The organism is Streptomyces sp. NPDC005878 (assembly GCF_040629815.1).
Taxonomy (GTDB): Bacteria; Actinomycetota; Actinomycetes; order Streptomycetales; family Streptomycetaceae; genus Streptomyces.
On the sequence record NZ_JBEXWK010000003.1, the window covers coordinates 113,702 to 171,372 of the forward strand.

Genomic DNA, 57,671 nt, shown 5'->3' on the forward strand with positions numbered 1-57,671 from the left:
CGCACATGGGGCGGTTCTACACCGACGCCCTGGCCTCGCTGGCCCGCTACACCTCCGGGTGGGCGGGCTATGTGTGGTGCTACGGCGGCGGCTACTGCGCGGCCGACGCGGACGGCCGCCTGCGCGGCAACAAGAAGCTCATGGCCACGCCCTACGCGCGCGCGGTCGCGGGACGGGTGCGCGCGCAGACGTACGACCCGGCGACGCGGACGTACCGGCTCGGATACGTCGCCGACGGCGGCACCACCCGGCTGTCGCTGCCGACGGAGGCGCGGCGGTGGCGGATCACCGTCGCCGGGGCGCGGGTGCGGGGCCTCGACGTGCGGGCGCGTGCGGGCGCGACCGTGACCGTGACCGTCGCGCCCCGTGCCTGACGGCCGCTACCCCCGGTGGACGAGGACGAAGTCCCCGTACGGGTGCGCGCCCGGACGGCCCGCGGTCTCGGCGAGCGCCCGGCGCAGGGTGTGCAGATGCGCGGCGGTGAGCTGGAGCGGCGGCTCGTCGGGCTGGTGGGTGGTGCCGCGCGGATAGTCCTCGTCCGGGGTGGTGGTCATCTCGATGTGGCAGCCCAGGACATGGCTGACCGGCCGGGTCGCGCAGAAGTCGATCAGCCGGTCGGCGGTCTCGGCGTACGCGGCGGCGTCGTCGACGTAGAGCCGTCCCGGGTACAGCGAGTCACCGGTCAGCAGGAGGCCGGTGTGCCGGTCGTAGAAGACGACCGCTGCCGGGTGGTGGCCGGGTCCCGGCACCAGGTCGAGCACCCTGCCGCCGAGGTCGAGTTCGGCGGGGCGGTGCGGCCAGTCGGTGAAGCCGAAGTGGCGGGTCACGTCCGCGAGTCCGGGCGGGACGACGGTGGTGGCGGGCCGGTCCGCGAACTGCGCGTCGGCGGCGATGTGGTCGCCGTGGCCGTGGGTGTGGGCGACCAGCAGCTCGTACCCGGTACGGGGGTGTCGGCCCAGCCACTCCTCGATCAGGGCGTCCACGGTGGCGCGCAGCGGGAAGTGGGCCGGGTCCGGGCTCGCCCCGGTGTCGAGGAGCAGGGCGCGCTCGTTGCCGAAGAGGAGGAAGAGGAACGGCGCCTCGAAGTGCACGGACATGTTCTGCCGCAGGAGCACGGTGTGCTCGGTGTACGCGTGGACCTGGATCTCGGGGGCGGGGTCGTGCTTGGGGGAGGGCCAGCCGGCGTGCCAGTGGGAGGGGAGGGTGCCGGGGGTGGGGTCGGGGGTGGTGCCGAGGAAGTCGATCACGGGGTCAGTGTGCAGGGGTGTGGGTCTGCCTGGAAGTGGGGGGTGCCCCCCGGCCCCCGTCGTTTGTCCGCGGGTCCGGTGGGGGTTGGTCGCGCAGTTCCCCGCGCCCCTGGGGGTTCGTTTGTCTGCGGGTCGGTGGGGGTTGGTCGCGCAGTTCCCCGCGCCCCTGGAGGGGGTCGGTGGTCGTCTGCGGGTTGTGCGTGGCTGGTCGCGCAGTTCCCCGCGCCCCTTGAGGGGCCGGGTGTCGTCCGCGGCTCCGGTGGGGGTTGGTCGCGCAGTTCCCCGCGCCCCTTGGGGCGGGGGCGCTTTCCCGTGGTGGCGTGTTCTGCTCGGGTCCGGGGTTTCAGGGGCGCGGGGCACCGGGGCCGCTATTCCGTTCCGCCTCGCAGGATCGCTCCGATGTGGGCCGCCGCTGTCGACAGGTGGCGGCGGCTCTCGCGGAGTTGGGTCTCCGTGACGCCGTGGTCGCGGGCCGCGTCGCGGATGTCGTCGCGGAAGCGGTCCAGGAGGCGGTCGAGGTCGCGGGCCGGGTCGCCGGTCGCCGGGTCGTCGGCCCAGGCCGGGGGCGCGGGCTCCTTCACGTCGGCGGCCCACCCGGGGGCGGCGGGCTCCTTCGGCTGGGGGCGGGTGAAGCGGCCGAGCTCCTTGGTGATCTCGGCGAGCCCCTCCCGTACGCCCGTCGGCCAGTCGCCGCGCGCGAAGTGGTCCTGCACCTGCTCCGCCACCCGCTGCATCTGCTCCCGCGCCCTCTCCTGGGCCTCCCTGGCCTGGCGGCGCGCCTGCTGGGCGTCCTCGCGGGCCCGGCGCGACTCGTCCTTCGCGCGGCGCGCCTGCTCCTTCCACTCCTGCTTGGCCCGCTTGAACTCCTCCTTGGTCTGGTGCCAGGACTCGCTCTCCACCGGGCCGGACGCCCGCGCCTCGCGCGCCTGGCGGCGTACGTCGTCGCGCAGGTCGCCCGCGGCGCCCCGGACGTCCGCGCGGATCTCGGCGGCGAGCTCGGAGACCGAGTCGCGGATCTCCAGCTCCAGGTCGGCCAGTTCACCGCTGCGGCCCGCGAGCTCGGCGCGGCCGGCGTCGGTGATCGAGTACACCTTGCGGCCGCCCTCGCTGGTGTGGGTGACCAGCCCTTCCGCCTCCAGCTTGGCCAGCCGCGGGTAGACCGTGCCGGCGCTCGGGGCGTACAGGCCCTGGAAGCGCTCCTCCAGCAGGCGGATCACCTCGTACCCGTGGCGCGGGGCCTCGTCGAGCAGCTTGAGGAGGTAGAGGCGCAGCCGGCCGTGGGCGAAGACGGGGGGCATGTCAGAGCACCTTCTCGTCGGCCGGGGCGGCCGGGCCCGCCGTGTCGTGCGGCTCGGGGCGGCGCAGCAGCGCGATCGAGCCCGAGACGGTGGTGGCCCGCAGGGTGCCGGTGCCCGCCCCGAGCGTTCCGGTGATCTTCTTCGCGCCCCACTGCCCGGTGACCCGGAGGTCGTCGAAGGCGTTGGAGACCGCGCCGCTGGTGGTGTTCGCCTCGACCCTGGCGTCCGCGGCCGGGTGTTCGAGGCGGATGGCGATCTCGCCGGACACCGTGGTCAGCCGGACGTCGGCCGGCTTGCCCGACGGGTCGAGGTCCAGCACCATGTCGCCGCTGACGGACTCGGCCTTCACGGAGGTGGCCGCGCCCTCGATCACCGTCAGATCGCCGGAGACCGACTGGAAGCGGAGGTCGCCGGTGACGGCCTGCGCCTCCACGTTCCCGGAGACGGTCTCCGCGCGGACCTGCCCGGACAGGCCGACGAGCGTGGTGTCGCCGGTGACGCCGCGTACGTCGGTGCGGCCCCGGATCCCGGAGACCACCGCGCCCGCGCCGACCACGCCCACCTCGACCCCGCAGCCGGACGGCACCGCGAGCGAGACGACGGCACTGCGCCGCCAGCCCTTGCGGTCGAACCACTTCAGGAAGCCCTTCCAGGGCAGGTCCTCGTAGGCGACGGTGAGGGTCGGGCCGTCCTGCGTGACGATCAGCGGCGGGCCGTCGATGGCCGAGACCTCCAGGCGGGCGGAACCTTCCTCGGTTCCCACGACGTTCACGGTTCCGTTGACGACCCGCACGCTGAGCGCGGTCACCGGAGCGTCGAAGGTGAGTGTGCGCGGCTCGGAAACGGTCCACGTCGACTCGGCCATGGCTCTGCCCTCCCTGGGCGCGGTCATACGCTTCATACGCAACATATCGCGTCTGTTGATAGACACGATATATCGCGGGTGGGGGAAGTCAAGGGAAGGCCTCGCGGGGCGGGCCGGGTGTGGACGCGTGTGGGGCGGGCCCCGGGCTGGCTGGGCTCCGCCCACTCGCTACGCAGTTCCCCGCGCCCCTACGGGCTGCGCCTCGCACCCGGTTCCGGCTTCGCCGGTGGTTTTGCGGCTGCGGGTGGTGGGTGGCTGGTCGCGCAGTTCCCCGCGCCCCTCAAAGCCTGTGGCCGAGCTGGACAGTCCAGTTGCTGCGGCCCCGCCAGGGGCGCGGGGAACTGCGCGGGCAACCCGAGACGGTCCGCAGACGGGCGATCCCCCGGGGGTGCGAGGAACCGCACAAGCTACCCGCGACGGTCCGCAGGTGGGGAAGGACGGGCGATCCCTCGGGGGTGCGAGGAACTGCGCGGGCAACCCGCGACGGTCCGCAGACGAACAAGCCCCCAGGGGCGCGAGGAACTGCGCGAGCAACCCACCCCCCACCCGCAGACGACATCCCCACCCATTCAGGGCCCCCGGGGCGCGGCCCCGTGCGGTGGCGGACCCGTGCGGCGGAGCCGGGGCCGGCGGGGTCGGGGCCGAGGGGTGAGGGGGTTACTCGTCCTCGTCCTCGTCGTCGAGGCGGGCCAGCCACGTGGCGAGGCGTTCGACCGGGACCTCGAAGTCGGGGTTCAGGTCGACGAACGTGCGCAGCTGGTCGGCGAGCCACTCGAAGGTGACCTCCTCCTCGCCGCGCCGCTTCGCCAGCTCCTCGATGCCGCGGTCGGTGAAGTACACAACGTGCTCCTGAACGTGCGGGGATGTTCCCCTCCAGGGTATCCGGCGCTCTGAAGGGGTCCCCTGCAACCGCCGGGCCGATTACCCTCGTCATCTCAAGTCAGGGGAGCTTGCGACTGGTTCAGGGGGCGGCCATGGCGCATGTACGGGAGATCGAGCTGCCGGGCGGGGCCGTGGTGCTCGCCCGGGTGTCCGCCGCCGGGGGGTACGCGGCGGACGACGACGACGTCGGCGTGATCGAGAACGCCGTCGCCAGGGTGGAGCGGCTGAGCGAGCTGATCGCCGGGGTCGGGCGGTCCGTGCTGGACGCCGCCGCAGCCGCGCGGCCCGACGAGGCGACCGTCAGCTTCGGCGTCGAGCTGTCGGTCAAGGCCGGGGCGGCCGTCGCCGTCCTCGCCGACGGGGAGGCGAAGACGTCCCTCCAGGTCACGCTGGTGTGGCGGCGGGAGGACCAGCCCCTGCCCCCGGTTCCCCCGCCACCGCCGGACCCGCCGCACGTGCCCCCGGCCCCCGGCGGCCCGGCCGATGCCTGAGCACGCGCCCGACCCCTTCATCGACGACCTGGCGCGCTCGGCCACCGTCCACCTGTTCTCCGCCGGTAGCGGCACCATGTGGGGCAGCGGCTTCTTCGTCGCCCCGGGCTGGGTGCTGACCTGCGCGCACGTCCTGCGCCCGCATCTCGCCGGGGACCGCGAGCGGATCTTCCGCGTCGGCAGCGACCGGCTCGGCGAGGAGCCACTGCCCGCCCGGCTCGCGGCCTGGCTGGTCGACGACGACCTGCCCGGCGAGGCCGTGCCCGTCGAGCAGGACCTGGCGCTGGTCCGCCTGATCGACGACGACGTGGAGCACGAGTGCGTCTGGCTCAGCGACTGCGCCGAGCCGCCCGGCGCGAGCAACGCCATGGTCTACGCCTTCCGGCCGGAGGAGGGCCCGCAGCGCTGGCAGACCGCCATCGACATCCGTACGTACGACGGCAGTTACGGGTTCCGGTTCCACACCACCGAGTTCCCCAAAGGGGTCTCCGGCGGACCCGTGGTCGACCCGCACACCGGCGCCGTGGTCGCCGTGATGAAGTCGCGCCAGGCCGAGCGCGGCGGCGGCCGGGCCATCGCACTCCCGGCGCTGCGCCGCTTCGGCGACCTGTACGGCACGGTGCTCGCCGAGCACGACCGGTGGCACGGCGGCGAACCCCGGCTCAGCGGCTACAACACCTGGGTCGACCGGCAGCAGCAGTTACCCGCCGCCGGGCTGCACCGCACGCCCGAGCAGTGGAGTCCGTACGACCGGCGCGCTGCCCTCGGGCTGCTGGCCTCCGTGCCCGCGCCCGGCGGGGTGCCGGTCGTCGCCAAGCTGGTGCGCAAGGCCCGCGGCGGGATCGCGCCGCCCGCCGGCCTGCCCGACCCGCGCACCTGGCGCGACGGCCACGGCCTGCTCTACGAGGCGCACCGCCCGATGCCCGCCATCGCCTTCCTGCACTACCTCAAGCTGGTCGTGGAGTACGAGCGCGGGCGCGGAGGCGACCCGGCGCAGCTCGCCGCCTGGGTGAACGAGCGGCTGCGCGGCATCCCGCCGGTGGTGCACACCGTGGTCACCGAGGCACGGCTGCCCGAGGGGCTGCTGCCGGTGCTCGGGCCCGGGGCGCCCGAGGAGATCCTGACCGTCCTGCCGTATCCCACGCCCGAGCGCGGCGGCGCCGTCGTCACCGTCGAACTGGAGCCCCTCTCCGACGCGCCCGACCGGTTCTACTGGCGCATCCGGGTCCACGACGGCGACCGGGAGGGCTCCCGGCCGGTGGCCGAGGAGTGCCGGGGCGACGGCGTGGCCCCCGCCGAGCTCATCCGGCGGCTGCGCCGGCCGCTCGTCACCGCCTTCGAGAGCGTCGACACCGACGACTGCCCGGCCCCCCTCGAAGTCGCTCTGCCCGCCGACCACTTCGACACCGCCGTGCACCGCTGGCAGCTCACCGAGATCGGGCGCCTGTACCGGTCGCCCTACCTCGGCGTGCAGCGGCGGGTGGTGCTGCGCGACCTCGACCGGCGCGGCGTGGCCGACCCCGAGTGGCAGGAGCGCTGGGACGCCTTGATGGCCGCCGAGGAGCTGGTCGCGGTGCCGGCCCCGCAGCCGGGACGGGCGCCCCGGTTGCGCCACTACACCGAGATGGAGCCCGGCGCGGTGCCGGTGCTGTGCCGGCCCGCCGGGCGCGGGGTCGGCGGCGCGGCCATGCGGATGGCGCTGGAGGCCGGCCACGGGGTGGCGCTCTGGCACACCGACGCCCACCCCGAACAGGGCTGCCACGACCTGTGCGTGGCCGTGCGCGCCGGGGCGGCCGACCTGCTCGGCCAGGCGAAGGACCCCACTGAGCTCCCGGACCGGCTGCGCCGTATCAGGGAGGAGATCAGCGATTCCAAGGATGCCCAGCACTGGGCGGAGGGTGTGGCGATGCTCTACGACGACCCGGACCGGCCGCTGCCGGACCTCCAGCGGCTGGACGCGCCGTGACCCGCCGTGGCGGCGTGCCCGTGGCGGGTCCGCCGCGCGCCGCCGTGCGCCCGGAGGAGCGCCGCTGTGACCGCCTGTGCGTCCGCCCGCCCGGACCGGGTGGGGCAAACGCCTTTCGGCGGCCCGGGAGTGGGTACGTTCCGACTGGACCTCGACTCGCAACGAGACTTCGACCCGCAACGACACGTGGCCAAGAAGTGGTGCCCCGCCGACCGTCGACGAGGAGCGAGCGATGGACGACTGGCTGATCTACCGAGGTTTCGGGGCACCGGATCCCGAGCGGATCCGCGCCCTGCCCCCGCCGCCCCGCTGGCGCACCTTCGGCGGCGAGCCGCGCCCGTACGCGGTGCCGGACATCGACATCGCCTCCCGGCGCAGGCTCGGCGACCGTGTCTCGGAGCTGTCCGCGCACGACACCGAGACCCTCCAGCTGATCAACGCGGCGCTCTATCTGCGCCGCCCGCTGCTGATCACCGGCGAACCGGGTTCGGGCAAGTCGACGCTGGCGCACTCGATCGCGTACGAACTGGGCCTGGGCCGCGTCCTGCAGTGGCCCATCACCAGCCGGGCCGAGCTCAAGGACGGGCTCTACACCTACGACGCCATCGGGCGGCTGCACGACGCGCAGCTCGCCGACGGCCAGGCCGACGACATCGGCCGCTACATCCGCCTCGGCCCGCTCGGCACCGCGCTGCTGGCCGCCGCGCGCCCGCGCGTCCTGCTCATCGACGAGCTCGACAAGAGCGACATCGACCTCCCCAACGACCTGCTGAACGTGCTGGAGGAGGGCGAGTTCCCGATCCCCGAGCTGGAGCGGATCGCCGACCAGCCGGGCCGCGACGTGGTGGAGGTCCTCACCGACGACGGCCTGCGGGTCGCCGTGCCGGGCGGCCGCGTCCGCTGCCAGGCCTTCCCTGTCGCCGTCCTGACCAGCAACGGCGAGCGCGACTTCCCGGCGCCGCTGCTGCGCCGCTGCATCCATCTGCATCTGGCCCCGCCCCGCGAGGAGCGCCTCGCGGCCTTCATCCAGGCCCACTTCGGGGCCGGCGCCGACGAGCGCAACATCGATCTGGTCGGCCGCTTCACCCGCGACGACGGCGACGGCGAGCTGCGCCCCACCGACCAGCTCCTGAACGCCATCTTCCTCACCCAGCAGGTGAGCGAGGAGGGTCCGGAGCGGCGCGAGGAGATAGCCGAGCTGCTGCTGCGCCCGCTGGACACCAGGCAGCGGTGACCCGATGACCGCCGCCCGGGGCCCGCGCCGCGCCGCCAGCGCCGTGACCTCCACGCTGACGGCCCTGGTGGCGCGCCTTCGGGAGGCGGAGATCCAGCCGACCGCCCAGGAACTGGCGGACGCGCTGTGGCTGGCGCAGTTCGCCGGGCCGCTCGCCCGGCCCCGGCCCCAGGTGTCCGAGGCGGTGCCGCCGGTCGCCGGCGGCCCCGGCGTCAAACCGCCGGACCCCGCCGAGGGAGCGGGCACCGCCCCGGCCGAACCCCTCCTCGACCAGGGCGCTCCCGGCGGCCCCACGGCCTCCCCCGGATACGGGGACAAGACCGATCTGTTCACTCCGGGGCCCGGCACCGGTCCCGGCCGGGACGCCGAGGACGCGCACCCGCGGGCCGGGTCGGACGGGGTGCGGGTGGCCGCCCCCGCCGCCGCCACCCTGCCCGAACCGCTGGCCCTGCAACGGGCGTTGCGCCCCCTCCAGCACTACCGCCCGCCCGCCCGCACCACCGGCCGCCACCTCGACGAGCAGGCCACCGCCGACCGGGTGGCGGAGACCGGGCTGATCCTGCCGGTGCTGCGGCCCGACCGCCGCCGCCAGGCGCGGCTCGCCCTGGTCATGGACGTCTCCTCCTCGACCGTGGTGTGGGAGCAGACCCTCGACGAACTGCGCCAGGTCTGCGAGCGGGCCGGGGCCTTCCGCGAGGTGCGCACGCACTTTCTGCACGAGGGCGAGGACGGGGAGCCGCGGGTGGGCGGCGGCGTCGCCGACCAGGACCACCTCGTCGACCCCTCCCAGCTCTGGGACCCGGGCGGCCGCCGGCTCACCCTGCTGCTCAGCGACTGCGCGGGCCCCATGTGGCGCAGCGGCCGGCTCCAGCGGCTGCTGTACGGCTGGGCGCACACGGCCCCGCTGGCGGTGGTCCAGCCGCTGCCGCAGCGGATGTGGCGCTCCACCCATCTGCCCACCCGGCAGGGGGTGCTGCGGCGCCGCGAGGGCCCGGCCGGGCGGCTGGAGTTCCAGCCGCGCAGGCCCGAGCGGGGCCGCGACGCCCGGGGGCTGCCGGTCCCGGTGCTCGCCCTGCGCCAGTCGTCGTTCGGCGCCTGGGCGCGGCTGGTCAGCGGCTCCGCCGAGCAGACCATGGAGGCGGCCGTCGGCCGGGTCCGCGCCGACCACGCCCCGGCCGCCGGGAGCGCCCGCGCCGAGCAGGACCTCACGCCCGCCGAGCGGGTCGCCGCGTTCTGCGCCACCGCCTCGCCCGACGCCGCCCAGCTCGCCGCGTGCCTGTCGGCGGCGCCGCTGGTGCTGCCGGTGATGCAGCTGGTCCAGCGGGCGATGCTGGTCGACAGCGGCCCCGAGGTGCTGGCCGAGGTGCTGCTCAGCGGGCTGCTGCGGACCGACGAGGAGGAGAGCGGTCCGGGCCTGCCCGGCTACGCCTTCCTGGACGGGGTCCGCGAGGAGCTGCTGGAACTGCTCGGCGCCGGAAGCGCGATCCTCGTCCTGAAGCACTGCTCGGAGTACGTGGAGCGGCGCTACGGGCGGACCGTGCGCAACTTCCCGGCGCTCGCCGTGGCCGTCCTCGCCGGCTCGGTCGACCCCGGCGGCAGCGCGCCCGCCGGCCCCGCCGACGACTCCCGGCTGCGGGTCTTCGCCCGGGTCTCGGCGCAGGTGCTGCGGCGCTTCGGCCGGCCCGACCAGTTCGTCCAGCCGGGCGGCGGCGGCGCCGGGCCGCGCGAGCTGTCCGACCGGGCCCGCGACTGCCTCGACCGCTTCCGCTCGTACGGCACGGTCCGCGACCTCGACATGGGCGTCCAGCTGCTGGGCGCCGCCGTGCGCGCCGAGAAGCGCGTCGCCGAACGGGCCTTCCTGTACGGGGAGTTGGCTCAGGCCCTGCTGCTGCGCTGGGAGCTGCGGCGTCTCGGCGAGGACCTGGGCGAGGCGCTGTCCGCCGTGGAGAACGCCCTGCCGCACGAGCGCCGCGCCCATCTCACCCTCGCCCGCGTCCTGGAGGCGATGGCGGACGAGGCGGAGTCGGGCCGGGCGGGGGCGGACGAGGCGTGGTGGCTGCGGGCGCTGACCGAGCCGCAGAGGCCGCCGGGACGGCCGGGCGAGACCTGGCGGCCGCCCGCGGCCCCGGACGCGTCCGCGGCCGTCCCGGAGACCGGGACCGAACCGCGCCGCCAGGAGGCGCGTTCGCCGCACGAGGTCGCCCTGTACCTGCTCAACCGCGCCCACAGCAGCCTCGCCCTGATCAGTGCCATTCCCCCGGCCTCCGCCGCCCAGCGCGCCGACTGGCGGGCCGCCTCGCTGGCCCGGGTGCGGGTGCTGCGGCGGCTCGCCGAGCTGGAACCGGCGTGGGCGGGCGGCTGCCTCGACAACGCCGTCCAGGTGACCGACGCGCTCCTCGAGGAGGGCCGCACCGGAGACGTACTGCTGCTGCGCGGCGCGCTGCTGCTCGCCCTCGCCCGCCGCGCCGCCGCGGGCGAGGGCGAACAGCCCGCGCTCACCGCCCGCGCGTACGCCGAGCGCGCCGCCACCGACCTCTACGCCGGGTTCGAGACCCTGGCGCCGGGCTCGGTGGGCGACGCCGAGGTCAGCCGCGCCTGGCTGGACGTCGCCGACGCCGTGGAGCTCTCCCGCGCCGAATCCGACGACTCCGCCCGGCTCACCGTCCTCCAGGCCCTCGACCAGGCCCGCCGCTACGCGGGCCCCGACCGCGAGGCCCGGACCGTGTGCCTGCTGCGGATGGCGAAGGTGCTGCGCGAGCGGTACGAGTCGACCCGCAGCCGCACCCACCTCGACTCGGCCGTGGTCGCCTGGTCGGAGGCGCTGGAGCTGATGGGCCCGGACGACCCGCGCCGCCCCGCCGCCTTCACCGAGCTCGGCGACGCGCTCACCGCCCGCGCCCGCGCCAAGGACTCCGTCGAGGACGCCCGGGGCGCGGTGCGCGCGCTGCGCCGGGCGCTGGACGAGACCTCCGAGTCCGACCCCGAACTGGCCCGGCGCCGCTATCTGCTGGGCGCCGCGCACGTCCGGCGCTTCCACACCGAGGAGGTCCTCTCCGATCTGCACGAGGCCCACTGGATCCTGGGCGCGGCCGCCCGGGCCACCGACCGCAGCACGGTCCTCGCGCGGATCTGGCTGCTGCGCGCCGAGGTGCTGCGGCTGCTGTCCGAGCGGACCGGCTCGCCCGCCCGGCTCGGCGAGGCGGCCGACCACGCGCTGCGGGCCGCCCAGGAGAGCCGCACGGCCGGGGAGCCGCTGACCGAGGCGGCGGCACGCCGGGCGCGGGCGCTGCTCCTGGAGCGGACGGCGGGCCCGGCCCGGGCGCGGGAGGAGCACCGCGAGGCGCTGCGCGTCCTGTCCGCCGCGCCCGCGAGCGCGGCGCGCGACGAGGCGGAGGCCCTGAGCCGGGCGGAGACCGACCGGCTCGACGGCGAGCCGGGAGCGTCGTGACGGCGACCGCGACCGACGGGGGAAGGGCGCTGCCGGACCCCGCGGCGCTGCCGGTGCTGCGCCCCCTGGCGGCCCGCGCCCCGCACGAGTGCGCCCACCCCGTCCTGGCCGCCGTCCTCGCCGACCTGCGCGGGCGGCCCGGGACCGGCTGGGCCTGCTTCAGCGACGCCCCGGCGGCCGGGGCGCCCCCGCAGGCCGCCGGGGCGTACTTCGCGGACACGCCCTCGGCCCGCCCCGGCGACGACGGCCCCGGGCAGGCGCCGTGACCACCGCCGAGGAGCCCCGCTGGCCGCACCGCGAACTCGACCCGGACGCCGTGCGGCCCGTGCCGCTGCGCCAGTTCGTCCTGAAGGTGCACAGCCGGTGCAACCTCGCCTGCGACTACTGCTACATCTACCGCGGCCAGGACGCGAGCTGGCGCGAGCGCCCGGCCCGGGTCCCGGAGGCGACCGTGCGCCGCACCGCCCGGCGCATCGCCGAGCACGCCGCCGCCCACCGCCTCACCTCGCTCCGTATCGACCTGCACGGCGGCGAACCCCTGCTGGGCGGCGCCGGACCCGTCCTGGCGTACGCGGCGGAGGTGCGCCGGGCCGTGCGCGAGGCCGTCCGGGGCGTGGTGCCCGGCGGCTGCGAGGTCACCGCGACCGTGCAGACCAACGGCACCCTGCTCACCCCCCGCACCCTCGACCGCCTCGCCGCGGCCCGCGTCCGGGTCGGGCTCAGCCTGGACGGGGGCGCTGCCCGGCTCAACACCCGCCGCACCGACCGCCGGGGCCGCTCCTCCTGGCCCGCCGTCGCCGAGGCCGCCCGGCTGCTCGCCCGCCGCCCGGCCGCGTACGCGGGCATCCTGTGCACGGTCGACCTCGCCGCCGACCCGGGGGACGTCTACCGCTCGCTCCTCGCGCTGGGCCCGCCCGGCATCGACCTGCTCCTGCCGCACGGCAACTGGGCCGCCCCGCCCCCGGGGATCGCCCCGGCCCCGGCGCCCGGGCGGCGCCCGCGCCCCACCCCGTACGGGGACTGGCTGGTGCGGGTCTTCGACCTGTGGTGGCAGGAGGACCGGATGCGGACCGGGGTGCGGCTCTTCCAGGAGATCGTGGCGCTGCTCCTCGGGGTGCCGAGCACGGTCGAGTCGGTGGGACTCTCCCCGATGGTGGCGGTGGTGGTGGACACCGACGGCGCGATCGAGCAGACGGGCGCGCTGCGCTCGGCGTACGAGGGCGCCTCCGCGACCGGCCTGGACGTCTTCCGCCACTCCTTCGACCGCGCCCTGCGCCACCCCGGCCTCGCCGCCCGCCAGTTGGGGGCCGCCGGACTCGCCCGCGACTGCGCGGTGTGCCCGGTACGGGAGGTGTGCGGAGGCGGCAACTACGCGCATCGCTACGCCCCCTACAGCGGGTTCCTCCATCCCAGCGTCTACTGCGCCGACCTGGAGCGCCTCATCCGTCACGTCGCGGCCCGGCTCGCGGACGCCGACGGGGCCCAGGGGGGAGGCCCGTGACCGTCGACTCCTGCTCAACCTCCGTTCCGTGACGCACAATTGAGGGTGCGCGCACATCCAGCAGCTTCCGGCCCGAGCCGAGGGAGTCCGCCGCATGTCCGACCACGAGGGTGCCGTGGAGCCCACGCCGCCCGAGCCGGCCGAGGAGTCACCCCGTGTCACGGTGCTCTTCGCCGGGCAGAGCCAGGCCTGGGCCGACTGGATCGGGCAGCAGCTGGAGCGGGCGGGGCACCCCGCCGTGCTCATCAGGTGGGATCCGCTGCACCTCAAGCCCGCCGACTCCGCCCTCGCCGACCTGCTGGAGCCACCCGGCCGCATCCTGGTCGTCCTGGACGACTGGTATCTGCGGTTCGACTCGGAGAAGTACCAGGGCTGGGCCCGGCTGCTGCGCGACACCCTGCCCCAGCACCGCGACCGCGTCGCCGCCGTCAGCGTCACCGCCAGACCGCTGCCGCCCGCCGCCGCCACCCTGCGCCCGATCGCGCTGCGCGGGGTCGGCCCGGACGAGGCGCGCCGCCGGGTCCTGGAGTGCGCGGGCCCGGCCGGCCGTCCCGACGGGGTGGTCCTGGAGCGGCCGATCCGCTTCCCCGACGACCGCCCGGCGATCTGGAACGCGCCGCGCCGCAACCGCCAGTTCACCGGCCGCGAGGACGCCTTCGAGCGCATCCACGACATCCTGGCCGCCGCCGGCGAGGACGGCGGCCGGGTGGTGGTGCACGGGCTGAGCGGGGTCGGCAAGACGCAGGCCGCGATGGAGTACGTGCACCGGTTCGCCGGGGAGTACGACATCGTCTGGTGGGTCGGCGCCGCCGCCAAGGCCAGTGCCCGCGAGGGGTTCGCGGCGCTCGCCCCGGCGCTCGGCCTGCCCCAGGGCAGCCGCCTCGGCGAGGTCATCACGGCCGTGCGCGCAGCGCTGGAGACGTCCTGCCGCCGCTGGCTGGTGGTCTTCGACGGCGCCGAGAGCCCGGAGGCGGTCGGGGAGCTGGTCCCGGACGGTCCCGGGCACGTCCTGGTCACCGCCAACTCGCCCGAGTGGCCGGGCCTCGGCGCCCAGCTGGTGCAGCTGCCGCCCTTCGACCGGGAGGAGAGCGTCGCCTTCGCCCGGCGCCGCGCCGAGCGCCTGGGCGAGCAGGAGGCGGACCGGCTCGCCGAGGCCGTCCAGGACCTGCCGCTGCTCCTCGACCAGACCGCCACCTGGATCGCCAACAACCCGGCGGCCTCCATCGCCGACTATGTGCGCGGGATCAGCCAGGACGACCCGCACACCGTCTCCACCATGCCCTCGCGCGAGTACCCGGCGAGCTTCCAGGCCGCCTGGTCCAGGACGCTCAACAGCCTCAACGAGACCTCCGCCGAGGCGTGGGAGCTGCTCAAGCTCCTCGCCCACTTCTCGCCGGACTCCGTGCCGCTGCGCCTGCTCCAGAACGCCCGGGTCAGCGATCTGCCCCAGCACCTCGCCATCCTGGTCACCGACCCCAGCAGCTGGAACTCGGCGCTGCGCACGCTCTCCCGGGTCACCTCCACCCCGCTGGAGTACGACGACCCCGGCCGGCTCGGCACCCGTACCGTCGGCTCCCTGCGCATCCACCGGCTGCTGCACCGCTTCGTGCGGGCCAGCCTGCCCGAGCAGGAGCACGAGCGGGCCACCGCCACCGCCTGCCGGGTGCTGGTCGCCGCCGATCCGCGCGACCCGGCCGGCTCCCACAACTGGCCGCGGTACGCCGAGCTCATCCCGCACCTGGAGCCCTCCGGCGCGCTCACCTCCACCGACCCGGACGTGCGCCGCCTGGTCCTGAACTGCGTCGAGTACCTGCGGGTGCGCGGCGAGTTCCGCGAGGGGCGCCGGCTCAGCGGCCTCGCGGTGGAGTCCTGGCGTCCCGTGTCGGGCCCCACCGACGGCCTGGTCCTGGTCGCCACCCACCAGCTCGCGCACAACTTCCGCCAGCTCGGCGAGTACGGACGCGCCGAGGAGCTGGGCCGCGACACGCTCCGGCGGCTGATGGCCGAGGGCCGCGGCGGCATCGAGGTGGTCCGCGCCAAGAACGGTCTGGGCGGCACGCTGATGGTGCTCGGCAAGTACGCCGAGGCGCGCGCCCTGTTCGAGGAGGCGGCGGGGGAGACCGCGGCCCTGCTGGGCGACTGGAAGGTGCCCCGCCTCCTCGCGATCCGCCACAACCTGGCGGTCACCCTGGCCCTCCAGGGCCACTACGCCAAGTCGCTCTCGCGCCACGAGGAGGTCCTGGAGGAGTGCATCTCCGTCCTGGGCGGCAAGGACCACCTCACCCTCCAGTGCGGCTCCTTCACCGCCCAGATGCTCCGGCTGATGGGACGGTACGGGGAGGCGCTGACCATCCAGGAGTACAACCACCGGCTGCACCGCCAGGTGCTGGGCGCCGACCATCCGCAGACCCTGATGGCCCAGCACAACCTGGCCCTGTGCCTGCGCCGCGACGGCGAGCCCGAGCGGGCCAGGGGGCTGCTGCACGAGGCCCGCGAGGCGATGCTCCGGCGCGCCGAGGCGACCGCCTACACCTGCGACTACGCCATGCTCCTGCGCGACCTCGGCCGCCACGACGAGGCGCACCGGCTGGCCTCGGAGGCGGCCGCCGGATACGAGCGGCTGCTGGGCCCGGACCACCCGTACACGATCGGCGCGTACGACAACGTGGCCCTGGTGCTGCGCGAGCAGGGCGAGCACGGACCCGCGCGCGAGCTGGCCGAGCGCAATCTGCGGGCCTTCACCCGGGTGCTGGGCCATGTCCACCCCTGGACGCTGGGGTGCGCACTGAACACCGCGTCCGCGCGGGCGGTCGACGGCGATCTGCCGGGCGCGGCCGAGCTGGGTCGCTCCGCGCTGGTGCGGGCGGTCACCTCGGTCGGCCAGACGCACGTCCTCGCGGTCAACCTCCAGGCGGGCCTCGCCCAGGACCTGCGGGCGCTGGGCCGCCGGGCCCAGGCCGCCGAGCTGCTCCGGGACGCCGTGACGACCCTGACGGCGACCCTGGGGGAGAACCACCGCCAGAGCGCGTACATGAGGAGCGGGGCGCGGCCGTACTGGGACTTCGAGCCGATGCCGGTGTGAGGGGTGGACGCCGGGGTGACGGGAGCGGGCTCGGGCGGCGGGGGCCGGACGACCCGTGCCCGGGGCGGGTGTGAGCAAGGCCACGCTTGGCCGGGATATGACGCTTTTCTGACACACCTCTGACGTGGAGCTGCCGATTCCTGTACGTGGACGGGCTGTTCCTGTGGTTCGTGGCCGAACTCCGCGCTGTCCCGCCCGGCCCCGCCTTGAAGCGGAGCCCCATCATCAAGATCCTTGATGGGGCCCGGGACGCCGCTCAAGGGCCGCTCCCTCGCGGTGGGCGACGATCGGACGTGCCGGGCCTCTCTCCTGCCGGGGAGAGGCCAACTCCCCATGCCCCCAGGAGGGTGAGCCATGACTCAAGGCGACACGATCGGCGCCGGGCCGCCGGGCGCGGCGGCCGGAGCACCGAACCGGGCCCGGACCGGACGCCTGGGCAGAGCGACCGGGTTACGCACGGTCGCCACCCGCGACGGCTGGCTGCGCCCGGAGACGACCCGGCTGCCGTCCCTGACGGGACTGCGCTTCCCCGCGGCCCTCCTGGTCTTCCTCAACCACACCGGACTGCCGTTCCCGTTCCTGCGCCTGGTCGAGGACAACGGGGCGGCGATGGACTGGTTCGACGTCACCCGCAACGCGGGCGCCCTCGGCGTCACGTTCTTCTTCGTCCTCAGCGGATTCGTGCTCACCTGGGCCGTCCGGGAAACGGACACCGTGCGCGCCTTCTGGCGGCGCCGGCTCGTGAAGATCTACCCGAACTACGCCCTCACCTGGCTGCTGGCGATGGTCCTTTTCGCCTCCGCCTATACGCCGACCCGCACCGCGGTCCTGAACCTGCTCATGGTGCACGTCTGGGTCCCGAAGTTCGACGTGTTCTCCAGCGTGAACCAGCCGAGTTGGTCGCTGGGCTGCGAATTGCTCTTCTATCTTTCCTTCCCCCTGCTGCACAAAGCATTCCGCCGCATCCGGGCCGGTCACCTCAAGTACTGGATATCCGGAGTGACGGCGGCCATCATCGCGACGCCGTTCTTCACCTACCTGCTGCTGCCGGACGACCCCAACTTCCCCGGCGGCCTCGCGCTCGGCGCCCGCGCCTCCACCCACCAGTACTGGTTCGCGTACAACTTCCCGCCGATGCGGCTGCTCGACTTCGCGCTCGGCATGCTGGTCGCGCAGGCGGTGCTGAACGGCCGCTGGTGGAACATCGGTATGACCTGGTCGGGCCTGCTGCTCGCGGGCAGCTATGTGTGGGCCTCCCACGTGCCGTTCCTCTACTCGCAGCGGTCCATGACCATCATCCCGATCATCTTCCTGATCGCGGCCGCCGCCACCGCCGACGCGAGAAACGAGTTCACCCTCTTCCGCAATCGCGCGATGATCTGGCTGGGAGAAGTGTCGTTCGCCTTCTACCTCGTCCACTTCGTCGTCCTCGCCTATGTGCGCAAGTGGCTCGGCCACGACCTGTACTCGGTGCCGCAGACCGTCGGCATCGTCCTCGTGGAATTCACGATCGCCCTGCTCGCCTCCTGGGCGCTGTACGCACTGATCGAGCGCCCCATCACCCGTAACTGGTCAAAGCCCCGGCGCCCCAAAGCCGCGGCGAGCTGACCCGCTCCGAACCACTTGTATTCAAGTGGAGTTCAAGATTCGACTGTAAGGATTCCCCCCATGAAGACCATCGCCCTCATCACAGGTGCCAACAAAGGAATCGGATTCGAGATCGCGCGCCAGCTCGGCGAGCTGGGAATCACCGCGATCGTGGGCGCACGCGACGAGGAACTCGGCAAGGCCGCGGCCGAGAAGCTCGGCCAGCCGTTCGTGCAGATCGACGTGACCGACCCGGAGAGCATCAAGAAGGCCGCCACCTATATCGACCTGGCCTACGGCAAGCTCGACATCCTGGTGAACAACGCCGGCATCACCGTCTCCCACGAGGACGGAAAGCCCAGCGTCACCTCGCTGGAGACCATGCGCTCGGTGTACGAGACGAACGTCTTCGGCGTGGTCGCGGTGACCAACGCGTTCCTGCCGCTGCTGCGCAAGTCGCCGGCGGGCCGGATCGTCAACCAGTCCAGCGAGATGGGCTCGCTCACCAATGTGCTCGACCAGGACCACCCGATCTGGCACGTCAACAACCTGCCGTACAACTCCTCCAAGACCGCGCTGAACATGATCACGGTGTCCTACGCCAAGGAGCTGTGGGACACCCCGATCAAGGTCAACGCGGTCGACCCGGGCTGGTGCCGCACCGACATCACCGGGGGCGAAGGCTACAAGTCGGCCGAGCAGGGCGCGGCGATCGCCGTGAAGCTCGCCACCCTGGACGCGGACGGCCCCACCGCCACGTTCGTCCAGGACCAGGGCGACCTGCCCTGGTAGGGCGTCCCCTCACCCCTCCCCCCACTCTCTCCTCTCCCCACCCGCACTGCTGAAGGAAGACCAACGATGTCCACCCCCCGGATGAACAACCCGGCGCAGGTGCTGCCCGAGGCCATGACGGCCATTCTGGGTCTGATCAAGTCGATCCGTAAGGCCGGAGTCGAGGACGCCACCCTCGAACTGGTCCATCTGCGCGCCAGCCAGATCAACGGCTGCGGGCCCTGCCTGGACGCCTCGGCGAAGGCCGCGCGGAAGGCGGGCGTCTCCGACGAGCGCATCTTCTCGGTGGGCGCCTGGCGCGAGACGCCGTTCTACAGCGACGCCGAGCGGGCGGCGCTGGCGCTCGCCGAGCACGTCACGCGGCTCGCCGACCGCGAGGACGCGGTGCCGGACGCCGTGTGGAACGAGGCGGCGGCGCACTACGACGAGGCACAACTGGCCGCCCTGGTCCTCCAGATCGGCGTGGTCAACCTGTTCAACCGCCTCAACGCCGCCACCCACCAGCAGGCGGGCCAGGCCTGGTAGCGGCCTCGCGTGCCGCCGGGGACCCGGTCCCCGGCGGTGTGCGAGAGTTGGCCGGCGCGAGGACCGGTGAACGAGCCCGCCGGCGGCGGACGTTGTCACATTTGCCGGGGTCGGTTCGTCAGGGGATTGACGGAACGCGAACCAGAAGGATGTGACCGATGGACGAGCGCGAGTGGCTGGCGCGGCGATTCGAGGAGAACCGGAGCCATCTGAGAGCGGTGGCCTACCGGATGCTCGGCTCGCTGAGCGAGGCCGACGACGCCGTTCAGGAGGCCTGGCTGAGGCTCAGCCGCGCCGACACGGACGACATCGAGAACCTGGTCGGCTGGCTCACCACGATCGTGGGCCGGGTCTGCCTGGACATGCTGCGCTCGCGCCGGGCCCGGCGCGAGGACCCGCTGGAGGCGCAGGTCACCGAGCCCGCCCTGGACCCGGAGGACGGCGCCGACCCCGAGCACCAGGCGCTCCTGGCCGACTCGGTGGGCCTGGCCCTGCTGGTCGTCCTGGAGACGCTCGACCCCGCCGAGCGCCTGGCGTTCGTCCTGCACGACATGTTCGCGGTGCCCTTCGAGGAGATCGCGCCCATCGTGGACCGCAGCCCCGCGGCCGCCCGGCAGCTGGCCAGCCGGGCCCGCCGCCGCGTCCAGGGCGTGAACACCCCGCCCGCCCCCGACCTCACCCGCCAGCGCGAGGTCGTCGAGGCGTTCCTCACCGCCGCCCGCGGCGGCGACTTCGACGCCCTGGTGGCCGTGCTCGACCCCGATGTCGTGGCCCGTTCGTACGCGGCGGACCGCCCCGGCGGCACGGTGCTGCGCGGTGCCGCCTCGGTGGCCCGGCAGGCGCTCACCTTCGCCCGGTTCGCCCAGTCCGCCGAGCCCGCCCTGGTGGACGGTTCGCCCGGTGTGGTGGCCGACCGCGGCAAGCCGACCTTCCGGGTGATGGGCTTCGGCTTCGGCGACTCGGTGATCACCGAGATCGAGGTCATCACCGACCCGGCGCGTCTGGACGCGCTCGACCTGGTGCTGCTGGACGCCTGAGCCCCGTGCCCGCGAGGGGGCCGTACACGGGCGCGAACGGCCCGGGACCGCTGCCGCGGACCCGGGCCCTCGTGCGTATAGGGGGGTCATCGCCGCAGGTCAGATGCCGTACTAAAACTATTTTCCGTCCAGCGGTCACATTCCTTGTGCGCGATCCGTCATATCAGTGACGGACGAGTCCGGGCCGGTGAGCCGAGGGGGGCAGCGCCGGCGGGGCGTCCGTCGCCCTCGTTGGGGGGCGCCCGTACGACAAGCCCCCGATGGAGAGCAGCCTTTGACACGTTCGTCCCGCGTCCGGAACAGAACTCTCGGGCGGCGTTCGGTACCCGACCGCGGTTGTGTCCGGCAGCCACCCGGCATCGCCGGGGGCGCTCTCACCTACTCGATCCTGCATAGTTTAGGAGTCTCGTAATGGCTGCCGCCGACTCACTCGCGCGGTCGGGACCCGGGGCTGGTTTCAAGCCCGGTGCGATCCTGGCGTTTGTGTGCCTGGGCCAGTTCATGGTCTTCATCGACGTGTCGATCGTGAACCTCGCCCTGCCGTCCATCCAGGACGGCCTCGACATGTCCGATGTCAGTCTGAACTACATCGTCACCGCCTACTCGACCGTGCTCGGCGGCTTCCTGCTGCTCGGTGGACGGCTCGCCGACACCTTCGGCCGGCGCAAGTTCCTCATGAGCGGCTTCCTGATCTTCGCTCTCGCCTCCCTCACCTCGGGTCTGGCGCAGAACGCCGCCATGCTGATCACCTCCCGCGGCTTCCAGGGCCTGGGCTCCGCGATGATCGCCCCCGCGGCGCTGTCGATCCTGACCAACACCTTCCCCGAGGGCGCCGAGCGCAACAAGGCACTGGGTGTGTGGGGCTCGCTCGCCGGTATCGCCTCCATCCTCGGTGTCATCCTCGGTGGCGTCCTCGCCGACGGCCCGGGCTGGGAGTGGATCTTCTGGATCAACGTGCCGATCGGCGTGGTGCTGGCCATCCTCGCCCCGAAGATCGTCCCCGAGTCCAAGTCCGACGCCCCGCGCCAGCGCTTCGACTTCGCGGGCGCCGCGACCCTGACCGCCGGTCTGCTGCTCCTCATCTTCACCCTCGGTGAGGCCATCAACGTCGGCTGGGGCACCACCCGCACGATCGGCAGCCTGGTCGGTGTCGCCGTCCTGCTCGCCGCCTTCCTCGTCATCGAGACCAAGGTCGAGGCGCCGATGATGCCGCTGCGCATCTTCCGCCTCAAGACGATGCGCGTCGCCAACATCTCCGCGATCCTCGTCTTCGGTACGTTCGGCGCGCTGTTCTTCTTCGCGAGCCTTTTCATGCAGCAGGCGTTCGGCTACTCCCCGATGAAGGCCGGCTTCGCCTACGTGCCGCTCGCCGTCTCGGTGGCCTTCGGCGCCGGTGCCGCCTCCGGCATCATCGCCAAGGTGGCGGCCCGCCCGGTGCTCGCCGTGGGTCTGACCCTCACCACCAGCGGTCTGCTCCTGCTGTGGCGCGCCCCCGCCGACGGCTCCTACGTCGTCGACCTGCTCCCCGCGTTCATCCTGCTCGGCCTCGGCTGCGGCATGGTCTTCGTGACCCTCCAGATCGCCGCCTTCGTCGGCATCCCGGACGAGGAGGCGGGCGTCGGCGCCGGTCTCATCAACACCAGCCAGGAGGCCGGTGGCGCCCTCGGCCTCGCCGTGATCGCGACCATCGCGTACAACGGCCTGGAGGACAAGCTCGCCAAGACCGGCGGCGACGCCGGCAAGATCCACGACATCCAGGCGACGGCCAACCACCACGCCTTCCTCTCCGCCGCGATCCTCTGCTTCGCCGCTCTGCTCGTCGCGCTGTTCTTCATGCCGAAGGGCGCCCAGTCGATGAGCTCGGCGCACGCGCACGGCCCCATCGACCCGGAGGCCGCGGGCACGCCCGAGGCCGCCGGCGTCGAGAAGTGATGACCCCTGTGAACCGCCCGCTCGCCGCATAGGGCTGGGCAGGCCGTGGCGCTCCTCCGACCTCTCGGGGGAGCGCCACCGGTCGGTACGGGGCCGGTCCGCCCGGGCCGCGCCCGGCGAGGAACGCCTGGAAGGACGTGTCCGCGATGTCGCTGCCCCAGGGGCGTACGAGTGGTGTGGAGGTCTCCGCCTCGGTGGAGGCGTTCCTCACCGAACCCCTCGTCGCCACCCTGACCACCCTGCGCCCCGACGGCTCGCCGCACGTGGCGCCCGTCCGGTTCACCTGGGACGCGGCATCGGGGCTGGCGCGGGTGATGACGGTGGCCACCTCGCGCAAGGCCCGCAACGTACTGGCCGCCCCCGGCGGCCGGGCCGTCCTGTGCCAGGTGGAGGGGTTCGCCTGGGTCACCCTGGAGGGCACGGCCACCGTCTCGGACGACCCGGAAAGGGTGGCCGAGGGAGTGAAGCGCTATGCCAGGCGCTATTGGTCGGCGCCGCCGAATCCGCCCGGCCGGGTGGTTCTGGAGATCGCCGTCGACCGGGTCATGAACCTCAATACGTAATTCCACTCCCGTAATTCACCGCACGTTCTTCGAGCGCGGCGCCGCCGGACCACGGAATCCGGCGGCGCCGCGTTTTCTGTTTCCTCTCTGTGTCACATCCCAACCTGCGTACTCCGCGGGCGACTTGAGTCGTACTCAGGTAGTGGCTGCCAGCATCGGCCATATCGGCTGATCCATGTCATCCATCTGCACGAGGAGTGCGCACATGACCCAGGGCGCAATTGTTGTCGGGGCCGGTCCGGTAGGACTCATGCTCGCCGGAGAACTCCGCCTTGCCGGTGTGGAGGTCGCCCTCTACGACAAACTTCCGGCTCCCAGCGGAGAATCGCGCGGACTGGGATTCACCGGCCGTACGGCCGAAGTCCTCGACCAGCGCGGCCTGCTGACGAAGCTCGGTGACATCCGCTGGGGCAAGCAGGGCCACTTCGGCGGCGTCCGTATCAACTTCGACCAGCTGGACGAGAGCCACTACGGCATCATGGGCCTGGCCCAGTCCCGTACCGAGGAGACCCTCGGCGCCTGGGTCGAGGAGCTGGGCGTCACCGTCCGCCGCGGATACGAGGTCACCGGCTACCGGGAGACCGAGGACGGCGTCGTCGTCGCGTACGAGGGACCCGACGGCCCCGGCGAGGAGACGGCCCAGTACCTCGTCGGCACCGACGGCGGCCGCTCCACCATCCGCCGCCTCGCCGGCATCGACTTCCCCGGCGAGCCCGCCACCCGCGGCATGTACCTGGCCGACGTGGTCGGCGCGGGCCTGCGGATGCGCCCCATCGGCGAGCGCATCGAGGGCGGCGGCATGGTCCTCTCGGTCACCCTGGAGCCGGGCGTCGACCGCATCGTCATCCATGAGCCCGGGGTGCGCCCGCACCACGGCGAGGGCGAGCTGAAGTTCTCCGAACTCGCCGACGCCTGGGAGCGCATGACCGGTGAGGACATCCACGGGGCGAGCGCCCGCTGGATGTGCGCGCTGACCAACGCCACCGGCCAGGCCACCGACTACCGCAAGGGCCGGGTCTTCCTCGCCGGGGACGCCGCCCACGACCACGCCCCGCTGGGCGCCCAGGGCGTCAGCGTCGGCATCCAGGACGCCGTCAACCTCGGCTGGAAGCTGGCCGCCGCCATCAAGGGCCAGGCCCCCGACGACCTGCTCGACACCTACCACGCGGAGCGGCACCCGGTCGGCGAGCAGCTGCTGCGCAACACGCTCGCCCAGTCGCTGATCTACCTCAGCGGCGAGGAGATGGAGCCGCTGCGCGCCGTCCTGCGCGAGCTGGTGCAGATCCCGGACGCCGCCCGCCACCTGGCCGGCCTGGTCAGCGGTCTGGACGTCCGGTACGACGTCGACACCGACGGCACCGGCCATCCGCTCCTCGGGCTGCGCCTGGCCCCGGGCCGCGAGATCGAGCGCGCCGACGGCGGCCGGGTCCGGGTCGCGGAGCTGCTGCACAGCGCCCGCGGTGTCCTGATCACCACCGGTGACACGCGGGAGGCCGCCGAGCTCGCCGAGGGCTGGGCGGACCGCGTCGACGTCGTCACCGGCAGCTGGGTGCCCTCCGCGACCGCCGCCGACCAGGACCCCGAGGCCGTCCTCGTCCGCCCCGACGGACACGTCGTCTGGGCCGCGCCCGACGGCGGCAAGCTCCGGGACGCGCTTGAGCGGTGGTTCGGCGCGGCTCAAGTGGCCGGATAGAGGCTGAAGCCGCAGTACCGGCCGCCACCCTGCCGAGGGCCTGTCCGGCGCCCACCCGCCGGACAGGCCCTGGCCGCACGCCCACCCCCACCCCCAGCACCGTCCGAAAGGGAACCCCACCATGACCGTCCTCGTCACCGGCAGCAGCGGCAAAGTCGGCTCGCACCTCGTGCGGCTGCTGGCCGCCCGGGGCGTCGCCGTACGCGCCGGCTCGCGCAGCCCCGAGAAGCTCTCGCTGCCCGAGGGCGTCGAGTCCGTGAAGCTGGCGCTCGACGAGCCCGCCGACTTTCCCGCCGCGCTCGCCGGGGTCACCTCGGTCTTCCTGTACTGCGAGGCCGCCGCGATCGGCGAGTTCGTCGAGCAGGCCGAGCAGGCCGGTGTCGAGCACGTCGTCATCATGTCCGCCGACGCGGTGCTGCGCCCCGACGCCGCCGTCAACCCGATCGCCGCGCCCCACCTCGCCGTCGAGCAGGCGCTCGCCGCCTCCTCGATCACCTCGACCCCGCTGAACTGCGGCGCCCTCGCCAGCAACGCCATGCCGTGGGCCTGGCAGCTCAAGGCGCGCGGCACGGTCGGCCTGCCGTACCCCAACAGCTACGCCGACCCGGTCAACGAGCGGGACGTCGCCGAGGCGGCGCTCGCGGTGCTCACCGACCCGTCGCTGCGCGGCCGTTCGTACCACCTCACCGGCCCCGAGGCGCTCACCTTCACCCAGCACATCGCGGCCATCGAGGCCGCCGCGGGCCGGTCCATCCCGGTCACCGAGGTCCCCCCGGCCGTGTGGCGCGCCAACAAGCCCGACTTCATGCCGGGCGACATCGCGGACGCGCTGCTCGACCTGTGGGCGGCCAGCTCCTCCCCGGTCCCGCTCACCGGTGACGTCGAGAAGCTGACCGGCCACCCCGCGCGGCCCTTCACCGAGTGGGCCGAGGAGTACGCGGGCCCGTTCCGCGGCTGACGGCCGTCAGGGCCCGCACACCTGCCACCCCCCACAGGCACCGGCACGTCCCCCCATGCAGGCACACGTAGGACAGGTAGGACGCAGCATGTCGCTGGACCGCAGAAAGATGATCAGCCTGGGCGCCGGGTCCGCCGCCCTCGCCATGGCCGGCGGTGTCGCCGCCGCCGAACCCGCCGGGGCCGCCCCGGGGCACCGCGTTCCCACGGACGCCGCCCTGGCCAGGTCCCTGCCCGGCGGTTTCCGCAGCCACCACGGGTACGGAGGCGGCGTGCGGCTGCACTACGTCGCCGGAGGCACGGGCGAACCGGTGGTCCTGCTCGCGGGCTGGCCCCAGACCTGGTGGGCCTGGCGGCACGTCATGCCGGAGCTGGCCCGCGGCGGCCACCGCGTCATCGCGGTCGACATCCGCGGCATGGGCGGCTCCGACAAGCCGCAGGGCGGCTACGACAAGAAGACGATGGCCCGCGACGTGTACGAGCTGGTGCGCTCGCTCGGCTACAGCCGGGTGAACGTCGTCGGCCACGACATGGGCGCGATGGTGGCGTACAGCTTCGCCGCCAACCACCCGGCGGCCACCCGCAGGCTCGCGCTCGTCGACACCCTGCACGTCGACGAGACCCAGTACGACATCCCCCTCCTGCCCCGGCCCGGCCAGGGCTTCAACCTCTGGTGGTGGGCGTTCAACCAGGTGCAGGGCCTGCCCGAGCAACTGGCCGCAGGCCGGATGCGGCACATCATCGACTGGCTCTTCGCCAACTCCCTGCCCGACCAGAGCCTCGTCCCCGCCTTCGACCGGGCGGTCTACGCCCAGCGCTACGACTCGCCGGACGCCGTCCGGGCCGGGGCCGCCTGGTACAAGGCGGCCCACCAGGACATCGCGGACCTGAAGACCTACGGCAAGGTCACCGCGCCGGTGCTCGGCGTCGGCTCCCAGCTCACCTACGGCCAGTTCCGGCAGGTCCTGCCGACGCTGGCGCCGGACGTCCGCGTGGTCCACGCGGACCGGTCCATCCACTACATCCCCGAGGAGCAGCCCGAGCTGCTCACCCGCGAGCTGCTCACGTTCCTCGCCTGACCGGCCCGATCCGGGGCGGACCGGTCAACGGCACCTATCCCAAGGCCTGTTCAACATGTGTACGAGGAGAGTGACATGACTCAGGGCGCAATCATCGTCGGGGCCGGACCGGTCGGGTTGATGCTCGCCGGTGAACTCAAGCTCGGCGGCGTGGACGTGGCCGTGTACGACCGGCTGCCCGGGCCGAGCGGCGAGTCCCGGGGCGTGGGCTTCACCCGCCGCGCCGCCGAGGTCTTCGACCAGCGCGGTCTGCTCGCCCGCTTCGGCGACGTCGAGTGGGCCCAGGGCCACTTCGGCGGGGTGCGCATCGACTTCTCCAAGCTGGAGGACAACCACTTCAGCGTCCGGGGCGTCCCCCAGTTCCGTACCGAGGAGATCCTGGAGGCGTGGCTGGGGGAGCTCGGGGTCACCGTCCACCGCAACCACGAGGTGACGGGGTTCCGGGAGACCGAGGACGGAGTCGTCGTGTCCTTCGAGGGCCCCGGCGGGCCGGGCGAGGAGGAGGCCCGGTACCTCGTCGGCTGCGACGGGGCGCGCTCGGTCGTCCGCAAGACCGCGGGCATCGACTTCCCCGGCTGGGAGGCCACCCGGGGCATGTACATGGCCGACCTGGTGGGTGCCGGGGTGCGCCAGCGGCCGATCGGGGAGCAGGTGCCCGGCGGCATGGTGATGGCGTTCAACCTGGAGAACGGCGTCGACCGGATCGTCATCCACGACGAGAAGCTGCGCCCCCACGAGGACAAGAGCCAGCTCACCTTCGAGGTCGTCGCCGACGCCTGGCAGCGGATGACGGGGGAGTCCCTGCACCACGCCGAGGTCCGCTGGATCAGCGCCTTCACCGACACCACCCGCCAGGCCTCCCAGTACCGCAAGGGCCGGGTCTTCCTGGCCGGCGACGCCACCCACATCCACATGCCGGCCGGCGCGCAGGGCATGAGCGTCGGCGTGCAGGACGCGGTGAACCTGGGCTGGAAGCTGGCCGCGGCCATCAACGGCTGGGCGCCCGAGGGCCTCCTCGACACCTTCCAGTCCGAGCGCCACCCGGTCGGCGAGCAGCTGATGCGCAACACCCGCGCCCAGACCCGCCTCTACCTCACCGGCGACGAGATGGAGCCGCTGCGCGCGGTGATGCGCGAGCTCGTCGAGTCCCCGGACGTCGCCCGCCATCTGGCCGGGCAGGTCAGCGGCCTGGACGTGCGGTACGACATGGGCGCCACCGGCCACCCGCTGCTGGGCCTGCGTTTCTCGCCGGACCGCGAGGTCGAGCTCGCCGGGGGCGGCCGGGTCCGGATCGCCGAACTGCTGCACAGCGCGCGCGGCGTTCTGATCACCACCGCAGACTCCCGCGAGGCCGCCGAGCTCGCCGAGGGCTGGGCGGACCGGGTGGACGTGGTCACCGGCGCCTGGGTCCCGGCCGAGAAGGCGGCGGACGGCGACCCCGAGGCCGTCCTGCTGCGCCCCGACGGGCACGTGGCCTGGACCGCGCCCGACGGCGGCAAGCTCCGCGAGGCGCTGGAGCGCTGGTTCGGCACGGAGAACTAGCCGTGCCCGCCCGGGGACCGGAGCTCCCCCGGGGGCCGGACGGACGAAGGCGCCCCCGGTCGGCGGGGGCGTCGTTCGCCGCGGTACCCGCGGCCGGTGGTGCCGTACGGGACGGCCGTCTCGCCCGTTGAGCGGGCGGCCGTGCCCGTCGCGGACGGGGCGGTCAGTCGATCCCCCGGATGATGTTCAGCTCGTCACCGTCCTCCTCCGCCCCGGCGAGCCGGAGCGGAGGAGCGACGGCGGCGAGGTCACCCGGCCGAAACTCATGATCTTCCCGGTCTTCCCTGTTCTCGTACATCTGCTCCCCCTTCGCATGGATACGAGCACGGGCTGTTCGAGCATGGCCGTGCGGGGGCGGCACGGCGAGCCGCCCGGGTTGCACACGGCCGGGATCAGGCCGCGTACAGGTCGAAGGTGGAGGTGCGGCGCGGGCCCGCGACGACGTCGAGCTGGGGGTCGACGGCGAGGATCGCCTGGTGCAGCCGCTGGAGCTGCGGCGAGGGCTCCACACCGAGGTCCTCGATGAGCCGCCCGCGCAGCTTGCGGTACACATCGAGCGCGGTGGCCTGGCGCCCGGAGCGGTAGAGGGCCACCATGGCCTGCGAGTGCAGCCCCTCGTGCTGGGGGTGACGCGCGATCAGATCGGTGAGCTCGGCGGTGAGTTCGGCGTGCCGGCCGAGGCGTAAGTCGGCGTCGATCCGGCGTTCCCTCACCACCAGCCGGCTCTCCTCCAGGCGCATGACCTCGATGTCGAGGATCGGCCCGACCCGCACGTCCACCAGCGCGGGCCCCTCCCACAGGTCGAGCGCGCGCCGGAAGCAGTCCGCCGCCCGCTCGTTGTGGCCCTCGTCGAACGCCAGCTGGCCCTCCGCCGCCAACTGCTCATACGTGTGCACGTCGACGGCCTCGGACGGGATCTGGAGCAGATAGCCGCCGTAGCGGGTGGCCAGAACATCCTTGGCCGAAAGTCGTGCATCGGGCCCCATGGCCCCGGCCAGCCGCCGCCGCAGCTGGAGGATGTACGTCTGGAGGGTGGTGAGCGCGCTCTGCGGCAGCTCGGTGCCCCAGATCTCCTCCATCAGGGTCGGTACGGGGATGACGCGCCCCGGGTACAGGGCGAGCAGCGCGAGGATCTGACGGGGCTTGCCCGCCGTGGGGACGACGGAGACTCTGTTCACTTCGGCACTCAAGGGGCCCAGGACCTGGATTTTCACGGCTTCCTCTCGGGTAAAAGGCGGGGGTGCGCCGGGACATCGTTGTCTCCCCCCGGGGCCAAGCCGCCGGGGGAGGGTGCGTACGGGGTCAGCTCGCGCGGGCGGCGAGCCGCTCGGTGACGGGGGCGCTGTCGGGCACGGGCGAGCCGGGCCGGGCCGCGAGGATGGCCATCTGGAGCCGGCCGAGTGCGGCCGAGGGCTCGATCCCCGCGCGGGCGACGAGGGTCGCGCGCAGCCGCTGGTAGGCGCCGAGCGCCTCGCTGCGCCGCCCGGAGCGGTGCAGCGCCAGCATGTACTGGCCGTGCAGCGCCTCGTGCATGGGATAGCGGCTGACCAGGACGGTCAGTTCGGAGAGCAGTTCGCGGTGGCGGCCCAGGCGCAGATCGGCCTCGATGCGCCGGTCGAGGGCGGCGAGCCGGGCCTCTTCGAGCCGCTCGGCCTCGGTGCTCAGCCGGCTGCCCTGGTGCACACCCGTCAGGGCGGGCCCGGTCCACAGGGCGAGCGCCTCGCGCAGCAGCCGGGCGGCGCCCTCGTGGTCACCGACGTCCATGGCGCGGTGGCCGGCCGTGGCGCGCCGCTCGAACTCGCGGAAGTCCACGGTGCCTTCGCCGTCCGCGGTCTCCAGGCGGTAGCCGCCGGGCAGGGTGACGAGGACGTCCTTGGGGCTGCGGCGCTCGCCGTCCCGGCGGGCCAGCGCCTCGCCGATGAGCTCGCGGAGCTGCATCACATACGTCTGTACGGTGGTACGGGCACTGCGCGGCGGGGTGTCGTCCCAGAGCTCTTCCGCCAGCGTCGCCAGCGGCACCACCTGGTCACAGTGGAGCGCGAGGAGGGCCAGCACCTGCCGCGGCTTCGGGGCAGTGGGCGCGATCGATAACCCGTTCTTCCGCACCGACAGTGCACCCAGCACTTCGATGTCCATGTTTCTCCCCAGAGTCGGGAAATACGGGGGGTAAGGGGTATGCGGGTCGGAAATGTCCGCGCGGCTGGCAGGCCCTCGGCGGCAACCCGCTTTGATCATGTGCTCGAACCCACCCGTCGCGGCAAGCCCGCCTGTGGCTGCTCTGACGTACCTGTCAAAGAACTGACGGCGGTGTCAAAATCCTGTAGCAATCGCGAATTCTGCTCGGATTGAAGCCACTCGACTCTGGGTAAAGAACCGCCGGATGTGGCGGATTTTCCGGGCTCTGCGCCCCGCCCCCGCCCTGCTCCCGCTCCCGCTTCCACCCCGTACCTCTGGTGCCCCGGGATCTGGATCTTACGCCGTCCTTAGGCAAGCGCCCAGCGCACAGACGTGCCCGACGCATCGATGTGGCGTGGGTCACACCTGACTCCCGTCACATTCACGCGCCACGTTTCGTCATAGCTGTGACGGAGGAAGCCGACCGGTGTGGATGTTCTGGCAGGGCCGGTCGGCGTCCGACGTCGCGGTTTCCCGTATGAAGTGTTCGGCGTTTACGTGAATCTTTTTGAGGAGAGCAAATCATGACCGCTCGGGCCAAGCACCCTGCTTTTGTCGTTCCCGGTGCCATTGACGCTCTGGTGGCGCTCGGAAAGGCCAGCAAGGAAGTTCCCGGCGTCGATGTGAAGCTGCTTGAGCTGCTGCATCTGCGGGCGAGCCAGATCAACGGCGACGGCGCCAACGCGGACCGTCACCCGCGTCTGGCGAAGGCCGCCGGCGAGACCTCGGACGAGCGTCTGTTCGCCGTGGCCGCCTGGCGCAACACCCCCTACTTCACGGACGCCGAGCGCGCGGCCCTGGCGCTCTCCGAGGCCGTGACCCGCCTCGCGGACCGTGAGGACGCGGTCTCGGACGAGGTGTGGAACGACGCGGCGAAGCACTTCAACGAGCAGCAGCTCGCGGCGATCGTCCTCTCGGTCGCCACCGCGAACCTGTGGAACCGTCTGCACGTGGCCATCGGCCAGGTTGCCGACCCCAACAGCTGATCACCCCCGTACAGCTGCTGGTGCCGGCCGACACCCCCGACGGCCGGCGGTCGGGCGGACGGCTCGACGGCGGACGGCCCGCTCACCGCAAGGACGTTGCGGTGAGCGGGCCGTTTTCGCGTGGGGAGGAGAGGGAGGGCGGGGCCGGGGACGTCCGGCCCCGGCCCCTCCCTCCCTCTCCCTACCGCTGCTGCTTCCTCGCGGCCTCGATGAAGGCCTCGAAGAGGGGGAGGGTGTCGCTGCCGAGTTCACCGTGGGCCTGGAGCCCGGCGAGGAACGGGGCGGAGGGGTCCTCGGCCTCGGCGCCCTCGATGACCCCGTCGTCCGACCAGGCGGTGGCGACCAGACCGGCGCCGAGCTTGTCGATGCCCTGGTGGTGGTGGCAGTAGACGGTGGCGGTCGGCCCGAGGGCGCTGCCGAGCAGGGAGTCCGGCTTCACCTGTATCTCGCGCGGCTCGTACGTCCCGGGCACGGCCGGCGAATGCTCGGGCAGGTGCTGGTCGAGCGTGCCGCCGCGGATGATGGAGATCAGCTGGAGGCCGCGGCAGACGCCGAGCACCGGAATCCCGCGCCGTTCGGCGACAGCGAGCGCCGCGAGTTCGGCGGTGTCCCGGGCCTGGTGCGGCGGGAAGGTGAACTTCTCGCGCTCGGCACCGTAAAGAGCGGGATCGATGTCGGCCCCGCCGCTCATGAGCAGGGCGTCGGCCCGCGCCATCACCTCGTCGACCGCGTCCGGAATCGGCGGCACGAGGACCGGGGCTCCGCCGGCCTCGTGGACCTTCTCCATGTACTCCCACGGGAGAAGGGCCACCCGCACCTCTCCCCAAATGTTCCAATTCACCGTTGTCAGGTCGGCGGTCACCGCCACGACGGGCCGAGTCATCGAATGTCGTCCTTCCCAATTCCAGCAAAATGGAGTTTCACTAGAGCGTCGCTTGTGTGTCTCTCGAATGCACCGGACTTTCTCCCGGCGTGGATCAAGAATTGCACAGAGCCTGGCTCTGTGGAAGAAAAGGAAAAATAGGTACGGTGGAAACACGGTCGTCTTTCGGAAGAAAGCGACGGTGACCGCGTGCGTTCAACTGCGGGGTGATCGCAGTCGAACACCCCTATGGGGCGCGCGGAGCTTTTGCGTACCCTCGCGGCAGTGTTCGGTCCATGAGCGTCAAATAACTGGGGGATACTCGACATGACCGCCGCGACAGACAACCCGGGCGCCCGTATGTATCAGGAGTTCCTCGCCGTGCACGCGATCCTGCGGCGGGGAACGGAACTGGTGGCGAACGCTTTCGAGCGCCTGGGCGAGGGCGACCAGGTCAGCGTCAAGGAACTGATCGACACGACGCAGTGGCTCATCGACTTCACCCACCACCACCACGAGTCGGAGGACGAGCTGTTCTGGCCCGTCCTGCACGGGCTGTACCCGGACTCGGTGGCGGCGTTCGACACCCTCGACGAGGAGCACGCGGAGCTGGACCGGGAGCTGGGCGGTCTGAGCCGGGCGGTGGAGCTGCTGTCGGCCGCCAACGAGGCGGGCGACGAGCAGGACTCGCCCGCGGTGAAGCGGGCCGCGGAGGCCGGCACGACGGCGGCGCGCAAGGTCCGCGACATCCTGGCCGGGCACCTGGACACCGAGGAGCCGGTCGTCCGCGACCTCTTCCCCGGCGTCCCCGCCGACGAGGTCGACCGCCTCCGTACGGCGATCACCGAGGGCAGCCCCAAGTCCGGCGGGCACCTGGTCTTCGGCCTCCTGGAGGACCCGCGGGAGGCGGAGGGCTACGACGAGATCCTCGCGAGCTTCCCCCTCGCGTTCCGCTCCCACCGGCCGCAGCTGGTGCAGATGTACGTGGAGAGCAAGAAGGCGCTGGGGCTGCTGTAGGAGGGGCAGGGGCGGAGGGCCGCGCCCGGGGCCCGGTATTGCCCGCCATGATCGGGATCTGACAGCCCCCGCGCGGCGTTATGTGGGTACGGGACCACATACCGGAGGTGACCGCTCGTGTTCGGATCGGCCATGAACGAGCTCTTCGCGCCTGGCAAGCGGCACGAGGAGGAGGAGCGGCGGCGACTGGAGATCACGCTCGACGAGGTCGGGGACGCCGACCCCGGGCGGGGCCCCATAGACCTGGCCAGCGGGGCCGTCACCATACGGGTGCCGCCCAGGCCCGGCGCGGACGAGGACGCGGTCGGGGACACGGGCGAGGACGGGGACGCGGACGAAAACAGGGCCGGACACAGCGCCGATCACAGGGCCGGACACAGCGCCGAACACGGGGACGGGCCCCGGGACGACCCCGGGGGCGGCGCCTAGCGGGCCCGCGTACGCCGGAGGACCCGGCGCCCGCGTACGCCGGAGGACCCGGCGCCCGCGTACGCCGGAGGGCCCGGCACCCCGATTCCTCGGGATGCCGGGCCCTCCGTACAGCTACCGCCCCGGGCGCACAGCCGCCCGGACTCGGCGGCCGCGTCCGGCGGCTACGCGTCGAAGACCTCCGCGCACAGCTGCTCCTGCTCCTGCTCGTGCCGCTTCTTCGAGCCCACCGCGGGCGACGAGGAGTGCGGGCGCGAGATGCGGCGCAGGCGCTCGCCGTGCGGGACGTCCGCGCCGACCGCCAGGTCCAGGTGGTCGATCAGGTTGAGCGCGATGAACGGCCAGGCGCCCTGGTTCGCCGGCTCCTCCTGGGCCCACAGGTACTTCTCGGCGTTCGGGTACTTGGCGATCTCGGCCTGGAGCTCCGCACCCGGCAGCGGGTACAGGCGCTCCAGACGGATCAGCGCCGTGTCCGTCGCGCCGCGCTTCTCGCGCTCGGCCTTCAGGTCGTAGTAGACCTTGCCGGCGCAGAAGACGACCTTGCGGACCGCGTTGGCGTCGACGAACTCGTCACCGATCACCGGACGGAAGCCGCCCGTGGTGAACTCCTCCACCTTGGAGGCCGCCGCCTTCAGACGCAGCATCGACTTCGGGGTGAAGACGATGAGCGGCTTGTGGTGCGGGTTGTGCACCTGCCAGCGCAGGAGGTGGAAGTAGTTCGACGGGAGCGTCGGCATCGCGACCGTCATGTTGTTCTGCGCGCACATCTGGAGGAAGCGCTCGGGGCGGGCGGACGAGTGGTCCGGGCCCTGGCCCTCGTAGCCGTGCGGAAGCAGCAGCGTGACGCCGGACGTCTGGTTCCACTTCTGCTCGGCCGAGGAGATGAACTCGTCGACGACCGTCTGCGCGCCGTTGACGAAGTCGCCGAACTGCGCCTCCCACATCACCAGGGACTCGGGACGGGCCAGCGAGTAGCCGTACTCGAAGCCCATCGCCGCGTACTCGGAGAGCAGCGAGTCGTAGACGTTGTACCGCGCCTGCTCCTCGGTGAGGTACATCAGCGGGGTGTAGTCCTCGCCGGTCTCCTGGTCGACCAGGACCGCGTGGCGCTGGCCGAAGGTGCCGCGGCGGGTGTCCTGGCCGGAGAGGCGCACCGGGGTCCCCTCCATCAGGAGCGAGCCGATGGCCAGGGTCTCGCCCATGCCCCAGTCGATCGTGCCGTCCTCGACCGAGGCGGCGCGGCGCTGGAGCTGCGGCATCAGCCGCGGGTGGACCTTGATCCGGTCGGGGATGTTCACCTGCGACTCGGCGATGCGCTTGACGACCTCCTGGGAGACCGCGGTGCTCACCGCCGCCGGGAACTCGGCCTGCGGCTCCGGGGACTGGATCTCGCCCGCCTGCGAGGTGGCCTCGCGGACCTCGGCGAAGACCTTCTCCAGCTGGCCCTGGAAGTCCTGGAGCGCCTGCTCCGCCTCTTCCAGGGTGATGTCGCCGCGACCGATCAGCGACTCGGTGTACAGCTTGCGCACCGAGCGCTTCTTGTCGATCAGGTTGTACATCTGCGGGTTGGTGAACTGCGGGTTGTCGCCCTCGTTGTGACCGCGGCGGCGGTAGCAGATGAGGTCGATCACGACGTCCTTGTTGAACGTCTGGCGGAACTCGAAGGCCAGCCGCGCGACGCGGACCACGGCCTCCGGGTCGTCGCCGTTCACGTGGATGATCGGCGCCTCGATCATGCGGGCCACGTCGGTGGCGTACATGGAGGAGCGCGACGACTCCGGGGCGGCGGTGAAGCCGACCTGGTTGTTGATGACGATGTGGACCGTGCCGCCGGTGCGGTAGCCGCGCAGCTGCGACATGTTCAGGGTCTCGGCCACCACGCCCTGGCCCGCGAAGGCCGCGTCGCCGTGCAGGGCGACGGGCAGGACCGTGAAGTCCGTGCCGCCCTTGTTGATGACGTCCTGCTTGGCGCGGACGACGCCCTCCAGGACCGGGTCCACCGCCTCCAGGTGCGAGGGGTTGGCGACCAGCGAGACCTTGATCTGCTCGCCGTCCAGGCCCGTGAAGGTGCCCTCGGCGCCCAGGTGGTACTTGACGTCACCGGAGCCGTGCATCGACTTCGGGTCGAGGTTGCCCTCGAACTCGCGGAAGATCTGCGCGTACGACTTGCCGACGATGTTGGCCAGGACGTTCAGCCGGCCGCGGTGGGCCATGCCGATGACGACCTCGTCCAGACGCGACTCGGCCGCGCTGTCGATGACCGCGTCGAGCAGCGGGATGACCGACTCGCCGCCTTCGAGGCTGAAGCGCTTCTGGCCGACGTACTTGGTCTGGAGGAACGTCTCGAACGCCTCCGCCGCGTTCAGACGCCGCAGGATGCGCAGCTGCTCCTCGCGCTCCGGCTTGGAGTGCGAGCGCTCCACCCGGTCCTGGATCCACTTGCGCTGCTTGGGGTCCTGGATGTGCATGAACTCGATGCCGGTGGTGCGGCAGTACGAGTCGCGCAGCACGCCGAGGACGTCGCGCAGCTTCATCAGGGACTTGCCCGCGAAACCGCCGACCGCGAACTCGCGCTCCAGGTCCCACAGGGTGAGCCCGTGCTCGGTGATGTCCAGGTCGGGGTGCTTGCGCTGGCGGTACTCCAGCGGGTCGGTGTCGGCCATGACGTGGCCGCGGACCCGGTAGGAGTGGATCAGCTCGAAGACGCGCGCGGCCTTGGTGACGTCGTCGTCGTGGCTGGCGTCGATGTCCTTGAGCCAGCGGACCGGCTCGTAGGGGATGCGCAGCGACTCGAAGATGCCGTCGTAGAAGCCGTCCTCGCCGAGGAGGAGGTTGGCGACGATCCGCAGGAACTCGCCGGAGGCGGCGCCCTGGATGACGCGGTGGTCGTACGTCGAGGTGAGGGTCATCACCTTGGAGATGCCCAGCTTGTTCAAGGTGTCCTGGGAGGTGCCCTGGAACTCGGCCGGGTAGTCCATCGAGCCGACGCCCATGATGACCGACTGCCCGGGCATCAGACGCGGCACGGAGTGGACGGTGCCGAGGCCGCCCGGGTTGGTGAGGGAGACCGTCACGCCCGAGAAGTCGTCCATCGTGAGCTTGCCCTGGCGGGCCCGCTTGACGATGTCCTCGTAGGCCTGCCAGAACTCGAAGAAGTTGAGCGTCTCGGCCTTCTTGATGCCCGCGACGACCAGCTGGCGGTCGCCGTTGGGCTTCACCAGGTCGATGGCGAGACCGAAGTTGATGTGCTCCGGCTTGACCAGGGTGGGCTTGCCGTCCTTCTCCGTGAAGGAGTAGTTCATCGACGGCATGGCCTTGATGGCCTGCACCATGGCGTACCCGATGAGGTGGGTGAAGGAGATCTTCCCGCCCCGGGCGCGCTTGAGGTGGTTGTTGATGACGATCCGGTTGTCGAACAGCAGCTTCACCGGCACCGCGCGCACCGAGGTGGCGGTCGGGACGTCGATGGAGGCGTGCATGTTCTTCGCCACGGCGGCGGCGGGGCCGCGCAGGGTGACGTACTCCGGACCGGCCGGGGCCTCGGTCGCCGGGGCGGCCTTGGCGGCAGCGGCGGCGGGCTTCGCGGCGGGCGCCGGAGCGGCCTTCGCGGGAGCCGGAGCCGGAGCCGGGGTCTGCGCCGGGGCCGGGGCCTGGGCAGGGGCGGCGGCCGCGGGCTGCGCGGGCGCGGCCGGAGCCTGGGCGGCGGGGGCCGGGGCCGGGGCGGCCGGGGCTGCGGCGGGGGCGCTTACCGCAGCCCCCGCGGCTGCGGCGGGAGCACCCTCGACAGGCTTGTCCGCCGTGCCGGAGGCACCCGGCTTGTAGTCGGCGAAGAAGTCCCACCAGGCACGGTCGACCGAATTGGGGTCCTGGAGGTACTGCTGGTAGATCTCGTCGACGAGCCACTCATTGGCACCGAAGCCGGCTGCAGGGTTCTTGCCCTGCCCGTCTTGGTCGGTCGAGACGCTCGAATTACTGGGGGACTGAGACGACACGGCGGCAACCGCCCTCTTCCGCTTCACAAGGTGATGGACAGCGGGAATCAAGGCTACGCCTCCCTGGCCTGGAGGTGCAGACCGGGCGTGCCACAGTCGCGTAAGTCACACCGGAAAGCGAGTTTCAGGGCAGGATTTGGCGGGAAACAGATCAGGTTCTGCTTCCTCTGGGTACGCCTCGCAGCGGCCACGGCCCCGAGGACCGTGTGCCCCACGGTCCGAAGACCATGTGCTCGTACCTACCCACACGCAGAACGTGTGCTTCCGGTTCGAACCCTACGTCAATTCGTCGCCCGGGGTGCTCCCGGAAGGGTGACCTGGATACGGCATCCGCGTGAGGATTCGGCCACGCCGATCTGACCGCCGTGCAGATCCACCGCCCAGCGGGCGATCGCCAGGCCGAGTCCCGTGCCGCCGTCGCTGCCCGGCCCGTGCGGCGCCGAGGCGTCGCCCCGGTTGAACCGCTCGAAGACCCGGTGCCACTCCGACTTCGGGATGCCCGGGCCCTCGTCCAGGACCTCCAGGTCCAGCGACTCGGGCTGCGGGCCGCGCCGGGCCCGTACGGTGACCCGGCCGTGCGGCGGCGAGTGCTTGACCGCGTTGTCGATGAGGTTGGCCACCACCTGGTGCAGCCGCTCCCGGTCCGCGTACGCGGTCAGCTCCGGCGGCGAGACGTCCAGGTGCAGATGGACGTCGGTACGGGTGTGGTTGCCGGAGCCGGAGGAGAGCCCGCGCCGGGACGCGGCCAGGTTGGCCTCCTTGAGCACGCCCGACAGGTACGGCCAGACCTCGAAGCGGTGCGCCCGCAGCGGTACGACGCCGTTGTCCAGGCGGGAGAGGTCCAGCAGGGTCTCCACCAGGCGCCCGAGGCGCTCGGTCTGCTTCAGGGCCGTGCGCATCGTCTCGGGGTCGGCGGCCGAGACGCCGTCCACCACGTTCTCCAGGACCGCCCGCAGCGCCGCGATCGGGGTGCGCAGCTCGTGCGAGACGTTCGCCACGAGCTCCTTGCGGTGGCGGTCCACGGCCTCCAGGTCGTCCGCCATGCGGTTGATCGTGGAGGCGAGGTCGCCGAGCTCGTCGCGGCGGTCGGCGCCGCGCACCCGCCGGGTGTAGTCGCCGTGAGAGATGGCCCGGGCGACGGTGTTCATCTCGTCCAGCGGCGCGGTCAGGCCGTGCGCCACGAACTGGGTGATCAGCAGGGTGGCGATCACCGAGAAGACGGTGATGAACCGCAGCTCGGTACGGGTCTGCACGGCCACCATCAGCAGCCCGGTGGTGATGAAGACCGAGACCACGACGAGCGAGCCGAGCTTGGTCTTGATGGAGATGGAGACCTCCCGCAGCCCGCCCTTCAGCCGCTCGCGCAGCCGGTCGCGGGCCCGGCCCCGGGGCCCGTCCCGCCGGGTCCGTCCGTGCACCGCCCCGGCCGCCGCCCGGCTCATGGCGCCGGGGTCTCCAGCGCGTATCCCACGCCGTGGACCGTGCGGATGCGCTCGGCCCCGATCTTCCGGCGCAGCGCCTTGATGTGGCTGTCCACGGTCCGGGTGCCCGAGGCGTCCGCCCAGTCCCAGACCTCGGCGAGCAGCTGCTCGCGCGAGAGCACCGCGCGCGGGGTGTTCGCCAGGCAGCTCAGCAGGTCGAACTCGGTCGGGGTGAGGTGGACGTCCTCGCCGCGTACCCGGACCCGGCGCTGCGCGTGGTCGATCTCCAGCTCGCCCAGGCGCAGGATGCCGGTGCGCGGGGTGGCGGCGGCCAGCGTGGCCCGCTCGACCCGGCGCAGCAGCACGTGCACCCGGGCCGCCAGCTCCCGCATCGAGAACGGCTTGGTCATGTAGTCGTCCGCGCCGACGCCGAGCCCGACCAGCATGTCCGTCTCGTCGTCGCGGGCCGTCAGCATCAGCACCGGGACCGGCCGACGGGCCTGCACGCGGCGGCACACCTCCAGCCCGTCGAAGCCCGGCAGCATGATGTCCAGGACCATCAGGTCCGGCTGCCACGCCTCGGCGGTGTCGACGGCCGCCGGGCCGTCGAGGGCGGTCTGGACCTGGAAGCCCTCGGCCCTCAGCCGCGCCGCGATGGCGTCGACGATCGTCGTGTCGTCCTCGACGACCAGCACCCGGCGCTGGGCGCCGGGGGTGGCCGCTACGCCGTTGTGGGTGGTGTGTGCCTGCTCCATCGCCCCGCCCTGATATTGCTTCCGGGGATCCGTGGGGTGATCCCTCGTGTCGGTCAGAGACTAGAGGCACCGGCCGCGTCCCGGCTACGCAGGGCGAACGGCGAGATGGACCACGTCGGGGACGCCCCGGGCAACTGTGATCTCTTCGGTCCTAACCCCGTGGAATCCGGCATTACGGAGAGCTTCCTCGAAGGCGGGCGACGGCTGCGCGGACCACACGGCGAGCACTCCGCCGGGAGTGAGCCGGTCCCGGCAGGCCGCGAGGCCGGTGGGGGAGTAGAGGCTGTCGTTGCTCCGGGTCACGGTCCAGTCGGGGCCGTTGTCGATGTCCAGGCAGAGCGCGTCGAAGGTGTCCGGAGCACTCCTCACATAGGCGACCAGATCGGTGTGCAGGACCTCGGTGCGGGGGTCGGCCAGGGCGGCTTCGGAGAGGGGTGCGAGGGGGCCCGAGCGGTGCCAGTCGATGACGGCCAACTCGCGTTCCACCACGGCGATCCGGCCCCACCGCCCGCTCGCGGCGGCGTGCGCGAGGGAGAAGCCGACGCCGAGCCCGCCGATGAGCACCGAGGGCCGCTCGCGGCGGTCCGCCAGCGCCTCGTACGCGGCGTCCACCAGCAGCCGCTCCGAGCGTCCGTCGGAGGTGTCCATCAGGAAGGTGCCGTTGGCGATGATCTCGAAGTGCGGACCGCGCCGGCGCAGGACCACCTCCCCGTACGGGCCCTCGCGCCGGTCGAGGACGACCGGGGCGGCGATCGGGTCGGCGATGGACATCGAAGGACCTCCTCATGATGCGGAGCGAACGGCTCGAAGGCCGACGCGCGGCCTGCGTCGAAGGTTGTCCGATGTGGCACAAGTCATAGACGCGGACGGGAGCGTTCGCAGAGGGTGAGCGTTGTACAAGCGTAAGCAGCAAGGCCGGACGATCACCGGCGTGGCTTGTGGTTCCGGGTGCGAGCGGGGCGCCCGGTGGAAGGGGCCTCACCGGTGCACCCTGAGAGAACGCGCGAACGGGCGGACCTGCTCGACGGCATCCCGCGGCAGCGGCCGACGGCCGAGGAGACGGCCGACCGGGCAGTGGAGGACGGGGACGTCGCGGTGGCCCCTCCGACGGAACTTGACGACGAGGCCGTCCTCGGCGAGGACGCCGCGCGCGACCGCGAGGCCGCCGGCCCCGCCGTGCGCGTGAGCGGCGGCGCGGACGCGGCCCGGAGCCCCGGGGCGCCCGCCGGACCGGGCGCGCGCGATGTGTGGCGTCGCGCCGCCCGCCTCGTACCGACCCCGGCCGGCACGCCCTTCACCTTCGGGTACACCCTGCTGCTGCTCCTGACCTCGCTCTACATGGAGTTCGGCGACCCGGACACGGTCCGTACGCTCCTCGAGGGCTCCAGCACCGACGTGCAGCACCTCACGCGTACGCCCGTGCTGGTGCTGGTGGCCAGCGCGCTGTGGATCGCGGGCGGCATCTCCTCGCCGTGGGCCGTCGGCTTCGTCTTCATCCTCACCGCCCTGGAGCGCCGCGTCGGCGGGCTGCGCACGGCCGGGGTGTTCCTGCTCGGCCATGTGGTGGCGACATTGGTCACCGAGGTGCCGGTGGGTGTCTCCGTCGCGGCGGGGCAGCTGCCGGACTCCTCGCTGCACCGCCTGGACTACGGGATCAGCTTCGGGCTGATGGCGAGCGTCGGCGCGCTCGCCGGGCTGCTGCCCCCGCTGCTGCGGTGGCCGGTGCTCGGGGTGATGGCCGTGCTCCTGACCCAGGACCTGCTGGACATGGCGGACCCGCTGGCCAGTTGGGGCCATCCGACCGCCCTGCTCGTCGGTGTCGTCTGCTGGCCGGTGCTGCGCCGGGCCGCCCGGTCCGGCGGCGGACCGTCAGCGGTAGCCGACGGGCAGCCGGGCCCGCACGGCCCGTAGCCCCGGGGTCTGGTGCACGTCGTCGGCGAGGACGACGTGTCCCTCGTACGTGAACTGGTACATCAGCGCGTCGGCGATCGGGCGCCCGGTCGGGCGCGGCGGCAGATGCGCGAAGTCCGCGTCCACCAGCGCCTCGCGCAGCTTCGCCAGCTCCTCCCGCGTCAGCGTGCCGGTGGTCTTCTGCCCGTCCCGGCGGGTGGAGGTGTACGAGCCGTCGTCCTTGACCACCAGCTCGTTGTGCACCCCCGCGAACCCGCCGCTCACCACGAGCCGGAGCAACTGGCCCTGCCGGGCGGGCGGCGTGGCCGTGGCCGTGCCCGCCGGGGAGGTGCCCGGAGCCGGGGAGGTGGCCGGCGGCTGGGCGCTCAGGGTCGTGCTCGGCGCCGGGGTGGGCGACTTGGAGGCGCCGTCCGCCGTCGAGTCGCCGGAGTCGCAGGCCGTCGCCGCGAGCAGGGTGGCGAGCAGCAGTGCTCCGGTGGTGGTGGTCCTGCCCAAGAGGCTCATGGAGCCGAGGATGCCGGATCGGTGGGAGCGAAGTACAGGCTCGCCATGGGCGAGCGCGTCGTCCAGCCGAGCGATCCGTACAGGTCCCGGCCCTCGGGGGTGCCGACCAGGACGCCCATGGTGGCCCCCGCGGCGTGGGCGCCGCTCTGGAGCGTGCGCATGACGACGCTGCCCAGGCCCCGGCGGCGGTGCCCGGGCGCCGTCTCGATCCGGTCGGCGACGGCGGTCGTGCCGGTGGGGGCGATCTGGCCGCGGGCGGCGAAGTGGCCGTCCCCGGTGCGCACCAGGACGCGCAGGACGCCGCCGGTGGTCCAGCGGGTGAGCGTGTAACCGGCCGGGACCGGCGCCTCGGCCGGGGCCAGCGGCACCGTCATCAGGAAGCCGGGCTGGTCGTACGCCCAGCCGGGGCCGAGCCACGGCCGGACCGTGTCGTCGTCCGCGAAGAGCTTCAGCCAGGTGCCCGGCACGGCCGCCGCGCGGGCCAGCTTGCGCACCGAGGCCTCGTCGGGCTCGGGCAGGACGTGCCGGCACACCTGCTCGACCCGGCCGACGTCGATGCTCCAGCCCCACGGCTCGGCGACCGGCGCCGCCGCGCCGCGCGAGACCACCCACCCCCTGGTCCAGGCCTCGACGAGCTCCGGTACCGACTCCATGACCGCCCCCTTGCGAACGTACGAGGTGGTAATAGTCCTTTCAGTGATGTGACTCTTACAAGAGATGATCGCTCAGAGCGAACATGGCCGGGGGAACATTCCCGGGCTCACATGCATTGAGTCGGCATAGCTCAACTTGACTGCCGAAGGGGAGATCATGGCTCACTCGTCCGCACCGCTCACCCTGCCTGTGCTGCCGCTCGACGACGAGGTCGTGCTGCCCGGGATGGTCGTGCCGCTGGACCTGTCCGACACCGAGGTGCGCGCCGCCGTCGAAGCCGCACAGGCCGCGGTCCGGGCCGACGGTCCCTCGGCGGGCAAGCCCCGGGTGCTGCTTGTCCCGCGCGTCGACGGGGCCTACGCCGCGACCGGCGTGCTCGGCACCGTGGAGCAGGTCGGCCGGCTCTCCGACGGCGACCCCGGCGCGCTCATCCGCGGCGTGGCCCGGGTGCGCATCGGCGCCGGGACCACCGGCCCCGGCGCCGCCCTGTGGGTCGAGGGCGCCCAGGTCGAGGAGAGCGTCCCCGAACCGCTGCCCGGCCAGGTCACCGAACTGGTCAAGGAGTACAAGGCGCTCGCCACCGAGTGGCTCAAGAAGCGCGGCGCCTGGCAGGTCGTCGACCGGGTCCAGCAGATCGAGGGCGTCTCCGCCCTCGCCGACAACTCCGGCTACTCACCCTTCCTCACCACCGCCCAGAAGGTGGAGCTCCTGGAGACCGCCGACCCGGTCGCCCGGCTCCGGCTCGCCACCGACCACCTGCGCGAGCACCTCGCCGAGCAGGACGTGGCCGAGGCCATCGCCAAGGACGTCCAGGAGGGCGTGGACAAGCAGCAGCGCGAGTTCCTGCTGCGCCGCCAGCTCGACGCCGTCCGCAAGGAGCTGCGCGAGCTCAACGGCGAGTCCGAGGGCGAGGAGTCCAACGACTACCGGGCCCGGGTGGAGGCCGCCGACCTGCCCGAGAAGGTCCGCGAGGCCGCCCTCAAGGAGGTCGAGAAGCTGGAGCGCTCCAGCGACCAGTCCCCCGAGGGCTCCTGGATCCGCACCTGGCTGGACACCGTCCTGGAACTGCCCTGGCGGGAGCGGACGGAGGACGTCTACGACATCGCGGGCGCCCGCGCGGTCCTGGACGCCGAGCACGCGGGCCTGGAGGACGTGAAGGAGCGCATCACCGAGTACCTGGCGGTCCGCAAGCGCCGCGCCGACCGGGGCCTGGGCGTGGTCGGCGGCCGGCGCGGCGGCGCGGTGCTCGCCCTCGTCGGCCCGCCCGGTGTGGGAAAGACGAGTGTGGCGGAGAGCGTGGCCCACGCCATGGGCCGCACGTTCGTCCGCGTCGCCCTCGGCGGCGTCCGGGACGAGGCCGAGATCCGCGGCCACCGGCGTACGTACGTGGGCGCCCTGCCCGGCCGGATCGTACGGGCGGTCAAGGAGGCCGGGTCGATGAACCCGGTGGTGCTGCTCGACGAGATCGACAAGCTCGGCTCCGACTTCCGCGGCGACCCGGCCGCGGCCCTGCTCGAAGTCCTCGACCCGGCGCAGAACCACACCTTCCGCGACCACTACCTGGAGGTCGAGCTCGATCTGAGCGACGTCGTCTTCCTGGCCACGGCGAACGTCCTGGAGGCCATCCCGGAGGCGCTGCTCGACCGGATGGAGCTCGTCCGCCTCGACGGCTACACCGAGGACGAGAAGGTCGTCATCGCCCGCGACCACCTGCTCCCGCGCCAGTTGGAGCGGGCCGGGCTCGACGGCGGCGAGGTCGTCCTGGAGGAGGAGGCCCTGCGCAAGCTGGCGGGGGAGTACACCCGCGAGGCGGGCGTGCGGAACCTGGAGCGCTCGCTCGCCCGGCTGCTGCGCAAGGTCGCGGCCCAGCACGAGACCGGCGAGCGCGAGCTCCCCTTCACGGTCACGCCCGACGATCTGCGCGCGCTGATCGGCCGCCCGCACCACGTCCCCGAGTCCGCCCAGGACCCGGCGGAGCGGCGCACCTCGGTGCCCGGGGTGGCCACCGGCCTCGCCGTGACCGGGGCGGGCGGTGACGTCCTGTTCGTCGAGGCGTCCCTGGCCGACCCGGAGACGGGGGCCGCGGGCCTGACCCTCACCGGCCAGCTGGGCGATGTGATGAAGGAGTCGGCGCAGATCGCCCTGAGCTTCCTGCGCTCGCACGGCGCCGAGCTGGAGCTGCCGGTGGCCGACCTCAAGGACCGGGGCGTGCACGTCCACTTCCCCGCGGGCGCGGTCCCCAAGGACGGCCCGAGCGCCGGCATCACGCTGGTCACCGCGCTGTCCTCGCTGCTCAGCGGCCGGCTGGTGCGCACCGACGTGGCGATGACCGGGGAGGTCTCGCTCACCGGCCGGGTGCTGCCGATCGGCGGCCTGAAGCAGAAGCTGCTCGCCGCGCACCGCGCGGGCATCACCACGGTGGTGATCCCCAAGCGCAACGAGCCGGATCTCGACGACGTCCCGGCGGAGGTCCTGGAGAAGCTGGAGGTCCACCCGGTCAGCGACGTCCGCCAGGTCCTTCAGATCGCGCTGTCCCCGGCGCGGGTGCCGGTGCCGGTCGCGGTGTGAGCGGGGAGCGGTGAGAAGGCCGCGCGGGCGCTACGCCCGCGCGGCCTTCTCGTACAGCCGCCGGGCACGGGCGTCGAAGAGCACGGCGGTGGAGGCCACATCGGTGTCGCCGCCGCTCAGCACCCCGATGAGACGGCCGGGGCGGTCGGGCCCGCGGTGATCGGCCAGCCAGGGGCTGCCGCTGGTGCCGGTCCAGAATCCGGCGCAGTCGATCCGTACGTCGCTCGCCAGATCGGGGTCCGGACGGGTGTCGGTGGTGCAGGCGATGGGCCGGTTCTCCGGGTTGTGGTCCTCGTCCGGATAGCCCACGACGGTGACCCGGCGACGCGGCCCCGAACCCCAGTCGGGCTGGGCGGCCCCCACCACGCTCTGCACGCTGCGGCCGCGGGCGTCCGGTTCCAGGGTCAAGAACGCGTAGTCGACGGAGTCGTCGCCGTCGTCGGACCAGCGCGCGTCGGTCTGCACGGCTTTGACCTTCCAGGTCCCGTACGGGAAGGAGCCCTTGCCCGCGCCGGAGAAACCGGGGGCGAACTCCATCGAGCCCGCCGACCCGGCGTCGGCGCAGTGCGCGGCGGTGGCCACGACGTTGCCCCGGGGGCCGGCGACGACGGCGGCGGTGCACCAGTGCTTGTCGCCGTCGACCAGGACGCCCACGAACGGCAGTCCGGCGGTGGCGGTGGCGGAGGACTGCGGGGCGGGCGCGGGCGGCGCCTCGTCGGGCCGGTCCTGCTGGGGCGCCGACACGGCCGACCCGCCGCACCCCGTGACCAGGGCGAGCATCCCCGCGGCGGTCACCCGCCCCACCGTTCGCAGCACGCGCATGGTGACCATCCTGTCGTATGACGGCGCGCGGCACGGGCAGGCCCCCGGCGCGCGTCGGCGCGCCGGGGGCCGTCGGACCGGTGTTCCCTAGCCGTTGGCGAGGGCCTGGAGCCGGTCGTACGCCCCGTTGAACCGGGAGTGGTCGCCGACCGTCGGTCCCGAGGAGGTGTACTGCCACATCGTGTAGTAGCCCCAGCCGGCCGGCAGGGCGCCCGGGTCGGTGTTGTAGCGGGCGATCCACAGGGGGTCGGTGGAGCCGAAGGCGCCGGAGTTGCCGGTGCACTGGGTCCACCAGCTGGTGGCGGTGTAGATGACCGCGTCACGTCCGGTGCGGGCCCGGTACTGGTTCACGAAGTCGCGGATCCAGCTGACCATCCCGGCGGCGGACTTGCCGTAGCAGGCGGCGCCGTAGGGGTTCCACTCGATGTCGAGCGCGCCCGGCAGCGTACGGCCGTCGCGCGACCAGCCGCCGCCGTGGTCCACGAAGTAGTCGGCCTGGGCGGCGCCGCTCGCGGTGTCGGGCGTGGCGAAGTGGTACGCGCCCCGGATCATGCCGACGTTGTACGAGCCGTTGTACTGCTGGGCGAAGTACGGGTTGGTGTAGTACGTGCCCTCGGTGGCCTTGACGTAGGCCCACCTCACCCCGCTGTTCCACAGGGTGCTCCAGGCCACGTTGCCGTTGTGGCTGCTGGTGTCGACGCCCTCCAACTGCACAGTCTGTATGGTCCGGGTGTCGCGCGGGAGGGGGCCGGTGCCGTCGTGGGCGGCGACGCCCATGCCGAGGGTGGCGGAGCCGCGGGCGGGGATCCCGGCCGCGGTCGAGGTGCCGGGCGCGGTCAGCAGGAGGGCGAGGGAGAGGAGGAGGATTCCGGCCGCGGCGAGGGGACCGCGACGGGCCGTTCCGGGTCTGTGCACGGGCATTGCGTGCCTCCGAAAGGCGAAGGGTGGGGGGACGTGCCTGGGGATCGACATGTCGTTGTGGACATGTCATACGGAAAAAGCTACGCACGTAGACCGTGACGCGAAAGAGCTTGCCGGACTGTCATTGGCCCATGCCTGTGGCGGGGTGGCCGCGGCGGGCGCGAGCTGGGGCGACCGCAACGGTCCGCAAGTAACTTTCAGCCGTGGGCGGTTGGCCGCCGGGCGCCGCGTCCCGGCCGTGCCGCCCGGCTCCCGGGCGATGCCCCGGGTCGCGTTCGCGCCAAAGCGCCCCCGCCAACACAGAGGCCCCATTGAGGAGTTCACGCCTCCCGGGCTTGCATGGTCATGACCAGTCGGCGCCCACCGGCGCCACCGGCCTCCCGCGCGGCCGACGCCGTCCGCGGGGGGCACCTCGCATCGGCCCGTGGAGGAACGACCTTGCACAAGCCCAGAGCAGGCAGAGCCGGAACAGGCCGCACCCGGGGGAGCAGGACGGCCGGTTCACCGGTCCGGGGCGCGGGCGCCGCCGCCCTCCTCGGCGCCGCCGCCCTCCTCGCCACCGCCGTACCGGCGGCCCAGGCAGCGCCCGCGCCGCAGGTGCCGCCGGCCGCCGACGTGGTGCCCGGCACCGGCACCGAGACGCCCGCCCTCGTGGACGGCCTCCACGAGAGCGCCGACGCGAAGGCCGCGCCCGCCGACGCGGCCCGCGGCCACCTCGCCGCCAGACAGAGCCGCTACCGGATAGCCGACCCCGGCCGCGACCTCACCCCCGTCCAGACCCTGCGCCAGGGCGCGGACGAGACCGTACGGCTCCAGCAGAGGCACCACGGCGTCGAGGTGCTCGGCGGCCAGTACGTGGTGCGGATGGAGAAGAAGGACGGCAGGCGCGTCGTCACCGGCACCTCCGGCAAGTACTTCACCGGTCTGACCGCTCCCACGACGGCGACGGTCACCGAGGACCTCGCCGTGCGCCGGGCCGTCTCCTCCGTCGCCGCCCGGCTCGGCGGCGCCACCCTCGGCAAGAAGGACGTCCGGCCCTCCGCGGGCGCGAAGAGCGGTGCGGCGGCCGCGCTCAGCGGCCGGGCCGGCGGCCTGGTCGTCGTCCCCAGGGGCGCCGGCGTCCTCACCTACCGGGTCACCGTGCGCGGCACCGACCCCGCCACCGGCCGGCCGGTCCTCCAGGACGTGTACGTCGACGCCCGCGCGGGCTTCCCGGTGCTCCAGTACAGCCTGATCAGGACGCTCGCCGCGGACCGGCCCGGCTCACCGCGCCCGGCGGCGGCGACGGGGACGGGGGCGGACGCCGTGCGGCAGGCGCCCGCCGCGCCCGGCCCCGGCACCAGCGGCACCGGCGTCCGCTCCAACGGCGACCAGGTCCCGCTGGAGGTCGCCTACGACGGGGCGAACCGGCGGTACAGCCTCGTCGACCACGCGCGCATGGCGGCCACCAGCAAGAACACCCTGCACACCTGGGACGCCCGCGCGGTCGACGTCGACGACGCCTCGGGGCGCTGGCCGGACGGGCTCAAGGACTTCACCAGCCCGTCCCCCCACTACAGCGGCGACGCCACCGAGTCGGGCGCGGTCGACGCCCACTGGGCGGCCGGGCAGGTCTACGACTACTACAAGAAGGTGCACGGCCGCGACAGCCTCGACGGGCGCGGCATGGCCGTCAACTCGCTGGTGGGCGTCACCTACGCGGGCGGCCCGTTCGTCAACGCCTTCTGGGACGGCCAGAAGATGGTGTACGGCGCGGGCGACGAGCAGTACCGGACGCTCTCCGCCGACCTCGACGTCGTCGGCCACGAGATGACCCACGGGGTGGTGGAGAACACCGCGAACCTCGTCTACGCGGGCCAGTCCGGCGCCCTCAACGAGGCGCTCGCGGACTACTTCGGCAACGCCATCGACACCACCGCGAGCGGCGCGAAGATGGACGACCCGGACTCCGGGCTCATCGGCGAGGACCTGTGCCGCACCGCCAAGCCCCGCGACTGCGCCTTCCGCGACCTCAACGACGGCCGCACCACGTCCAAGGACTACCTCGGCGTCACCTTCTCCACCGACAACGGCGGCGTCCACCTCAACTCGACCATCTTCTCGGGCGCCCTGTGGGACATCCGCCAGGACCTCGACCCCAAGGACCCCTTCCTCGCGGACCGGCTCGTCTACAAGGCGCTCTCCACGTACATGACGCCGCTGGACGGCTACACCGAGGCCCGTGACGCGGTGGTCGCTGCCGCCAAGGACATGGGGCTCTCCGCCAGGCAGCGGAACGTGGTCAAGCGGTCGTTCAGCGCCCACGGCATCGTGCCCGGCTGGGAGAACGCCCTCGGCGTCGACTCCGACCGCCTCTTCGGCAAGGTCGACACCACCGGCACGGGCACGGCCGCCGGCGGCGGCTGGTGGGCCACCTCCCAGTCCAACGACGACGGCACCGAGGCCTACTCGGTCTACGCCGGACGCGTCGACGGCCGGGGCACGCCCAAGCTGATCAGCCCCAACGACGGGCGCTACCACGTGTATCCGGCCACCGACGGCACCACGGTGGTGTGGGCCGCGTTCGGCGCCACCAGCGTCGACATCCTCTCCCGGCCGCTCGCCGGCGGCCCCGTCAGGACGCTCTACACCTCGTCCACCACCGTCCAGAACCTGCGGGTCGAGCACGGCACGGTGGTCTTCGAGGTCTTCGACACCTTCGGTGGGCGGCACGTCGGCTTCCTCAGGCCCGGCGACCGCGAGCCCACCCTCGTGGACGGCGGCGGGTACGAGGTCGGCAGCGCGCTCCCCTCGCTGCGCGACGGCAGGATCGCGTACGCCAAGCTCTACCGCAGCGGGGACGACTACAAGCTGGGCGTGGAGACGTACGACCTCGCCACCGGCAGCGCCCGGCTCGTCCAGCAGCTCGGCGAGCCGCAGGCGATCGGCCAGACCGGCATCACCGGCAAGAACGTGTTCTGGCTGGTCGACGAGAACATCGCCGACCAGGGGCAGCTGGCGGTGCGCCGCTCGAACCCCGACGGCACCGGCGCGGTGGACCTCAGCCCCGAGGCCGGGCCCGGCGCGCTGATCCCGTTCGACCTGACGGCCTCGGACGAGGCGGTCACGGTGAACACCACGCTGCCGGACACCCAGTACCGCAACGAGACCCTGCCCAAGCTGTGGCAGCTCAGCGCCGACGGCACCCGCAAGGAGCGCCTGTCGTGCAACCGCGGTGAGCAGCTCTACCCGTCCGCCGCGGGCGGCCGCCGGGTCGTGTGGCTGGACGGCACCACCGGCTGGACGGACCTGGTCACCCGGGAGCGGCCGGCCGGCACCTGCTGAACGCTCCCCCGCGTTCTCGACTCCGCTCGAACAGGGGGGACCCCCACCCCCGCGACGCGTGATTGAGCCAAAGGGCCCCCGGTGGACGACGCCGGGGGCCCCGGCCCCGGGGGACTGGGAAATACTGTCCCGTCCAGGCAGCGTGGAATGGGAGCTGATGTGCACGGTCCGGACCAGGAGTTTCTCGCACTCGAACGCGAGCTGGCGGTCTTCCTGAGGCGTGCCAGGGCATCCTCCGGCGAGATGGCCCGCGCGGTCCATCCCGAGCTGGAGGCCGCGGCCTACGGGCTCTTCGTACGTCTGGAGGAGGGCGGTCCGCAGCGGGCCACCGAACTCGCCGCGTACTTCGGCGTGGGCAAGGCGACCATGAGCCGCCAGCTGCGCGCCCTGGAGGACCTGGGCCTGGTGGCGCGCGAGCCGGACCCGGCCGACGGGCGCGCCTCGCTGGTGCGCCTCACCGAGGAGGGCCTGGACCGCTTCCGCCGGGTCCGCGACGCCCGCCGCGCCCAGTACGTCACCAAGCTGGCCGACTGGGACCGCGGGGAGATCGCGGAACTGGCGCGGCTGCTGCACCAGCTGAACGCCAGGGCGGACATGCAGGAGCCGGGCGCCGCGCGCCCCTAGAAGCGGCCGAACCACGCGGCGGAAGCGCACCCCGGCCCGGCGGCCGCGCCTCAGAGCTCCACGTACACGGCGGTGGCGTCGTCGTGCGTCTTGCTCCGCCGCAGATACGTACGGCCGGCGTCGGCGTCCGCGTGCTCCAGCTCCCGCACCCGGTCGATCAGCCGCCGCGGTCCCGCCTTGGCCACCAGCGCCAGGCACCCCGCCCAGTCGCCCTCGCGGAAGGTCTCCACCCACCGGGTCGCGCCGTCGGTCAGCGCGGCGAGCGCGCGTACGTCCCGTACCGGGGTACGCCCCGTGACCGCGCGTTCGGCCACCGAGGGGTCCGCGGCGGCGGTGAAGAAACCGCCCTGCTTGTTGCGGGCGCGGGCGTCGGCCACCTCGTCCGAGACGAGCAGGTCGCCCGGCAGCCGCTCCAGCCGGTCGTCCAGGACCGCCCGGACCGCGCCGTGCGGTGACTCCAGGAGCAGCGCGGAGTCGGAGAGGACCAGATGCTCCACCGCCTCCTCGTCCCAACGCGCCAGGACCACGGTCGCCTGAGGTGTGCGCGGGTGAGAAAGGTCACAGGTGCCCCGGTGGGCGTCGGCGGTGCGCCCGATGGACTCCGCGAGGATCGCGGTCAGCGGTATGTCGCGCCGCGAACCGGACAGTTCGGTCAGCGCGCCGCCGAGCCGGGCGGTGTACCAGGGCACGTCGTGCACACAGTCGCCGTTGCCCGGGGGCGGGGTCACCCCGTCCAGCACCACCAGCACGCCGCCCCGCCCGGCGGCGGGCAGCGCGGCGGCGGCCCAGTCCTCGTTGGGGCGTGCGGGGTCTCCGGGGGCCGTGGCGAGCTCGATGCGCATGGAGCCAGTCTGCACGACCCCTCCACTCCGCCCCCTTGACCCCCAATTGGCCTGGACCAGTTGGGGGGACCGGGCGTCGCGGCCCGTGCGGGAGGCCCCCCGGGAAGCTGTGGGCGGGCATCCTGCCAAAGCCCGCGCGGAAGTTCCAACCGGCCTCCCACACGAGCGGGGGCGGGCATTCCGCGGGAGTTGAACGCCAACTCCCGAGTGTTGTTCACTCGTTCGGGTGGCGGAGTGGATGTTGCATGCCTCCTTCCCAAAACCACTGGAATGGTCGGAAGCCGTGCAGGGGTGGGAACGCGTCGCATACGACGCAAGAGACGCATGACCGGTCGTCACCTCGGCTTCATGGTGGACGAGTCAAGATTGAGAGCACCGGTGCAGAACAAGCGGCCTCGGGGCAAGGACGGCGAGACCGTCAAGGGCGCCACGGGCGCCGCGCGCCCCGTGCGCGTACGGACCCGGCTGGTCACCTCGGTCGCCCTGGTCTCCCTCACCGTCCTGGGCGCGGGCGCCCCCGCGCTGCTCACCGCCTCCTCGGACCTCAACGAGTCCCAGCGCCTGGTCACCCTGGCCGAACTCGACCAGCAGGCCGTCACCCTCGCCCACGCCCTCGCCGACGAACGCGACGACCTCACCGCGTACATCGCGGGCGGCCGCGACCCGCGCGAGGACGCCGCGCTCAAGGACCGCGCCACCCGCGTCGACCGGCGCATCGACGAGATCCGCGCCACCGCGCCCGCCGCCCTCGGCCGCGACCTGGCCACCGTGCCCTCGCTGCGCCGCACCGCGCTCACCGGCAAGGGCACGGCTCTGGAGGCCCACCGCACGTACTCCGACGTGATCGGCAAGCTGCTCGGCCTCGCCGACGAGCTGGCCGCCCGGACGCCCCCGCGCGCCGCCGGCGCCTCCCGCGCCCCGGCCGACCTCGGCCGCGCCGTCGAACAGGCCTCCGCCACCCGGGGCCTGCTGGTCGCCGCGCTCTCGGTCCCGCAGAAGGCCACCGCCCCGGTCTACGACCCGATCACCGGGCGGTACGTCCAGAAGGACGCGGGCGACGGCGAAGAGGGGCGCACCCGGGACGCGTTGAGCGCCGCCGGGCAGCAGGCGCGGGTGCGCGAGCAGGCCGCGCTCGCCGACTTCGACCAGGCCGCCCCCGCCACCGCCCGCGAGAAGCTCTCGACCACGGTCACCGGCCCGGACGTGGACGCCGCCGAGCGCTACCTCGCCCGCCTCACCGACCAGCCGCAACTCAGCTCCGCCGACCGGAGGCTGGGCGCCGACAAGGTCGCCGCCGCGCTCACCGCGCGCATCGACCGGATGCGCGGCACCGAGTCGGCGCTCGCCGCCGCCCAGGTGAAACAGTTCGAGTCGCTGCGCGACGACGACGTGACCGGCCTGGAGCTGCGGGTCGCGCTGGTCGGCGCGCTGCTGCTGCTCGCCGTCGGCATCTCCTCCGCGAGCGCCCGCAGCCTGACCCGGCCGCTCGCGGTGCTCCGGCGCGGCGCGGCCCGGCTCGCGAGCGCCCCCGAGACGGAGGAGCCGGTCCGCTTCACCGGCCGCAACGACGAGTTCGCCCAGGTCGTCCGCTCCCTCAACACGCTCCACGACCGGCTGCGCGAGCACGCGGGCCGCGCCGACACCGTTGCCGCGCAGCTGGACGAGGCCCGCGAGGACCGTACGAACCTCGCCGCCGAACGCGCGGAACTCGCCGCCTCCGTACGGGAGCTGACCGCCCAGGTCGAGCGGGCGCGCGGGACCGTGCAGCACACTTTCGTCAACCTGGGCCTGCGCAGCCTCGGCCTGGTCGAGCGCCAGCTGGGCATCATCGAGGGCCTGGAGGAGCGCGAGCAGGACCCGGACCAGCTCGCCACGCTCTTCAAGCTCGACCACATGGCCACGGTCATCCGCCGCCACGGCGAGAACCTGCTGGTCCTCGCGGGCGCCGAGCACCACCACAACCACCCCGGGCCGGTCCCGCTCGTCGACGTGCTGCGGGCCGCCGTCAGCGAGATCGAGCGGTACGAGCGGGTCGTCATCCAGGCCCTGCCCTCGCACGCCCAGGTCGCCGGGTTCGCCGCCGACGACCTCAGCCACCTGGTCGCCGAGCTCCTGGAGAACGCCACCTCCTTCTCCCCGCCGGACGCGCAGGTCCAGCTCTCGGGCTGGCAGCTGGAGAGCGGCGAGGTCATGCTCTCCGTCCAGGACGAGGGCATCGGCGTGAGCCCCGCCCGCCGCACCGAGCTGAACATGCGGCTCGCGGACCCCTCCTCGTACGAGCCGGGGGAGCCCGGGACCGAGTCCGGCGGGCTCGGACTGCACGTCGCCGCGCTGCTCGCCCGGCGCCACGGGGTGCGGATCGAGCTGCGCGAGCAGAAGCAGGGCGGCCTCGCGGCGGTGGTCGTGCTGCCCGAGGCGCTCCTGCCGAAGACGCCCCCGGCCGCGCCGCCGCACGCGGTGCCGGCGCAGAGCGACGCCCCGCGCTTCACGCTGCCCGGCGCGCTGGCGGAGGCCAACTCCAACGTGCTGCCCGAGCGGGCGGAGCGCACCGCGCAGATCCCGCTCCCGAAGCAGACGCCCGCCCCGGCGCAGGCCCCGGTCCCGGCCGACGCGGAGGCGGAAGCCGCGGCGGCGACAGAGGCTGAGACAGAGGCTGAGGCGGAGGCGCACGAGCGGGTCGACGAGCCCACGTTCGAGATGCGGCTCCCGGCACCGTCGGCCGACGAGACGGAACCGGAGACGGAAGCGGCACCGGAGACGGCACCGGCACCGGCACCGGAAACCAAGAGGCGACCGGACACCGCGCCGGAGCCCGAGCCCTCCCCGGCCGTCCCCGCCCAGCGCGTCACCGACAAGGGGCTGCCCAAGCGCACCCCGAAGGTGGTCAAGTCCGGCCCCGCCGCCCCCGCCCCGCGCAAGGGCGGCGCGGAGATGGCCGACGCCCTGCGGAAGCGGCTCGGCGGATTCCAGCAGGGCGCCCTGGAGGGCCGCCGGCACGCCGAGACCGAGATCCAGGAAGTCCCGCGTACACCGAGCGAAGAAGAGCAGAAGAACCAGAGGCCACAGACGGGGGAGACAGTCGAGGAGGCACGCAGTTGACCGCGACCGGCACCGGCACGTTCGGACTGAGCAGCGAGGCCCGCAATCTGCACTGGCTGCTGCGGAACCTGGTCGAGGAGGTGCCGGGCCTGCTGTCGGTGGCGGTCGTCTCCTCCGACGGCCTGCTGCTGCTCTCGTCCGACCCGGACCAGCGCCAGACCCGCACCGAGCCCCGCCCCGAGGGCCCGCGCGGCTCCAGCGCCGACCTCGCCACCATCGTCTCCGGCATCGGCAGCCTCACCCACGGGGCCGCGCGGCTCATGGACGGCGGCGGCGTCAAGCAGACCGTGGTCGCCATGGAGGAGGGCAGCGTCTTCGTCATGTCGATCAGCGACGGCTCGCTGCTGGGGGTGCACGCCACCCCGGACTGCGACGTGAGCGTCGTCGCGTACCACATGGCCCTCTTCGTCGGCCGCGCCGGACACGTGCTCACCCCCGAACTCCGCAGCGAGCTGCGCCAGTCGATGGAGGCCGTCCAGTGACCTCGTCCGCCCCCGAACTGCCGATACGAGGTGCCGGCCGCAAACCGGCCCGGGTCCGCCCGTACAGCCTCACCGGCGGTCGTACCCGCTTCGGCCACGTCCTGCTCGTGGAGACGTTCGTGGCGGCCATCGAGGCGCCCGAGGAGCGCAGGGCGCTGGGCGCGTCACCGATGCGGCTGATGCCGGAGATGCGGGCGATCGTGGAGATCTGCCGTGCGATGCGCACGGTCGCGGAGATCTCGGCGCTGCTGCGCATGCCGCTGGGGGTCGTCCGGGTGCTGCTGAGCGACCTGGCCGACCAGGGAAGAATCCGTGTGTACGGGACCGGGCACGGCTCCGGGCGGCCCGACCGCGCGCTGCTCGAAAGGGTCATGAGTGGACTCCGCCGCCTCTGAACTCCTGGTGCCGGACGCGCCCCCGGCACCCGCGCTGTCCGCCGACGAGGAGCTGCGGCCCTGGCAGCAGGACCGCACCCGGGCACCCATCGCCACCAAGGTGGTCGTGGCGGGCGGCTTCGGCGTGGGCAAGACGACGTTCGTGTCGTCCGTCTCGGAGATCACCCCGCTCCAGACGGAAGCGGTGATGACCCAGGCGAGCGAGGGCACGGACGACCTGTCGTCGACCCCGGAGAAGACCACCACGACCGTGGCCATGGACTTCGGCCGGGTCACGCTCGACGACGACCTCGTCCTGTACGTGTTCGGCACGCCCGGCCAGCAGCGCTTCTGGTTCATGTGGGACGACATCGTGCGCGGGGCGATCGGCGCGGTGGTGCTCGCCGACACCCGCCGGCTCTCCGACTGCTTCCCGGCGCTCGACTACTTCGAGAGCTGCGGCCTGCCGTACATCGTGGCGGTCAACCACTTCGAGGGAACGGAGTCCTTCGAGCCGGAGGACGTCCGGGAGGCGCTGACGGTGGCGCCGCACATCCCCGTCGTGATCATGGACGCGCGCGACCGGATCACGGTGATCGAGTCGCTGCTGGGACTGGTGGCCCACGCGCTGGACGAGCTGCCGGAATAGCGGGACGCGGCCCCGCGGGGGCGCGGTCCTCCGGGGCGCGGGCACCTTCCTCTTTCTCATATCTGCTGACGTATCGGAGCACATTCGCATGCGGAGAATCCTGATAGTCGGGGCCGGCCAGTCCGGGCTCCAGCTGGCCCTCGGACTCCAGTCGAAGGGGTACGAGGTCACCCTGATGTCCAACCGCACGGCCGACGAGATCCGCTCCGGGCGGGTCATGTCGACGCAGTGCATGTTCCACACGGCGCTCCAGCACGAGCGGGACCTCGGCCTGAACTTCTGGGAGTCCCAGGCCCCGCGCATCGAGGGCCTGGGCGTCTCGGTGGCCGCCCCCGACGCCTCCCGGCCCATCGACTGGGTCGGCCGCCTCGACGGCTACGCGCAGTCCGTCGACCAGCGGGTCAAGATGGCGGGCTGGATGGAGACGTTCGCGCAGCGCGGCGGCCAGCTGGTGATCCACGGTGCGGCCGTCTCCGACCTGGACTTCTTCGCCCGCACCTACGACCTGGTGCTGGTGTCGGCGGGCAAGGGCGAGCTGGTGTCCATGTTCGGCCGCGACGCCTCGCGCTCGCCGTTCACCGAGCCGCAGCGGGCCCTCGCGGTCAGTTACGTGCACGGCCTCGGCCCGCGCCCCGAGCACCCCGACTTCGACGCGGTGCGCTGCAACCTGGTCCCCGGGGTGGGCGAGCTGTTCGTGATGCCGACGCTGACCACGTCCGGCCGGGCCGACATCCTCTTCTGGGAGGGCATCCCCGGCGGCCCGCTGGACGTCTTCCAGGGGGTCACGGACCCCGGCGAGCACCTGTCGCTGACGCTGGAGCTGATGGAACGCTTCACCCCGTGGGAGTACGCGCGGGCGACCAAGGTCGAACTGACGGACGCCGGGGGCACGCTGGCCGGCCGGTACGCCCCCACCGTCCGCAACCCCGTCGGCAGGCTGCCCGGCGGCGGCCTGGTCCTGGGCGTGGCCGACGTGGTCGTCGCCAACGACCCCATCACCGGCCAGGGCTCCAACTCGGCGTCCAAGTGCGCGGCGTCCTACCTCGCGTCCATTCTGGAGCGGGGCGAGGAGGCGTTCGACGAGGCGTGGATGCGGGGGACGTTCGAGCGGTACTGGGCGACCGCGCAGCCCGTGGTGAAGTGGACGAACGCGATGCTGGGGGCGCCGCCGGAGCACGTCCTCCGGCTGATCGGCGCGGCATCCGAACTCCAGCCGGTGGCGGACCGTTTCGCGAACGGCTTCGACGACCCGTCGGACTTCGAGAACTTCTTCTTCGAGGAGGAGAAGGCGGCGGCGTACCTGGCAGAGGCCTCCGGGGCGTAGCCCCGGACCCGTTGCCGGGCCGCGGGTGGTGGTGGGTTGCCCGCGCAGTTCCCCGCGCCCCTTTTGGGCCGATGTTCATCTGCGGGTGGGTGGGGGGCTGGTCGCGCAGTTCCCCGCGCCCCTGAAGGGGCCGGTTGTTCGGCTGCGGGTGGTGGTCGGTTGCTCGCGCAGTTCCCCGCGCCCCTTCAGGGCTTGGTGTTTGGGTACGGGGGGGT

47 protein-coding genes (1 of these 47 cut by a window edge) are annotated in these 57,671 nt (G+C 73.0%); 30 read left to right on the forward strand and 17 right to left on the reverse strand.

Going from position 1 to position 57,671, the window contains the following annotated elements:
* Positions 1–374: the 3' portion of a cellulase family glycosylhydrolase gene (locus ABZ404_RS06830; RefSeq protein WP_358836629.1), read on the forward strand. The gene continues 988 nt to the left of window position 1, outside the view; the window shows 374 of its 1,362 coding nt (coding positions 989–1,362); its start codon lies beyond the left edge, outside the window; the stop codon is at positions 372–374.
* 6 nt (positions 375–380) lie between these two features.
* Here ABZ404_RS06830 and ABZ404_RS06835 read toward each other — a convergent pair whose 3' ends face one another.
* The 4 genes from ABZ404_RS06835 to ABZ404_RS06850 form a co-directional block, all read right to left on the reverse strand.
* On the reverse strand, positions 381–1,247 hold the full coding sequence (locus tag ABZ404_RS06835; RefSeq protein WP_358836628.1) for an MBL fold metallo-hydrolase: 867 nt from the start codon (positions 1,245–1,247) through the stop codon (positions 381–383).
* Between the two features lie 368 nt (positions 1,248–1,615).
* On the reverse strand, positions 1,616–2,545 hold the full coding sequence (locus ABZ404_RS06840; protein ID WP_358836627.1) for a helix-turn-helix transcriptional regulator: 930 nt from the start codon (positions 2,543–2,545) through the stop codon (positions 1,616–1,618).
* Position 2,546: 1 nt separating this feature from the next.
* Entirely contained in the window at positions 2,547–3,410 is an 864-nt protein-coding gene (locus ABZ404_RS06845; protein ID WP_358836626.1) for a hypothetical protein, read from the reverse strand.
* A 657-nt stretch (positions 3,411–4,067) separates the two neighbouring features.
* On the reverse strand, positions 4,068–4,250 hold the full coding sequence (locus ABZ404_RS06850) for a DUF6104 family protein (protein WP_101390066.1): 183 nt from the start codon (positions 4,248–4,250) through the stop codon (positions 4,068–4,070).
* A 134-nt stretch (positions 4,251–4,384) separates the two neighbouring features.
* Here ABZ404_RS06850 and ABZ404_RS06855 point away from each other — a divergent pair, with 134 nt between their 5' ends.
* The 17 genes from ABZ404_RS06855 to ABZ404_RS06935 all read left to right on the forward strand — a co-directional run bounded on the left by ABZ404_RS06855 (position 4,385) and on the right by ABZ404_RS06935 (position 27,721).
* Positions 4,385–4,783, forward strand: coding sequence for a CU044_2847 family protein (locus ABZ404_RS06855; protein WP_358836625.1), 399 nt, complete (start codon positions 4,385–4,387; stop codon positions 4,781–4,783).
* Positions 4,776–6,749, forward strand: a complete 1,974-nt coding sequence (locus ABZ404_RS06860) for a trypsin-like peptidase domain-containing protein (protein WP_358990200.1) — start codon at positions 4,776–4,778, stop codon at positions 6,747–6,749. Before ABZ404_RS06855 ends, ABZ404_RS06860 begins: the two co-directional genes overlap by 8 nt.
* Before the next feature lie 232 nt (positions 6,750–6,981).
* On the forward strand, positions 6,982–7,983 hold the full coding sequence (locus ABZ404_RS06865) for a MoxR family ATPase (RefSeq protein ID WP_358837033.1): 1,002 nt from the start codon (positions 6,982–6,984) through the stop codon (positions 7,981–7,983).
* 4 nt (positions 7,984–7,987) lie between these two features.
* The gene (locus ABZ404_RS06870) at positions 7,988–11,431 is read left to right on the forward strand and encodes an SAV_2336 N-terminal domain-related protein (protein ID WP_358837032.1); all 3,444 of its coding nucleotides are present in this window, start codon (positions 7,988–7,990) and stop codon (positions 11,429–11,431) included.
* Entirely contained in the window at positions 11,428–11,697 is a 270-nt protein-coding gene (locus ABZ404_RS06875; protein ID WP_358837031.1) for a hypothetical protein, read from the forward strand. The genes ABZ404_RS06870 and ABZ404_RS06875 overlap by 4 nt, the downstream gene beginning before the upstream one ends.
* Complete coding sequence (locus ABZ404_RS06880) at positions 11,694–12,932, forward strand: FxsB family cyclophane-forming radical SAM/SPASM peptide maturase (protein ID WP_358837030.1); 1,239 nt, start codon at positions 11,694–11,696, stop codon at positions 12,930–12,932. The genes ABZ404_RS06875 and ABZ404_RS06880 overlap by 4 nt, the downstream gene beginning before the upstream one ends.
* Positions 12,933–13,026: 94 nt before the next feature.
* Positions 13,027–16,014 carry an FxSxx-COOH system tetratricopeptide repeat protein gene (gene fxsT / locus ABZ404_RS06885; RefSeq protein ID WP_358990203.1) on the forward strand — a complete coding sequence of 996 codons (2,988 nt, stop codon included), beginning with the start codon at positions 13,027–13,029 and terminating at the stop codon, positions 16,012–16,014.
* Positions 16,015–16,368: 354 nt separating this feature from the next.
* The gene (locus ABZ404_RS06890) at positions 16,369–17,622 is read left to right on the forward strand and encodes an acyltransferase (protein ID WP_358835033.1); all 1,254 of its coding nucleotides are present in this window, start codon (positions 16,369–16,371) and stop codon (positions 17,620–17,622) included.
* A gap of 60 nt (positions 17,623–17,682) precedes the next feature.
* Positions 17,683–18,393, forward strand: a complete 711-nt coding sequence (locus ABZ404_RS06895; protein ID WP_358835032.1) for an SDR family oxidoreductase — start codon at positions 17,683–17,685, stop codon at positions 18,391–18,393.
* A gap of 66 nt (positions 18,394–18,459) precedes the next feature.
* A complete protein-coding gene (locus tag ABZ404_RS06900) occupies positions 18,460–18,918 on the forward strand; it encodes a carboxymuconolactone decarboxylase family protein (RefSeq protein WP_358835031.1) in 459 nt (152 codons plus the stop codon).
* Between the two features lie 158 nt (positions 18,919–19,076).
* Positions 19,077–19,955 (forward strand): sigma-70 family RNA polymerase sigma factor, encoded by an 879-nt coding sequence (locus ABZ404_RS06905; protein ID WP_358835030.1) that lies wholly within the window; start codon positions 19,077–19,079, stop codon positions 19,953–19,955.
* A 411-nt stretch (positions 19,956–20,366) separates the two neighbouring features.
* On the forward strand, positions 20,367–21,887 hold the full coding sequence (locus ABZ404_RS06910; RefSeq protein ID WP_358835029.1) for an MFS transporter: 1,521 nt from the start codon (positions 20,367–20,369) through the stop codon (positions 21,885–21,887).
* A 146-nt stretch (positions 21,888–22,033) separates the two neighbouring features.
* Positions 22,034–22,450: a TIGR03618 family F420-dependent PPOX class oxidoreductase gene (locus ABZ404_RS06915; RefSeq protein ID WP_358835028.1), complete on the forward strand. Its 417-nt coding sequence runs from the start codon at positions 22,034–22,036 to the stop codon at positions 22,448–22,450.
* A gap of 205 nt (positions 22,451–22,655) precedes the next feature.
* Entirely contained in the window at positions 22,656–24,143 is a 1,488-nt protein-coding gene (locus tag ABZ404_RS06920) for an FAD-dependent monooxygenase (RefSeq protein WP_358835027.1), read from the forward strand.
* A 121-nt stretch (positions 24,144–24,264) separates the two neighbouring features.
* Complete coding sequence (locus ABZ404_RS06925; RefSeq protein ID WP_358835026.1) at positions 24,265–25,101, forward strand: NAD(P)H-binding protein; 837 nt, start codon at positions 24,265–24,267, stop codon at positions 25,099–25,101.
* An 88-nt stretch (positions 25,102–25,189) separates the two neighbouring features.
* Positions 25,190–26,179: an alpha/beta hydrolase gene (locus ABZ404_RS06930; protein WP_358835025.1), complete on the forward strand. Its 990-nt coding sequence runs from the start codon at positions 25,190–25,192 to the stop codon at positions 26,177–26,179.
* Positions 26,180–26,254: 75 nt separating this feature from the next.
* Positions 26,255–27,721: an FAD-dependent monooxygenase gene (locus tag ABZ404_RS06935; protein ID WP_358835024.1), complete on the forward strand. Its 1,467-nt coding sequence runs from the start codon at positions 26,255–26,257 to the stop codon at positions 27,719–27,721.
* A 163-nt stretch (positions 27,722–27,884) separates the two neighbouring features.
* Here the strand turns inward: ABZ404_RS06935 and ABZ404_RS06940 are convergent, their stop codons facing one another.
* The 3 genes from ABZ404_RS06940 to ABZ404_RS06950 form a co-directional block, all read right to left on the reverse strand.
* Positions 27,885–28,019, reverse strand: a complete 135-nt coding sequence (locus tag ABZ404_RS06940; RefSeq protein ID WP_358835023.1) for a hypothetical protein — start codon at positions 28,017–28,019, stop codon at positions 27,885–27,887.
* A gap of 94 nt (positions 28,020–28,113) precedes the next feature.
* Entirely contained in the window at positions 28,114–28,935 is an 822-nt protein-coding gene (locus ABZ404_RS06945; protein WP_358835022.1) for an AfsR/SARP family transcriptional regulator, read from the reverse strand.
* Positions 28,936–29,023: 88 nt separating this feature from the next.
* Entirely contained in the window at positions 29,024–29,857 is an 834-nt protein-coding gene (locus ABZ404_RS06950; protein WP_358835021.1) for an AfsR/SARP family transcriptional regulator, read from the reverse strand.
* 563 nt (positions 29,858–30,420) lie between these two features.
* On the opposite strand from ABZ404_RS06950, the gene ABZ404_RS06955 reads away from it, so the two are divergent.
* On the forward strand, positions 30,421–30,882 hold the full coding sequence (locus tag ABZ404_RS06955; protein WP_067163869.1) for a carboxymuconolactone decarboxylase family protein: 462 nt from the start codon (positions 30,421–30,423) through the stop codon (positions 30,880–30,882).
* A gap of 181 nt (positions 30,883–31,063) precedes the next feature.
* Here ABZ404_RS06955 and ABZ404_RS06960 read toward each other — a convergent pair whose 3' ends face one another.
* On the reverse strand, positions 31,064–31,765 hold the full coding sequence (locus ABZ404_RS06960; protein WP_358836512.1) for a gamma-glutamyl-gamma-aminobutyrate hydrolase family protein: 702 nt from the start codon (positions 31,763–31,765) through the stop codon (positions 31,064–31,066).
* Positions 31,766–32,071: 306 nt separating this feature from the next.
* On the opposite strand from ABZ404_RS06960, the gene ABZ404_RS06965 reads away from it, so the two are divergent.
* Both ABZ404_RS06965 and ABZ404_RS06970 read left to right on the forward strand, forming a co-directional pair.
* The gene (locus tag ABZ404_RS06965) at positions 32,072–32,761 is read left to right on the forward strand and encodes a hemerythrin domain-containing protein (RefSeq protein WP_358836513.1); all 690 of its coding nucleotides are present in this window, start codon (positions 32,072–32,074) and stop codon (positions 32,759–32,761) included.
* Positions 32,762–32,878: 117 nt separating this feature from the next.
* Positions 32,879–33,190, forward strand: coding sequence for a DUF6191 domain-containing protein (locus ABZ404_RS06970; protein WP_358836514.1), 312 nt, complete (start codon positions 32,879–32,881; stop codon positions 33,188–33,190).
* A gap of 164 nt (positions 33,191–33,354) precedes the next feature.
* Here the strand turns inward: ABZ404_RS06970 and ABZ404_RS06975 are convergent, their stop codons facing one another.
* The 4 genes from ABZ404_RS06975 to ABZ404_RS06990 form a co-directional block, all read right to left on the reverse strand.
* Positions 33,355–37,182 carry a multifunctional oxoglutarate decarboxylase/oxoglutarate dehydrogenase thiamine pyrophosphate-binding subunit/dihydrolipoyllysine-residue succinyltransferase subunit gene (locus tag ABZ404_RS06975; RefSeq protein ID WP_358836515.1) on the reverse strand — a complete coding sequence of 1,276 codons (3,828 nt, stop codon included), beginning with the start codon at positions 37,180–37,182 and terminating at the stop codon, positions 33,355–33,357.
* Positions 37,183–37,463: 281 nt separating this feature from the next.
* The gene (locus ABZ404_RS06980) at positions 37,464–38,624 is read right to left on the reverse strand and encodes an ATP-binding protein (protein WP_358836516.1); all 1,161 of its coding nucleotides are present in this window, start codon (positions 38,622–38,624) and stop codon (positions 37,464–37,466) included.
* Entirely contained in the window at positions 38,621–39,358 is a 738-nt protein-coding gene (locus tag ABZ404_RS06985) for a response regulator transcription factor (protein WP_067163879.1), read from the reverse strand. Before ABZ404_RS06985 ends, ABZ404_RS06980 begins: the two co-directional genes overlap by 4 nt.
* 84 nt (positions 39,359–39,442) lie before the next feature.
* Entirely contained in the window at positions 39,443–40,129 is a 687-nt protein-coding gene (locus ABZ404_RS06990) for a spermidine synthase (protein ID WP_358836517.1), read from the reverse strand.
* 213 nt (positions 40,130–40,342) lie between these two features.
* Between ABZ404_RS06990 and ABZ404_RS06995 the strand changes: the two genes are divergently transcribed.
* Positions 40,343–41,269 carry a rhomboid-like protein gene (locus tag ABZ404_RS06995; protein WP_358990206.1) on the forward strand — a complete coding sequence of 309 codons (927 nt, stop codon included), beginning with the start codon at positions 40,343–40,345 and terminating at the stop codon, positions 41,267–41,269.
* Here the strand turns inward: ABZ404_RS06995 and ABZ404_RS07000 are convergent.
* Together ABZ404_RS07000 and ABZ404_RS07005 are read right to left on the reverse strand one after the other, a co-directional pair.
* On the reverse strand, positions 41,228–41,773 hold the full coding sequence (locus ABZ404_RS07000) for a hypothetical protein (protein ID WP_358837470.1): 546 nt from the start codon (positions 41,771–41,773) through the stop codon (positions 41,228–41,230). The two genes, ABZ404_RS06995 and ABZ404_RS07000, sit on opposite strands and share 42 nt — an antisense overlap.
* The gene (locus ABZ404_RS07005; protein ID WP_358837471.1) at positions 41,770–42,426 is read right to left on the reverse strand and encodes a GNAT family N-acetyltransferase; all 657 of its coding nucleotides are present in this window, start codon (positions 42,424–42,426) and stop codon (positions 41,770–41,772) included. The genes ABZ404_RS07000 and ABZ404_RS07005 overlap by 4 nt, the downstream gene beginning before the upstream one ends.
* Positions 42,427–42,583: 157 nt before the next feature.
* Between ABZ404_RS07005 and lon the strand changes: the two genes are divergently transcribed.
* Positions 42,584–44,995: an endopeptidase La gene (gene lon / locus ABZ404_RS07010; RefSeq protein WP_358990209.1), complete on the forward strand. Its 2,412-nt coding sequence runs from the start codon at positions 42,584–42,586 to the stop codon at positions 44,993–44,995.
* A 30-nt stretch (positions 44,996–45,025) separates the two neighbouring features.
* On the opposite strand, the gene ABZ404_RS07015 is transcribed toward lon, so the two are convergent.
* The gene (locus ABZ404_RS07015; RefSeq protein ID WP_358835893.1) at positions 45,026–45,817 is read right to left on the reverse strand and encodes a trypsin-like serine protease; all 792 of its coding nucleotides are present in this window, start codon (positions 45,815–45,817) and stop codon (positions 45,026–45,028) included.
* Between the two features lie 87 nt (positions 45,818–45,904).
* Positions 45,905–46,738: a lysozyme gene (locus ABZ404_RS07020; RefSeq protein ID WP_358835892.1), complete on the reverse strand. Its 834-nt coding sequence runs from the start codon at positions 46,736–46,738 to the stop codon at positions 45,905–45,907.
* A gap of 438 nt (positions 46,739–47,176) precedes the next feature.
* Between ABZ404_RS07020 and ABZ404_RS07025 the strand changes: the two genes are divergently transcribed.
* Together ABZ404_RS07025 and ABZ404_RS07030 are read left to right on the forward strand one after the other, a co-directional pair.
* Entirely contained in the window at positions 47,177–50,062 is a 2,886-nt protein-coding gene (locus ABZ404_RS07025; RefSeq protein ID WP_358835891.1) for a M4 family metallopeptidase, read from the forward strand.
* Between the two features lie 147 nt (positions 50,063–50,209).
* On the forward strand, positions 50,210–50,686 hold the full coding sequence (locus ABZ404_RS07030) for a MarR family transcriptional regulator (RefSeq protein ID WP_358835890.1): 477 nt from the start codon (positions 50,210–50,212) through the stop codon (positions 50,684–50,686).
* A 50-nt stretch (positions 50,687–50,736) separates the two neighbouring features.
* Here ABZ404_RS07030 and ABZ404_RS07035 read toward each other — a convergent pair whose 3' ends face one another.
* Positions 50,737–51,528, reverse strand: coding sequence for a hypothetical protein (locus ABZ404_RS07035; protein ID WP_358835889.1), 792 nt, complete (start codon positions 51,526–51,528; stop codon positions 50,737–50,739).
* A 324-nt stretch (positions 51,529–51,852) separates the two neighbouring features.
* Between ABZ404_RS07035 and ABZ404_RS07040 the strand changes: the two genes are divergently transcribed.
* The 5 genes from ABZ404_RS07040 to ABZ404_RS07060 all read left to right on the forward strand — a co-directional run bounded on the left by ABZ404_RS07040 (position 51,853) and on the right by ABZ404_RS07060 (position 57,456).
* On the forward strand, positions 51,853–54,627 hold the full coding sequence (locus tag ABZ404_RS07040) for a nitrate- and nitrite sensing domain-containing protein (protein ID WP_358835888.1): 2,775 nt from the start codon (positions 51,853–51,855) through the stop codon (positions 54,625–54,627).
* Positions 54,624–55,109 (forward strand): roadblock/LC7 domain-containing protein, encoded by a 486-nt coding sequence (locus ABZ404_RS07045; RefSeq protein WP_358835887.1) that lies wholly within the window; start codon positions 54,624–54,626, stop codon positions 55,107–55,109. The genes ABZ404_RS07040 and ABZ404_RS07045 overlap by 4 nt, the downstream gene beginning before the upstream one ends.
* Positions 55,106–55,504, forward strand: a complete 399-nt coding sequence (locus tag ABZ404_RS07050) for a DUF742 domain-containing protein (protein ID WP_358835886.1) — start codon at positions 55,106–55,108, stop codon at positions 55,502–55,504. The genes ABZ404_RS07045 and ABZ404_RS07050 overlap by 4 nt, the downstream gene beginning before the upstream one ends.
* A 4-nt stretch (positions 55,505–55,508) precedes the next feature.
* Entirely contained in the window at positions 55,509–56,132 is a 624-nt protein-coding gene (locus ABZ404_RS07055) for an ATP/GTP-binding protein (RefSeq protein WP_358835894.1), read from the forward strand.
* Positions 56,133–56,220: 88 nt separating this feature from the next.
* Positions 56,221–57,456: a styrene monooxygenase/indole monooxygenase family protein gene (locus ABZ404_RS07060; protein ID WP_358835885.1), complete on the forward strand. Its 1,236-nt coding sequence runs from the start codon at positions 56,221–56,223 to the stop codon at positions 57,454–57,456.
* Positions 57,457–57,671 lie beyond the last annotated feature (215 nt).

Bases quoted from the DNA above. Each gene is read 5' to 3' on its own strand.
- ABZ404_RS06860 (WP_358990200.1), top strand. From the start codon at position 4,776: ATGCCTGAGCACGCGCCCGACCCCTTCATCGACGACCTGGCGCGCTCG.
- fxsT (WP_358990203.1), top strand. From the start codon at position 13,027: ATGTCCGACCACGAGGGTGCCGTGGAGCCCACGCCGCCCGAGCCGGCC.
- ABZ404_RS06965 (WP_358836513.1), top strand. From the start codon at position 32,072: ATGACCGCCGCGACAGACAACCCGGGCGCCCGTATGTATCAGGAGTTC.
- ABZ404_RS06955 (WP_067163869.1), top strand. From the start codon at position 30,421: ATGACCGCTCGGGCCAAGCACCCTGCTTTTGTCGTTCCCGGTGCCATT.
- ABZ404_RS06920 (WP_358835027.1), top strand. From the start codon at position 22,656: ATGACCCAGGGCGCAATTGTTGTCGGGGCCGGTCCGGTAGGACTCATG.
- ABZ404_RS06865 (WP_358837033.1), top strand. From the start codon at position 6,982: ATGGACGACTGGCTGATCTACCGAGGTTTCGGGGCACCGGATCCCGAG.
- ABZ404_RS06950 (WP_358835021.1), bottom strand. From the start codon at position 29,857: ATGGACATCGAAGTGCTGGGTGCACTGTCGGTGCGGAAGAACGGGTTA.
- ABZ404_RS06980 (WP_358836516.1), bottom strand. From the start codon at position 38,624: ATGAGCCGGGCGGCGGCCGGGGCGGTGCACGGACGGACCCGGCGGGAC.
- ABZ404_RS06900 (WP_358835031.1), top strand. From the start codon at position 18,460: ATGTCCACCCCCCGGATGAACAACCCGGCGCAGGTGCTGCCCGAGGCC.
- ABZ404_RS06855 (WP_358836625.1), top strand. From the start codon at position 4,385: ATGGCGCATGTACGGGAGATCGAGCTGCCGGGCGGGGCCGTGGTGCTC.
- ABZ404_RS06925 (WP_358835026.1), top strand. From the start codon at position 24,265: ATGACCGTCCTCGTCACCGGCAGCAGCGGCAAAGTCGGCTCGCACCTC.
- ABZ404_RS07015 (WP_358835893.1), bottom strand. From the start codon at position 45,817: ATGCGCGTGCTGCGAACGGTGGGGCGGGTGACCGCCGCGGGGATGCTC.
- ABZ404_RS06890 (WP_358835033.1), top strand. From the start codon at position 16,369: ATGACTCAAGGCGACACGATCGGCGCCGGGCCGCCGGGCGCGGCGGCC.
- ABZ404_RS06905 (WP_358835030.1), top strand. From the start codon at position 19,077: ATGGACGAGCGCGAGTGGCTGGCGCGGCGATTCGAGGAGAACCGGAGC.
- ABZ404_RS07040 (WP_358835888.1), top strand. From the start codon at position 51,853: ATGACCGGTCGTCACCTCGGCTTCATGGTGGACGAGTCAAGATTGAGA.
- ABZ404_RS07035 (WP_358835889.1), bottom strand. From the start codon at position 51,528: ATGCGCATCGAGCTCGCCACGGCCCCCGGAGACCCCGCACGCCCCAAC.
- ABZ404_RS07005 (WP_358837471.1), bottom strand. From the start codon at position 42,426: ATGGAGTCGGTACCGGAGCTCGTCGAGGCCTGGACCAGGGGGTGGGTG.
- ABZ404_RS06910 (WP_358835029.1), top strand. From the start codon at position 20,367: ATGGCTGCCGCCGACTCACTCGCGCGGTCGGGACCCGGGGCTGGTTTC.
- ABZ404_RS06895 (WP_358835032.1), top strand. From the start codon at position 17,683: ATGAAGACCATCGCCCTCATCACAGGTGCCAACAAAGGAATCGGATTC.
- ABZ404_RS06990 (WP_358836517.1), bottom strand. From the start codon at position 40,129: ATGTCCATCGCCGACCCGATCGCCGCCCCGGTCGTCCTCGACCGGCGC.
- ABZ404_RS06935 (WP_358835024.1), top strand. From the start codon at position 26,255: ATGACTCAGGGCGCAATCATCGTCGGGGCCGGACCGGTCGGGTTGATG.
- lon (WP_358990209.1), top strand. From the start codon at position 42,584: ATGGCTCACTCGTCCGCACCGCTCACCCTGCCTGTGCTGCCGCTCGAC.
- ABZ404_RS06915 (WP_358835028.1), top strand. From the start codon at position 22,034: ATGTCGCTGCCCCAGGGGCGTACGAGTGGTGTGGAGGTCTCCGCCTCG.
- ABZ404_RS07000 (WP_358837470.1), bottom strand. From the start codon at position 41,773: ATGAGCCTCTTGGGCAGGACCACCACCACCGGAGCACTGCTGCTCGCC.
- ABZ404_RS06940 (WP_358835023.1), bottom strand. From the start codon at position 28,019: ATGTACGAGAACAGGGAAGACCGGGAAGATCATGAGTTTCGGCCGGGT.
- ABZ404_RS07020 (WP_358835892.1), bottom strand. From the start codon at position 46,738: ATGCCCGTGCACAGACCCGGAACGGCCCGTCGCGGTCCCCTCGCCGCG.
- ABZ404_RS06960 (WP_358836512.1), bottom strand. From the start codon at position 31,765: ATGACTCGGCCCGTCGTGGCGGTGACCGCCGACCTGACAACGGTGAAT.
- ABZ404_RS06870 (WP_358837032.1), top strand. From the start codon at position 7,988: ATGACCGCCGCCCGGGGCCCGCGCCGCGCCGCCAGCGCCGTGACCTCC.
- ABZ404_RS06985 (WP_067163879.1), bottom strand. From the start codon at position 39,358: ATGGAGCAGGCACACACCACCCACAACGGCGTAGCGGCCACCCCCGGC.
- ABZ404_RS06930 (WP_358835025.1), top strand. From the start codon at position 25,190: ATGTCGCTGGACCGCAGAAAGATGATCAGCCTGGGCGCCGGGTCCGCC.
- ABZ404_RS06845 (WP_358836626.1), bottom strand. From the start codon at position 3,410: ATGGCCGAGTCGACGTGGACCGTTTCCGAGCCGCGCACACTCACCTTC.
- ABZ404_RS07030 (WP_358835890.1), top strand. From the start codon at position 50,210: ATGGGAGCTGATGTGCACGGTCCGGACCAGGAGTTTCTCGCACTCGAA.
- ABZ404_RS06840 (WP_358836627.1), bottom strand. From the start codon at position 2,545: ATGCCCCCCGTCTTCGCCCACGGCCGGCTGCGCCTCTACCTCCTCAAG.
- ABZ404_RS07060 (WP_358835885.1), top strand. From the start codon at position 56,221: ATGCGGAGAATCCTGATAGTCGGGGCCGGCCAGTCCGGGCTCCAGCTG.